Genomic DNA, 42,754 nt, shown 5'->3' with positions numbered 1-42,754 from the left:
GTTCAACTACCTGTTTGACTGCCTCTAACTTGAACTCTTCAGTAAACCGCCTTCTTGTACTCATGACACACCTCCTAATAGACTAAATATTAGGCTAGAAAGTGTCTATAGAAGTGGTAGCGATTCAATTTAAATTCCGTCTTAAACCGTATCAATCTTAGTAAATGCTATAAAGAGGCGAGAAGCCGCCCCCCAAGGTTCTTAAATTTGTAGTTTGTCCTTGGTATATGCGTGTTACTGAAATAAGTGAGTTACCTTCAAAGACATAATCCCTAATATCGACTTTAAGATTAGCCTCATTGCCATCAATCTTGATGGTTCGTTTGCTTGGTGGTACTACTTTTTGTGCAATATAGCTTTTATCCTTAATTTGACCCCATACGCCTTTAGTTAATTTATCTCCGCGATATACAGCGCGACTCCCATAGCCTTGACTAGGCTTGAAAAAGTACTCTTTACGATTGGTCCAAAGAGATTCTTCGTTTTTAGAGGAAACTTTTACAGTCTCCGGAATGTGACTCAGGAGTATTTCTTGTATAGACAAGTCAACCCCTAGGGAGTCAAGATGTTCCCGATTGCTTAAGATGCAAAGGTTATCTTTATTGGCAAATACTGCATGATTAAAGGGGTTTGGGGTGATAGCCGCATAATCTTGAAGATAAGCGTCTCTAAGCACTTCGTATGACGAATCTTGAAAATAAAAGTCAGTCGTTCGGTTGTAGATTAAGTCAATATGAATTTTACCGAAGTAAACCTTTTTGTCTTTAATGGTGAGGCCGTCTGGAGAGGTGATGATTGTCGTGATTCCATGCTTTTGAAACAGGGCTTGGAAGAGTTGAAATTCAGGATATAAGAATTGTTCAGTTGGATTCTCATCAACGATTGCAATTGTCTTTAATTGGGCAGAAGGATCCTTATTGAAGGACCTCCACTCCTGGGTAAACATATCCAGAAAAGTCTCATAAATTTCATTGGGCATATTTCTTACTCCCAAGCGTCTCTCTACTGGCTCACAGCAATTTTTCGATGCCCCAATTTCAAGGGCAGAAATCATAGCGCCGCCTGCATTGGTATTGATTTCAATTAATTGCGGGCCATTTACCCCTAGGTGAAAATCAAATCCATAAAAAACACCACTTGTACTTTGTTGATGCCTAGCAATCAATGGAGCTTGCTCAAGAACTAATTTTTGAAATAAAGGCATTTCGCAAACTTTATAGACCGCCTTTACTAATGCTTTCATCTGATCTAAGGCGGCTTGGTCAATAAATACTCCGCTACTTGAGAGCATCGAGCCTATCGTTGTAGCGGTTGAATCAGCAAGCTCCAGATCACTAATAAGGCGATGAACCTCAATATCTAGTTTCTGCTTGTCAACGCTGATGCAGTTGCACTGGGCATTGAGTTTGTTGGCTTTATCTGACATGGATTTCGTATCTACTATCTCTTCGGTGGGGATGGTGGGGTTTCTTGTAGCACTTTACGATAAACGCACCTTCCCAAACCCAATGGATTATTCACATCTTCTTGAATTTGCTTGGGTTTATAGCCTCAATAGCTCAATAAGTTAATGCCTAGACTCAAAAAAGTGAAGGGTGAGGCTGACAAAACGCCAAATTCAGTGTAATGTTAAGAAATGCGGAAAGTATGCGTTTTCTTATGCTTGAGTTTTTTTATTAGCCTGATTCATGCGGCTAGTATGCCCGTATTCGTTTCCGATCTACACCATGCGCACCAGTCCCAAGCTGCGACTCATGCTGATAATGCTGACTCTCATATGCAGCATAAGCAATGTAACGATTGCACTTCATCGATAGAAAAGTCGGCAAAGAAAGTGGCTACAAAGTGCCATACCGCCTCTCAGTGCTGTGTTGGTATTGCTGATTTAACAGCTTCATCCTCCGTTGTTGCTCCTTTGCAGTATGCGGATAACCTACTGCCTTATGCTCCTACTTTGGCCCTCGGCCAATCGCTAGGCAATATTTACAAACCCCCTCGTATCTAAATTTCCTTAGTAGTAAGTAGATTTTGGCGACAAGTCTTGTCGCTACGTTTGTCTATTGGAGAAATTATGAGCATATTTAAATGCATGTGGGGCAATGGAATGTTTCTATTGGCGCTCACATTACTAGGTAGTCCAGTTGCATCGGCGCAAGATGCGGCGGTAAATGGTTCTTCGGCAAAGTTTATTGCCGAGTCGCTGCAGTACACGTCAGTATTTAAAAATTATCAGCCTTATTCGGAAGAGGAGATCATTCCTTGGAGGCAGGCTAACGCTACCGTCCAAAAGATCGGCGGATGGAAAGTGTATGCAAAAGAAGCTGCTCAGGCTGATGTGGCGCCAACAAGCGAAGAGCACTCGAAAAATCATCACGAGGGAGTTAAATGATGATGACCATGCCTTTCAATAAACGATACAAAATAGTATCAATCTTATTTGCGAGTGCTCTTACTGGATGCGCTAGCGTCAATATTGACGAGGCCTTACAAAAAACGAATCTAGATTCGAGTAAATTTACTAATGGCCAGGTTGTTTTAGCAAAATCGTCAGATGAGCGTGATGTTCTTCAGGGTAGAGCTCAGGAGCTGCTGGCTAAGAATTTAAATCAAAGCGATGCTGTTCAGCTTGCCTTGATTAATAGTCCAGCCGTTCAAGCACTTATTGCCCAGAATTGGTCTGAAGCAGCGTCTGCTGCCCAAGCAGGCAGAATGTCTAATCCTTATTTTGCTTTTGAGCGAATGGTTACTAGTCCAGAGATCGAATTTAATCGCTGGTTTGTATTTGGATTATTAGATCTGATTACTTTGCCACAGCGCAAAGGAATAGCTGATAAGCGAATTGAACAAGCTCAATTGCGTTTAACGACCGAAATCATTGATCAGGTTACTTTGGTTCGCCAAGCCTGGGTTCGTGCAGTTGCAGCAGAGCAATCCCTTAAATATGCCGATCAAGTTTTTCGAAGTGCAGAAGCAAGTGCTGAGTTAGCAAGGCGCATGGAGGCGGTAGGTAATCTCAATAAGATTACTCGTGCAAGGCAGCAGGCTTTTTATGCAGATTCGGCCACGCAGTTTGCTAATGCAAAACAGACTTCAGTAAGCCGTAGGGAGGAGCTTGTTCGTGCTCTTGGGCTAAGTGAAGCTCAGGCAAAAGAACTGAAATTGCCCGATCGTTTACCTGATCTGCCTAAGCAACCACCAAACACCGAATTTATTGCGCAGCAAGCCGGTGTAGAGCGGCTAGATATACGCTTGGCTACAGCAACTTTAGAGGCAGCAGCGAAGGCCCAGGGGCTTAACAACATCACCAGTTTTACCGATATTGAGCTGGGCTTTAATCGCGGCACTAAATTTGATTCAGCATCTGGTGAGAGCACCCCAAAGCAGGGTTATGAAATCTCAATTCGACTACCAATTTTCGATTGGGGGAATATGAGTAGGGACGCCATGAATGCCCAAACTTTGGCTGCATTTAATCGGCTAGAGGGCGTTACTCGAAATGCTAGTTCCAATTTGAGGGAGACTTATTCGGCCTATCGAACTGCATACGATATATCCCAACACTATCGAAAAGAAGTAATACCTGTACGCAAAGCCATTGCTGAAGAAAGTCAGCTTCGCTATAACGGCATGATTATTGGTGTCTTTGAGTTGATTGCCGACTCAAGAGATCAGGTCTCTGCAGTAATTGCAGCGATTAATGCTCAGCAACAATTTTGGTTAACAGATGCTGCTTTGCAGTCCTCCTTAATTGGCAGACCAACAATACTCCAGGTGCCTAGCGTTACTGGGGCGGGGATGTTAGCAAACCCTGCCGGACATTGATAAGGAAAAATAATGAGTTCAAGAAGAGATTTTTTTAAATACGCCGGTATTGCTGGTGGTGCTGTTGCGGTTGCAGCAGTTGGCCGCTATGCCTTATCTGGCGCCCCAGAAATAGTGACGCAGGTAAACGCTAATACGATGCCACCATTGACCCCTAGTACAGGTCGCCCATACAACCCAGTTGTTACCTTAAATGGCTGGACATTGCCCTGGAGAATGAATGAAGGCGTTAAAGAGTTTCATTTAGTCGCTGAGCCAGTAGTGCGAGAAATGACTTCTGGATTTAAGGCGCATTTATGGGGTTACAACGGTCAAAGCCCTGGGCCAACAATCGAAGTGGTGGAAGGCGACCGAGTCCGGATATTTGTTACCAATCGGTTACCAGAGCAGACTTCAGTACATTGGCATGGCCAAAGATTACCAAATGGTATGGATGGTGTAACAGGCTTAACTCAAAAAGGTATTCCACCCGGAAAAACCTTCATGTATGAGTTTGTTGCTCGCCGCCCGGGAACATTTATGTACCATCCCCATGCCGATGAAATGACACAGATGGCAATGGGAATGATGGGTATGTGGATTACGCATCCTAAAGATCAAAATCCACTTATTGATGATGTTAATAGGGACTTTTGTTTTTTATTGAGCTCATATGACATTGATCCTGGTAGTTACACACCAAAAGTAGCCACGATGGTTGACTTCAATATATGGAGCTGGAATAGCCGCGTTTTTCCTGGCATAGATTCTTTGAATGTCGCCCTAAATGACAAGGTCCGAATCAGAGTAGGAAACTTAACAATGACCAATCATCCAATTCATCTTCATGGGCATGAGTTTTCGGTCACAGGCACTGATGGAGGCCCTGTTCCAAAAACTGCTCGTTGGCCTGAGGTAACCACTGACGTGGCTGTTGGGCAGATGCGGCAAATTGAATTTCTTGCAGATGAAGAGGGTGACTGGGCGATCCATTGCCATAAGAGCCACCACACCATGAATGCAATGGGGCATAACCTCCCCACCATGATTGGCGTTGATCATCGGGGGGTTGGCAAGAAGATCAACAGTCTGATACCTGACTATATGGTGATGGGTGAAAGGGGTATGGGTGATATGTCTGAAATGGAAATGCCTATTCCCGATAACACGGCTCGCATGATGACGGGTATGGGTCCTTTTGGGTCGGTAGAGATGGGCGGTATGTTTAGCGTATTAAAAGTACGTAAGGATCAAAAGCCTGGCGATTATGCAGATCCGGGTTGGTATAAGCATCCGGCTGGTACGGTGGCAGAGGCTTACAAAGGCGCATTACCTGCAGCTCCAACGCAACTAAATACTGCAAAACCTATGCAATCAACAAGACCAAGCTCTACAAAAGAAATCGAAGTGCAAGTAAGAAAGCCCAATGGGCATTCTGGACATTAATAATTAAGGAAAACAAAATGAAAAATATTCAATTTACATTGGCAGCAATTGCGATGGCAGCATCTAGTTTGGTGTTTGCGCAAGGTGCAACACAACCTGGCGGTATGGGGATGATGAATCAAGGGGCCATGAACCAAGATCCAATGGCAGCGATGTGTCAAAAAATGCATCCTGAAATGAGTCCTGATCAATGTAAGGCGATGCACGAGAATATGGCAAAAATGACTCCTGAACAAAGGGTGGCAATGTGCCAACAAATGCATCCTAAGATGAGTGCTAGTCAATGTAAGGCGATGCATGACAAGATGCAGGGATCAGGCGCAGGCATGGGGGCTATGGGTGGCATGGGCGCAATGTCTCATGACCATGGCGCTAGTGGTGGTCATGATCATGCCAGCGAAAATTCTAGTGTTGGACAGCCGGGTATTGCAGCCAAAGTAAATCGAACAATTAGAGTTCGCATGACAGACAACATGAGATTTAATCCTAGCAGTATTCAAGTCAAGCAAGGCGAAACTATCCACTTTGTAGTCAAGAATCTGGGTAAAACAAAACATGAAATGGTGCTTGGTACAGATCAAGAGCTACAAGAGCACTATAAGCAGATGATGAAGTTTCCAGAAATGGAGCATGCCGAGCCAAACATGGTTACCTTAGGCGCTGGTCAAACAGGTGAAATTATTTGGCAATTTACGAAATCTGGAAAAGTGCAATTTGCATGCCTACAACCAGGTCATTACGATGCGGGAATGAAGGGTTCTATTTCTATTGGTGTTACTAAATCAGTAGCGCCAGCACAAACAGGGGACGGCCATGGCTCCCATCAACATTAATTTAACAAGAAGGGCTATAGCAATGGGATTGGTGCTAGTGCCGTTTGCATCCCGTGCTGTCAGTGAAAAACCATTGATCACAGTATGGAAGAGTCCAACTTGTGGCTGTTGCAAGGATTGGATTTCGTATGTGGAGAAAAATGGCTTTGCTACTAAAGTGATCAGCGATGGTAATGACCAGATTAGAAAGAAGATGGGCATGCCCATTCAGTTTGGCTCATGCCATACCGCAGTCATTGATGGTTATGCAATCGAAGGCCATGTCCCGGCGAGGGAAATTAAGCGTTTATTGGCCGAGAAGCCCAATGCTGTAGGGATTGCTGTACCAGCGATGCCCATAGGCTCTCCAGGAATGGATGGTCCTGAGTATGGATCTAGAAAAGATCCTTATGACGTTTTATTGATCTCTAAAAATGGTCAATCCCAAATTTATCAATCTTATCGATAGGAATTAAATTATGAACAATCTAAAAAAATATTTGAGTGTTATTTTTCTACTATCAGGAGTAATCTTGACTCATATAGTAAGCGCCCAATCTACTGGTGCATATACGGCTGGTCAGGTACGCAAAGTTGATTTGGAGCAAGGCAAAGTCACCATTCGTCACGAGGAAATCAAGAATTTAGATATGCCCCCAATGACCATGATTTTTAACGTGAAAAACAAAACTCTTTTAAATGGTCTTAAGTCTGGAGACCAAGTGGAATTCGTAGCATCAAGCGAAGGTGGAAAGCTATATGTCATCGAATTAAAAAAAGGAGACTGAATATGAGTCAAATTCATTTAAATGTGGCCGGTATGACCTGTGGCTCTTGTGTCAAACACGTTACCAAGGCGCTTGAATCTTTAGATGGCGTTTCTAATATCCATGTTGACTTGCAAAACGGCAAAGTTCATTTAGATAGGACGAGTTGGAAGAGTGATGATTTGATTTATGCGCTTAATGAGGATGGTTACCCCTCTTCTTTGGACCTTGATGGTAGCGTTCAAGTGCCACAGAAAAAATCTGGTGGTTGCTGTTGTGGTTAACACTCTCTTTAATTCCCAATTTTTAGACATCTAAAAAGGTGACTGTTCTTAAAGACTCAAACTTCAATTAAGTAAAGGAGTAACAAATGCGTAAATATCTCATTGGCCTGCTGGCATTATCAGCGGTATTGTTATCAGGTTGCGGGTATAACCAAATTCAGTCCCAAGATGAGCAGGTAACTTCTAGCTGGTCTGAGGTATTGAATCAATATCAGCGTAGAGCCGACCTGATTCCTAATCTAGTAAGCACGGTCAAAGGCGAAGCTAAGTTTGAGCAAGATACCCTCACTAAGGTTGTAGAGGCTAGATCTAAAGCGACCTCAATTCAAGCTACTCCTGATTTGGTAAATAACCCAGAAGCTTTCCAGAAATTCCAGCAAGCGCAAGGACAGCTCACTTCGGCTTTATCCAGACTATTAGTCGTTTCAGAAAATTACCCGAGCTTACGAGCAAATCAAGGGTTTAGAGATTTGCAAGCGCAATTAGAGGGCACTGAAAATCGCATTACAGTTGCTCGTAATCGTTACATTAAATCTGTACAGGAGTACAACGTCACGATTCGCTCATTCCCATCTAACTTAACAGCAATGGTCTTTGGTTATAAAGCTAAGGCAAACTTTGCCGTTGAGAATGAAAAGGAATTAGCAACCCCTCCTAGCGTTTCATTTGATACTCCTGCGGCGAAATAATTGGAGCAACTTTCGTGACCCGCATCTTCTGGCTGCCTAAACGCCTATTCGCCTTGCTATCGCTTTTGGCGCTGCTCTGCTGGCCTCAGTTTTCTGTGGCGCAGCAGACGGTGCCAGCTTTATCAGGGAGGGTCATTGATCAAACAGGTACTCTTACACCCAGTCAGATTGGCTCTCTAGATCAAACCTTAAGTAATTTTGAGGCTAAAAAGGGTAGTCAGATTGTGGTGTTAATGGTGCAATCTACAGCCCCTGAAGCTATTGAGCAATATGCTATTCGCGTAGCTGAGCAATGGAAGATTGGACGGAAAAAAGTAGATGATGGTGCGATTCTGATTATTGCTAAAGCGGATAGAGCCCTTCGGATTGAGGTAGGTTACGGCCTTGAAGGAGTATTAACTGATGCAACTAGCAAGCGAATCATCGACCAAATCATTGTGCCCCGATTCAAACAGCAGGATTTTTATGGCGGCATTACGGATGGCCTAAACGCTGTGATTAGCGTGGTTGATGGTGAGGCGTTACCAGCGCCAAACCCAACTAATACAGAAATGCGTGACCCCGGGGATATTCGTTCGTTTTTACCAATCATTTTTATTGTGGCTTTAGTGCTTGGTGGAATCTTACGATCGATGCTCGGCAGGTTGCCTGGATCCCTAGTTACTGGAGGATTTGTAGCTCTTATCGCCTGGTTTATGTTCGGTGCGTTTTCTATGGCCTTAATCGCCGGTGTTGTGGCATTGGTCGTTGCTCTATCCGGAATGGGGTTGGGTAGACATGGCTTTGGTGGCTATAGCAGTGGAGGAGGTCATGGTGGCGGGGGTGGATTTAGTGGTGGCGGTGGCGGCTTTGGTGGCGGTGGCTCCTCGGGGAGATGGTAAGCATGAATATGAATCGATTAATAAAACATCTCTGGTCTCATAGTCGCAAGGTAGAGAAATGCTTTTCCAAGGATGATCTTGCCGCAATAACAAATGCGATTCGAGATAGTGAGGCTCAACATTCGGGTCAAATCTGTTTTGCCGTGGAAGGTGCCCTGGATACGCTTGCCTTGTTAAAAGACTTAAGCCCTAGAGATCGCGCAATTGAAGTCTTTACCAATCTGAGAGTTTGGGATACCGAGCACAATAATGGGGTGCTCATTTATATTTTATTAGCCGATCATGCTGTAGAGATAATTGCCGATAGAGGCATTCATTCAAATGCAGATGCCAGTGCGTGGGATGTTATTTGTCATGAGATCGAATCCAAATTTGCGCTCAATGAATATCAGGCTGGCATTTTGTCTGGAATTGAAATGGTGAGTCAACTATTGCAAAGTCAATTCCCAGGTAAATCATCTTCAGATAATGAAATCCCAGATACGCCAGTTTTAATGAATTAGGTAAACAAGGATTTGCAATGAGTAATCACAATGAGAACAATCATCATGAGCATGGACACGATCACTCCCATCACGAACATTCTTCGGATGAAAATTCCTTGAAGGATCCTGTTTGTGGGATGGCGGTCACTTCTCAGTCTAAGCATAGTTACTCGCTTAAGAATATTGCGTATTATTTTTGCAGCAATGGTTGTAAAGAAAAATTTATTGGAGCGCCCAGCAAGTATCTAGATGGGGGACTAAAGGACTCAGAGTCGCCTGCTTCGGTGGCCGGCACAATTTATACCTGCCCCATGCATCCGCAAATTCGGCAGAATCAACCAGGTAATTGCCCAATTTGTGGAATGAGTTTAGAGCCTCTGTTGCCTGAATTAGAGGAAGAAGAAAATCCAGAATTAGTTGATTTTCAAAGACGATTTTGGTGGACGCTGCCTTTGACGACAGTGGTGACTGTCCTTGCGATGTTTGGCCATAAACTTAATCTACTAGAGTCTCAAACCCAAACCTGGGTTGAATTATTCCTATCCTTACCAATTGTTATATGGGCAGGATGGCCATTCTTTCATCGAGGCTGGCAATCCATAGCCAATCGCAGTCCAAATATGTGGACTTTGATTGGATTGGGAACAGGTGCTGCATTTTTGTATAGCGTTGTTGCTACGGTAGCTCCACAAGTATTTCCTGCTTCCTTTATGTCTATGGGCAGGATTGGTGTGTATTTTGAGGCAGCCGCCGTCATTATTTCATTGACTCTGCTTGGTCAGGTGTTGGAACTAAAGGCACGTTCACAAACTTCTGCGGCAATTAAATCCTTGCTGGGCTTAGCGCCTAAAACAGCTAGAAGAATTAAGGGCGATGGATCTGAGGAAGATATTCCTTTATCAAATGTTCATATTGAAGACTTATTGAGGGTGCGCCCAGGTGAAAAAGTGCCTGTTGATGGCGTCATTGTTGAAGGCTCTAGTGCGCTTGATGAATCCATGCTTACCGGGGAGCCATTGCCAGTTACTAAGCGTATCGGTGATCGTGTGATTGGAGCAACGATGAATACCAATGGCGCATTGATTATTAAAGCCGAGCGTGTTGGTTCATCAACCATGCTGGCTCAAATTGTGCAAATGGTAGCTCAAGCCCAACGCTCCAGAGCACCAATGCAGCGAATGGCAGATATTGTTGCGGGATATTTTGTCGTAACGGTTGTAGCGATAGCTTTACTGACTTTTTTCATTTGGGGGATCTTTGGCCCCGAACCAAGTTGGGTCTTTGGTTTAATCAATGCGGTTTCGGTATTAATCATTGCTTGCCCTTGTGCACTAGGTCTTGCCACGCCAATGTCGATTATGGTTGCTACTGGTAAAGGGGCGACAAAGGGAATTTTGTTCCGCGACGCTGCGGCCATTGAAAATCTTCGTAAGGTGAACACCCTCATTATTGATAAAACAGGCACCTTAACAGAGGGTAAGCCAATTTTTGATAGAGTTATTCCTGCGCCCAGCTTTGATGGTAATGAGGTCTTAAAGCTTGCAGGAAGTCTTGATCAGGGCAGTGAGCATCCCCTTGCCGATGCAATTGTTCGCGCCGCAAGAGACCGCAATTTGCCATTAGAGAAACCCGAAAACTTTGAATCAAGTTCAGGAATTGGAGTTCAAGGTAGCGTTGGCTTGTTTCATTTGGCGTTGGGTAATACTGCATTGATGGATAAGCTGGGAGTTTCTGTTGATATTTTGAAAGCCCAAGCAGAGGAGCTCCGCTCTGAAGGCGCTAGCGTGATGCATTTAGCTATCAACGGAAAGCTTGCTGGACTTTTAGCTGTCTCTGATCCTATTAAGGCTACTACGCCAGAGGCTTTGCAAACCTTAAGAGAGGCGGGATTGCGAATTGTGATGGCAACTGGAGATGGATTAACAACTGCTAAATCTGTTGGCAAGCGCCTTGGGATTGAAGAGGTCTATGGAGAGGTTAAGCCAGCAGATAAGCTCGAATTGGTAACTCGACTACAAAATGAAGGTCGGATTGTTGCAATGGCAGGTGATGGCATCAATGATGCTCCAGCTTTAGCAAAAGCCAATGTTGGTATTGCTATGGGCACCGGTACTGACGTTGCTATGAATAGCGCCCAAATTACTTTAGTTAAAGGTGATCTCAGAGGTATTGCGATTGCTAAGTCGCTTTCAGACGATACGGTAGGCAATATGAAGCAAAACCTAGTGTTTGCGTTTCTTTATAACGCACTGGGCATTCCTATTGCTGCTGGTCTCTTATATCCTTTCACTGGATGGTTACTCTCACCATTAATTGCTGCACTTGCCATGAGCTTGAGCTCAGCCTCGGTCATTACAAATGCGTTACGTTTAAGGAGAAATTAATCATGGAAAAGTCATTTCATCCATTCTCTGAGTTATTCCTTCAATTAGGACTACCTTCTGATGGTAATAGTATTAAGGCATTCATTGATCGGCATGCGCCTTTAGATGAAGCGATTGAATTAGCGGATGCACCATTCTGGACACCATCTCAAGCAAGGCTTCTTCGTGATGAGTTGCTTTTAGATGCTGATTGGGCCGAGATTGTGGATCAGTTAAATAAAGACTTACGTTAAGCAGGTCGCTCAGTTTTGGGTGAGAGTTAGCGTACTCAGATTATTGAATTGATGGTCTGCTTTGGGTCGATATTTGCCTCCAGTAGCTAACTAGCTTGAATGGCTGCTTTTGAGATTTCTAGAGTCCTTGCTGATGCCATTAATTCAGCGCAAAGTGGTATTCCCTTTCACATAAGGAGAATGTCATGGAACAGCTTATTGCAACTACGCATAAAGAACCCTGGAACAAAGGCAAACTGACAGGGCAGAAAGCACCACTTAAGTTAAAAGATATTTGGGCCATTCGGGTCCGACTACAGCTAAATGGCAACAAGCGGGATTTAGCTTTATTTAATTTGGCTATCGACAGCAAATTAAGAGCTTGTGACCTAGTTAAGTTAAAAGTTCGAGATATCGCGACTGGAGACCATGTTTCATCTAGAGCCAACATATTGCAACAAAAGACCCATCGACCAGTTCAGTTTGAAATTACTGAATTAACAAGGACTGCAGTTGAGCAATGGATTCAGGCGGATGGTTTGCACCTGGAGGATTATCTATTCCCCAGTCGGATTAAAGAATCCCCACATTTATCGACTAGGCAGTACGCTAGGATTGTGCATAGTTGGGTTAGCTCTATTGGCTTGGAATCAGCAAACTATGGAACGCACACCATGCGCCGCACTAAGGTTTCTTTAATCTATCGCCGGACTAAAAACCTACGAGCAATTCAGTTGCTGCTGGGTCATACCAAGCTGGAAAGTACAGTTCGTTACCTAGGCATTGAAGTGGATGATGCTTTAGAGATGGCAGAACAAACTGAGGTTTGAAATTGGGGAGGCTGCGTTAATGCCATCGCCGCAGTCTACCCCTCCCTCATAACCAGACAGTCAGATGGACTTTGGGCGATAGGCTCAATTCGACCCAAGGGAGACCTTGGAGGACAAGTCCAGAAACTCATCCCCCTAGTGTGTTACTACCTTGACCGATCCATCCACATATAGTTCTGCTGCATCATTTGGTTCATCATGTTCTGCTGCATACCCATGTATTGATCCATCATGTATTGGCGTTGCTTTAACTGCTCAGGTGTTAATTTAGAGTAATAGGGGCCCATACCATTCCAACCCATCATGTGTCCACCCATCATGCCGCCGTTACCACCACAACAACCCATCATTCCCGAACCCCACATGCCTTGCATCATATTCATGTTGCCCTGCATTGTGCTCCAGTGAGCCTGCATCAGCTTTTGCCTTTCTTGCGGATCTTGAGTTGCACGGATCTGATCCATCTGCTGTTGCATCTTTTTAAAGTTCTCTTGAATTTGAGCGGCTTGCTTATCAAACTCCGCTACATCAACATTTTTTTGTTGTGTCTGTGAGGCTTTAGTGCCCGCCCCTGCTGTTTGCGCCAAAACGGGCGCACTTAGTAAAACACCTAAACTTAAAATCGCAACCCATCCTAGCTTTTTCATTTTAGTACTCCTTGAGTTAACTGCTTGATATGAACTAACACCTAGCTTCTTAATAACCGCAATCCATTTGCCACTACTAGCAAGCTCGCACCCATATCCGCAAATACCGCCATCCACATCGTGGCTTGCCCTGTAAAGGTAAGCACAAGGAAAATAGCTTTAATGCCAAGAGCAAGAACAATGTTTTGAGTCAGAATTAGAGCGGTTGATTTGGATAGCCGAATAAAGGTAGCAATCTTGCGTAAATCATCATCCATTAGCGCAACATCAGCAGTCTCTATCGCAGTATCGGTTCCAGCCGCCCCCATCGCAAATCCAATACTTGCTCTTGCTAAAGCGGGGGCATCATTAATGCCATCTCCAACCATGCCTACCTTTACATTGGGATCCTTTTTTAGGCGACTGTCAATTATTTTGAGCTTATCTTCAGGCAATAAATTACCCATAATCTCATCGACACCCACCTGTTTACCTATTGCCTTAGCGGTGTGCTGATTGTCACCAGTGAGCATGATGGTAGTCACGCCTAATTGGTGAAGCTCATCAATAGCCTGCTTGCTTGTTTCTCTAACAGTATCGGCCACCGCAATAATGGCTAAAACCTCTGTTTGGTTGGTAAGCAATACGGCCGTTTTGCCTTGCTGCTCTAGTGGTAATAAACGATTCTCAATATCATCAGAGCACAAACCCAATTCTTCAATCAGTCGATGATTGCCAAGGTAATACAAATTACCCTCAATAACGCCTTTGACACCGCGACCCAGAATCGCCTCAAAGCTATCTACAGTCTTTAAATCATTCTTTTGCTCTTGATTAGCATGGGCAATTGCTAGAGATACGGGATGATCAGATCGCGCTGCAAGACTGATGGCAATTTCGTGAATATGCTTGTCATTGCTACTTAATGCAAAAAAGTCCGTTTGTGCAGGCTTCCCGTAGGTTAGTGTCCCTGTCTTATCTACTGCTAAGACCTTCATGCTCCGTCCTGCTTCTAAAAAAGCGCCTCCTTTAATTAAGATGCCTTTTCTTGCAGCGGCTGCTAAGCCACTCACAATCGTTACTGGTGTTGAGATCACCAAAGCACAAGGGCAGGCAATCACTAACATGACTAATGCTTTATAGATCCACTCTTGCCATGACTGCGCCATTAACAATGGAGGCAAAACAGCGACTAACACCGCAAGCAAAAAAACAGCTGGCGTATAGATCTTGGCGAATTGATCAACAAAACGCTGGGTGGGCGCACGACTTCCTTGCGCTGCTTCAACTGCATGAATAATTCGAGCTAGCGTTGAATGAGTCGCTTCTGCAGTAACTTTGTATTCGAACGATCCTGTCTGATTGATCGTTCCTGCAAATACCTCATCGCCAACTATCTTATCGACCGGTAGGCTCTCACCCGTGATTGGCGCTTGATTTACTGCCGAGTTACCACTTATTAATATGCCGTCTAAAGCTATTCGCTCTCCAGGACGCACTCGAACTAAAGCACCTAAAGCGATAGCCTTTACATCCGTTAGCACCCAAGAGCCATCGGCTTGCTGAACGGTTGCGGTTTCAGGGGTGAGGTCTAATAAGCCACGAATCGCATTACGAGCACGATCTAATGACTTGGCTTCAATTACTTCAGCTAGAGTAAATAAGAACATCACCATGGCGGCTTCTGGCCAACTTCCAATCGCCATCGCGCCTGTGACTGCAATTGACATTAAGGCATTGATATTGAGATTGCCATTCTTTAATGCAATCCAGCCCTTTTTATAGGTGGTCAGGCCACCTGAAGCAATTGAGGCGATTACTAGAGCAATGACAATCCACTGATTACCAAGTTGCAGCAATTCCATGATTTCAGCCAAGGTTGCAGTGATACCTGCAACAGCCAATGGCCACCAATTTTTTTTAGGTATAGGCTCAATCGAGCTGTCCTTTGTAGAAGTCTGACCACTTTGTAGCACCGCCTGCATTCCAATTGAACCCAAAGCGGACTCGATAGCGTCAAGTGAGTTGAGATTGTGACCAACCGTGAGTATCCTTTGCATTAAGTTAAAGTCCAGCGACTCAATGCCGTTTACACTAACTAGCTTTTTGCGAATAAGCGCCTCTTCAGTTGGGCAGTCCATATTTTCAATGCGATAGATGGCCTTATTCTTGCTCGGTATTTCAGAAGCCTTTGTCACAGGGGTTGATGTTGAACAACTACAGGAGGTATTGCATTCGCTCATAGCGGAAACCTAAATGATGAAGACATAGAACATTTAACACCCTATAGTAACTATAGAGTCAAGGGATTAGAATAAAAATGTAAAAACTTGGAGGTCAAATGAGAATTGGTGAACTAGCAACAGCCACAAGCACTCAAGTGGAAACTATTCGGTTTTATGAACAAGAGGGTTTGTTAGCAAAACCGGCTCGATCTGAGGGTAACTTCCGAATCTACGGGGATCAGCACCTGCAACGCCTTACATTTATTCGCCACTGCCGCTCGCTGGACATGACCTTAAGTGAAATTCGTCAATTACTTCGCTTAAAAGATTTGCCCGATGAAAACTGTGATGCAGTAAATGAATTGCTTGATGCCCATATTGAAGGTGTAAGCAATCGAATTAATGAGCTACGCCAACTTGAGCGACAATTAAAGCTGCTCAGAAAACAATGTCATGCGAATCAGGACTCAGCACATTGCGGGATCTTAAATAAATTATCGCTACCCGTGAAGTAAAAAAGAGGTGACACTACCGCCTCTTATTAGCCGAAAGCAGTCATCGGCCTTTTGCCGATTTACCAATAACCAATCGTTAACACCCAAGGAACCCTGTCTAAAGCCAATTCGACATTTTTAAGCCCGTTGGGAACAATAGACAATATTGGGTCGTTGTGAGTGGGAATGTTAAGCACTGATTAGCCGTGAGCGTCTCGAAACACGACGGTTGTCGGGTTAACCGACATAGTAGGATGCCGTTAGCAATGGACCGATAACGACCCAAAACCAACTATAGATGGGCGCTGTCTTTACTATTCAGCGAGGTTAATCCAGATCATTTAGGGCGACCCAGAGTACAGACTAGATTGAGCTGATTTAGGCTATAAATTAAATCCTGCTGTAATCACTTTCGCTTTTATCTTGATAACTGCTATAGCCTTAGCTCCCTTGGGAATAGCGAAATTACCTTTCACTTCCAATTTGCCTCCATTAGGCAGTAGCTCATAATCTTTTTTATCTGATCCAATTAAGACTGTCAGCTTTGCGGTCCCACCATCTATAGGTATCGGTTTACCGTGGTCCGTCAAATACAGCGATAGGCTATCAGGCTTTGCAACCAATTCAACATCAATGTCCTTAGCCTCTACTATGACACCGCCATGCATTGGCTTTAAATCATGGCCGGCTCCAGCATGGGCTGGACCAATAAAACTGATTAGCAAGGTTGCAATCACCATCATTGATTTCATATAAACCCCTTTAAATTAAAATACTTCGTTAGTTTTCATATTGCTCAAGGCTATTTCAGATGCTTTTTTCCCGTAAAGCCAAAACATGGCTGGCGTTAAAAAGGTATCCAATAAGGTAGAGCTGATGAGCCCGGAGAAAATAACAACTGCTACTGGATGCAATATCTCTGTACCAGGACGCTCTGCTTCAAATAACAATGGTGCCAAGGCAAAAGCTGTGACCAAAGCTGTCATTAGTACAGGACTTAAGCGCTCAATTGATCCGCGAATAATCATTGCCAGACTAAACGATTCACCTTCTGACTGCATCAAATTTAAGTAATGGCTAATTTTTAAGATTCCGTTACGCACAGATATTCCTGCTAGCGTGATAAATCCTATTAATGCAGCAATCGAGAGTGGCTGGCCTGAAATCCACAAACCAATCACTGCTCCGACCATAGCTAAGGGAATGTTAGACATAATCATTAAAGATAGGCGCATGGACTTATAGCGGTTATTTAAAACCGCAAACATCAAAAGAAATGATCCAATCGATAGCAAACCAATTACTTTAGATGCCTCTTCTTGCGCTTTAAATTGACCATCTAAAGTAATAAAGTAACCCTCTGGAAGAGTCTGATTAGAGATCACAGTTCTAATATCAGCCACGATATCTGACAGGGCACGCTTGGAGGCATTAGCCGATAAGACAATTCTTCGCTTACCGCCGTCTCTGCTAATTTGATTTGGGCCATCCCCATCCTCAATGCTAGCAATTTTGGAGAGTGGAATTTTTCCATTTGGCGTATCAATCAAGATATCAGCAAGCCCTTCTAAATTTCTTGCTGAGTCTGGTAACTTGATCACTAAGGCAAACCGTCGATTACCCTCAATAATTTGCGAGAGCCTCTCCCCTTCAACCATGCCCTGCAAGGTGGCCATAATCTGAGATGTTGAAACTCCATATTGCGCCGCCTTATCGTAATCAATTCGGACCTTAATTTGTGGTGCTAAAACCTGCTTTTCTATTTCTAGATCAACTAAGCCTTCAATGCCTGCCAATTTCGATCTTAGAAGGTCGGCTTGGCTACGCAGCACGTCCAAATCATCGCCAAAGATCTTAATAGCAATTTGCGATCGCACTCCTGAAAGCATGTGATCTATTCGATGTGAGATTGGCTGACCGATCGCAATTGCAGCGGGTAAGTTAACTAATCTTGACCTGATATCTGCCTGTATCTCAGCCATGGAGCGATCTAAATCTCCCGCAGGCTTTAAACCAACATCTAACTCGCTCACATGTACACCTTCCGCATGCTCGTCCAATTCTGCGCGGCCACTCCTGCGTCCAACATAAGTCACTTCTGGAACCTGCCTGACTAACTTTTCTGCTTGGCTAGCTACGCCCGCCGATTCAGAGAGAGAGACACCAGGATTTAAACGCAATCCGATCAGTAAAGTCCCTTCGTTAAAGGGCGGTAAAAATGCGCTCGCCATAAAGGGAACACTGGCAGCAGCGACTATGACGGATGCAAAAGCATACATCAGAGGCTTTTTAGGCGCCGCCAATAACCTTGATAACTGAACCTCATAATGGCTTTTAAGCCAAGTGACAATCTTTGTATCGTGATCCCTCAGGGACTGCATTGAGGGCAGCAAGTAAAAGCAGAGTACTGGCGTGATAGTGACTGAAACTAAAAGCGATGCAAGAGTAGAGACTATAAATGCAATACCCAAAGGCACAAATAGTCGCCCCTCTATACCTGGTAATGCAAATAATGGGATGAATACCAAAACGATGATGGCTGTAGCATAGATAATTCCGGTTCTTACCTCAAGCGATGCGGCTCTCACAATCGCTAGTGGACTTAATTGGTCTAAAGATGCTTTATCTAGATTTACTCTAAGGCGACGAATTACGTTTTCCACATCAACTACTGCATCATCAACCAGGCCGCCGATTCCAATGGCTAAGCCTCCTAAGGTCATCGTATTAATTGATAAACCAAAGTACTTAAAAACTAGGGCAGTTAAGAGAATTGAAACTGGAATTGCTGTTAATGAGATGAGGACCGGGCGAATTGTTCCTAAAAAGAAATACAGCACTACAGCAACAAAGATTGATGCGCCAATCAGCTTACCCTCTAAAGTGCTAATGGATGCATCAATAAAGCTCGCCTGCCTAAATGTTACTTTTGGAGCTTCCATGCCAGTTGGCAAGCCCTGCTTTAATTCTGCAATAGCCGATTCAATCTTTTTTGTTAGCGCTACCGTATCTGCTGAAGGTTGTTTTTGTACACCTAGAATGACTGCTGGCCCACCTTCATAACCGGCATCGCCTCGCTTAACTGCTGGTGCAAAAGTAATATCTGCAACTTGTCTTAAAAGTATTGTTTGTCCATTGCGGTTCGATACGGCAATGTTCTTTAAATCTTCAAGGCTAGAGGTTCGCCCTATATGACGAATAAGATACTCACGATTATTGGACTCAAGAAATCCACCAGACGTATTTGCAGAGTAGCCCCGCAATGCATCTTCAATCTGCAATATGCTAAGGCCTAGCTCCGCCATACGGCGAGTATTGGGTTGCACTTGAAACTGCCTGACTTGCCCACCTATAGGAATGACTTGCGCTACCCCGGGGATAGCCATCAATCTGGGTCGCAAAACCCAATCAGCATACTCGCGAACCTGCATGGATGAAATCTTAGATTCATCAATCGGAATGGCAATTTGCATAATCTCACCCATGATCGAACTAATGGGCCCCATGCGCGAAACAATGCCATCCGGAATTGCTCCCTCCATAGATGACAGTCTTTCTGAAACCATTTGTCTGGCGCGATAGATGTCTACAGTCCAGTCAAAAGTAACGTATATGAAAGAGAGGCCGGCGCTAGATACTGAGCGAATAGCCTCTACTCCCGGTAAACCATTCATAGCCGTTTCGAGTGGGAATGTAATGAGTTGTTCAACTTCTTCTGAAGCCATTCCGCCAGCCTCGGTCATGATGGTGACAGTAGGCTTATTCAGATCGGGAAAGACATCCACAGGCATCTTGCTTAAGGTGTAGGCACCATAGAACATAGATATAGCACCGAGCAAAATCACTATCATGCGATTTTTTAAGCTGAAATCTAATAACCAAGTAAACATGTCTTAATCCTTAACGAATTTGATTGATGAGGGATGCCCCATCAGTAATGACTCGTTCACCATCTTTAATACCACTAGTAATAACAATGCTCTGACCATCTAAAGGCTCATATACAACTGTTCTTGGCTCAAATATTTCTGGGGACTTTTTAATCCAGACAATTGTTTGGTTCGAGCTGCTTTTGACTAATGATTTTGAAGGCGCCTTTACTCCAGTGATCTTGCTATCGGTATTTACAAATACTCGAATGGGCTGACCTATGGGTAAAAATTGGAGATCGTCCGATTTAGCAGAAAAAGTTAGAGGTAAGGCTTGCTCTCTGAGGGTCTGTCCACCACCAAGATACTTGAGCTCAATCACTTTGCCATTGACATCCACCTTGCCATCAGCAATGTTCTTACTCAGACTTGAATCGTAGGCAAGCGCTTCTATTAATAGCTTGGATGGATTAACGACCTCAAAGATTAGATCTCTTGCTTGCACTACTTGGCCAGATACGACACCCGTAGTAGAAATAATTCCGCTGACTGGGGCTCTTAATTCTTCATTAGCAACAGCGGCTTCTGCCTCTTCAATAGTCTTACGAGGGACCGTATCGCTCAGATCTCGCAAACGCTTTAGTCGACTTTCCGCAAGTGATCTTGATTTTCCTGGGCCAGCCTCTGGCGTTACATACGCCAAGACATCGCCTTTACTAACCTTCTGTCCGGGCAATGGAAAACCAGCTGGTCCCGGCGTAATACGGCCAGCAACAATCGCTTGCACCTTACCGCCAAAGTTAGGATCCATAATGACTTTTCCAGCTAAATCATAGGTTTTGGCATATTCGCCGAACTGGCCAGGAGCTGTCATCACGTGTAACTGGCGTTGCGCAGGCTTGGGAATAAAAAGACTGCCGTCCGACTGTCTTTTAGGGGCGTCACCTTGAACTTGGGATACTTCCGACTCGCCATGACCCGGCCCAGCATAAACCTTAAAAGCAAATAGCGCCACAGATAAACTAATGAGGACAATGGGGCGAAATACAAAATCTCTCTGTTTGCGATTCATACCCGCTCCTTAATTTGTTTGATTAGTTTTTTTGTATTCGTCATCAACACCTCTTTCTTGCGATAAGACAAATAGGCAATTGCCATCAAGAGGCTGAAATAAAGCAAGATCTTTATTGCTGATTTCCAAGTGATCAATGAGGAGCGCTCAAAGGAACTTAGATCTATAGTGGCTGCTAGTATGTCGGTAACATCATCATTAATCGTGATGGTGATCGCAGTAGGCTGATCTTTAATTTTATTTTTTAGGCGAAAGAGATACTCTCCATCGCCATGAGGCTCTGAACTAATTTTAGAGCCCTCAAGCTCAATTTCAACCTTGGCTCCTTTGACCAATTCATTGGAGGAGTAGCGATCTAGGTAGAGCGTGATTTCCTTGCCGTTAATCACTCCTACCGCCTCATAGAGATCAGATTCAGCATAAAAGCGAGGTAGTGATTGAGTTTGTGCAGTGGTGGGTTTTTCCTCCCCATGACCAGGACCTGCATAAGTTGCCGATGCGATCGTCAGAAATAGCGCAATTAATAGTTTTGACGCCCACTGACTATATTTGTTCAATAAATTCATAGTTAAAGTGACCTTACTCTGGTAACAGGCCAAGGGCCTGTCGTAAATTTGAAACTGAAACTGCGTAATTGATTTTTGCAATTGCAGCCTGCCTATTTGCATCCACTGCTTCTAGCTCAATACGTAGTCTTGTGGGCAAATCGGTTTCACCAAAGCGAAATGATTTGTCAAAAAATTGACGTGTTTCATTGGCTAAGTTAGACCTCTTATCTGCAGCGCCAAGCTTCATTTTTGCCGACTTCACTAAAGCCACATTTGACTCCACATTACTTAATGCAGACTCTCGCTCATAGGACAATCGAACCTCTGAATCGACCATCTCAGCAGTAGCACTGGCCAATCTATTGGTATTGCGAGCATCAGAGCCAAAAGGAATTCTTAACCCAACAGCAACTGATTGCTGATACGGAACGCCATAGACTTCACGGCCCTTAGTAGTCCATATTTGCAATTGTGGGGAAGCCCGAGTTTGAGACTTTGCTAGGTCAACTGCTTTTTTAGCAACCTCTAACTGATCTACAAGGGCTGCAACGATTGGCAAACTAGAATCTAGTCCTGACAGGTTTTCAGGAACCTTAGGTAGCGGTTCAATATTTTTAGCAATGTCACCGAATTGAATTTTCTTGAGATACTCACTTCCTAATAAAGTACGCACCCTTTGCTCAGCATTAATTACGTTGGCCTGCGCTTCGACCAAAAAAGCTTCTGATGATGCGAGGGCACCATTGGCCTGATGAAGATCAGCGCGAGATAAGTCTCCAGCCTTAAATCTCTTTTCAACATCAAGAGCTAAGCTCTTTGCATTCTCATTTCTGCGTAGCGCTAAATCAGACTCAATTTTTGATTTCTGGTAATTCCAATAGGCATCCCTTACTTCAGCTGCAATTCTCAATTGGGATAGATAGTATTGAGACAAAAGCTTTTTATATTCAGCATCCGCTAAATTAATTGAGCTTGACCGCTCATTCCATAACCACAGGGGGATATCTAAACCCAGTATGGTTTCACTAGCGCCTTGATTGCTGTTAGTTCTATCGGTCTTTTGCGACACTTCAACCGAAGCTGGGCTTACCAAAAGGCTGCTAGCAATTTTTTGCTTAGCAAGCGCGGCCTCTACTCGATACTGATAGGACTTGTAGTCAGGTTGGCGCTCCCATGAAGATTCATAGAAGGACTTTAAGGTCGATCCACCTTTGAGCTCGGCATTAGCCAGCGCTATTGGCGATCCCAATATAAATACCAATCCAGTAAATTGAATGACGCAGCGACGAACTACGCCCGAATACTCTCGCAACATAAAAACTCCATTTGTTTGTTCAAAACAGAGTTAGCGAGAGGAGAAGAATTAGGTTAAGGCTCTCGCTAACTTAGGCGAGAGCGAGCCAATTGGGTTTTTCGGGGCGGTGAGGAGAAATATCGACTAAAAACTCTACTCGTGCATCTTCATAATGAAAGATGGTAGAGGTAACTGAAATGCTAAAAGTGGAATGCAATGCTGGAGAATGCGCCAAATGACAGACCCCACAATCAGAATCGTAGCTTGCAGAATCGCTAGCAGAGGCAATGCTGACTGGCTTCTCATGCTCGTGATGTGAAACATGAGAAGCTGCTGCCTGCTCTTCTTGGCAGTAAGCAGAAACCGTAGCATAGGATGTTTGTATCGATAAAGCTAGCAGGGCCAGAATTATCAGGATTTTTCTCATTAGCTAATTACAGCATATTTCTTCGTATTTTGCATTTAGAGCTTTTCCATACAAGTCAAATGGATTAATCACTCACATAGCTGCTGTAATGCCACAACCCCCTGAATACCCAATGACTTGGTGGAAGAGGCGGCTCAACAACTTCAGAAGGTCTCTTAGTGGCCGATAGCTGCCCATCAAAATCAACAAGGAAAGCCTTTTTGAATGTCCGCAATAGATAGAGGGGCAGTCATACTTATCGACTCTTAACGGCACCATTTCCCCCAAGAAGTACATTAATTTTCTTTAAGCCTTTTATCCAGCCCTCGCAAATTTGCAGCTCCATTGGGATTTTCAGACTACTTTTGGCGTTGTATTGCCGTTTAATTTCTACCTAAATCATCTTAGTTCATTAATTATTTGCATTAGACGGCTACTCCAGCCTTAATTTCCTTGGCCTGCTTAGCAAAATCCCAACTTAAGCTTCGGAAAGTTAGCAAACTCCCAACTTAGACTGCGAATTCGCCCCAAATCGGCATTTCGGTATTCTTCCTAAGTCATTGAATTTAATGGAATCTACAGTACCAACTTAAACTGCGAACGATAATCCTGCACTTTCTATAATGGAGGCAGGCTAGTAGGTAGATTCCTACACATAAATAAGCCTTAAGCCCTTACCCCTCCAATCTGTCCTGCCTAGACTGGCTATTCAATGATTGGAGAATGCTGATGAGCCCGAAATCCCGGCTGTACACGCTTGTAAAGGCTTGGAAGAACAAACCCTTCCACGAAGTGCGCGATGCCTGCGGCCAGCCTTGGCTTGGTCTTAGCGGCGAAGCGCTCGAAGAACACCAATCCTGGTCCCAGCGACAAGCGATTAGTAACGAACCCATCTTTAATAGCCAAGGAACTAAGCTGACGAGCTCTTTATTTAGACCGCTACTGACCGCCACCGACACACAGCTCCTCAGACTATTCATGGAGGGCTTGGACACCATTACGTATTGGTACCGTAGCGGCCGCTTCATTCCAGGCATCTTACCCATGCCAGCCCAACACCTAGCGTCCAATCACTTTATAGATGCTTTGAGTGACCTGATTCTGAATTCTCGACTACCTGTTGGTCTTGTGAGCTTGGGCGTGCACAAACTCAACGAGCTTGACTCCATGGATTCCTGCATGGAAGGTCTATTACGAATGCGCCGCCTTGGCGTCTTAATCCATGCCCTCGATTTTTGTGGGGCGAGCTCTCAAATTCAATGGATTGAGCAAATGGAACCAGAGGGTATTCATATTGAGATGGGGCAATTTCGTGCTGGTGGCTTGCCAAACGAAATGATTTCGCTTGGTCAGAAATTTCACACCCAAATCTATGCCAGCAACATCACCCTGGTGAAGGATTTAGAGAATGTCATGGCAATGGGAGCGCACCACTGTTATGGCGGACTCATGATGCCGCCACTAAGTCGACATCAAATGCTACACACGAGCGATAGCCGCATCGCTAAAGCCATTTTTTCGCTGCACCCTCATAAAACCTAAACGGAGACAAGTAATGAGAAAACGCGTGATGTTGGTAGATGACCATCCAGCTATGCTGATGGCATTAAAGAGTATGTTGCAGGATCAATTGCTTTTTGAGATAGCAGGACAGGCACAGCATGGGGAGGAGTGTCTACGCTCAATCAAAGAAGTGAATCCGAATATGGTGATTCTGGATTTGGATATGCCCAAGACGGATGGCTTTGATGTTATCCGACGAATTGGTTTGATGCATCCAGAAGTTCGGATCTTAGTACTATCCAGTCTAGATGAAGCAGTCTATGGCGGCAGAGTGCGATCCTTGGGTGCGCATGGCTTTGTCAATAAGACTGCTGGCGCCGATGTCATTTTGGCTGCATGCGTTGCTATCTCTCAGGGATATACCTTCTTCACGCATGGGAAGAACGGAAATACTTCATTAAGCGATAACGATAAGCTGGCATTGATATCCGATCGCGAACTGCAGGTCATGAAGTATCTCGGAAAAGGCAATACGAACCAACAGATATCGGACTTACTGCACATTAGTAATAAGACGGTGGCAACCTACAAGACCAGGGTCTTTGACAAACTAGGCATTAACAACATTGCCGATTTGATCTTGTTCTGCCGCATGAACAACATTATCGAAAGCTAAAGTGGGTATGCATCGATTCACATTGAAAAAAGTATTTTCTCTCTGCTGCATCTATGCAGGCCTGGTGCAAGCTGGGCCTTTTAGTACGGTAGAGCAATCATGGATCGATGCCCATCCAGTCGTACGATTTAGCATTCACGAAAAATATGCGCCTTATCTTGCCGCATCCAATAAGGGTGATAGTGCTGGGCCATTTAAAGCCCTATTGTCGAAAATGGAAGAATGCACCCGACAGCAATATGTTCCGGTATGGAGAAAATCAGACTCGGAAGGTTTAAAGCAACTCGGCAGAGGCGAAGTAGATTTCATTATTGATCCGCCAAGCATTGATGATCATGTATTGCAATTCGGCTCCTTATCTGAAGCCATCTTTTGGGGGCATGATGTTGTTGTCACTAAAACCTCAAACAAGCTTGAATCACCCAATCTCAAAATCGCGTACTTTGATCGGGGTCTTGAGAATGCACCTACCAGTGCTGATAGTCATAATCAACACCAAGAAACACAGTCAGCCAAAGCCTTAATTCAATCACTCGTTAAAAGCGATATCGAGGCGCTAGTTATGCCCATTCGCTTGGCACGTAGATTGCTAGAAGAGTATCAAAATTCAGACTTAAGAATAGATGGGCTATACAGCCGAGATCCTTTTGCCTATCGCTGGTTGATCTCCGATCATGCTGCTCCTTTACAGGATGTATTAAGTCACTTTCTTGATGATTTAGATCCCATTGCCTCACGCCAACTCTTTGCATTAGGAAGTGAACCTGGACAAAAATCAAGCATGTTGCCTTGGCTGAGCACCGCCCTCCTCTTCCTTGTCGGCGGGGCAATGTTCTACCAACTCCAAAGAAAGTATTTTTATCAAAAGCAAACTGCAGTTGAATTACTGCACTCCAAGGAGTTAGCTGAAAAAGCAAATGCGGCTAAGTCTGCTTTTCTGGCAACCATGAGCCATGAAATTCGCACACCGATGAATGCCATTCTCGGAGTGCAAGAACTCCTCCTAGGTAGCGAGCAGTTTCCTAAAAAAGATAAGTCGCTATTGAAGAGTGCTCAAGCGTCGGCTGAATCTCTTTTGGGCATGCTCAATCAAGTATTGGATATTTCCAAAATTGAAGCTGGAAAACTTACTCTGAATTTAGAGCCTTGCAATCCACATCAATTAATTATGGATATTCATACGGCGTTTTCAACGGTAGCTAAGAAACAAGGGCTATTACTCCACACATCGATTGACCCTCGAATCGCTGAAGTCCTCATGATTGACGCCTTGCGCTTGCGCCAAGTGCTTCAGAATTTACTCAGCAATGCAATCAAATTCACCACCGAGGGTGAGGTATATTTTTCTATCACCGTCCTGGCGGATGATCATGCAGGTCAATTACTCGAGTTCAGAGTGATTGATACCGGAGTCGGGATGGGCAGTGAGCAAATCAAAATAGCTCTGCAAGCCTTTGAGCAATTGCCTGCCACTCAAGAGTCATCTCTATCAGAGCAAGAGAGGGGCACAGGGCTTGGACTGACCATCACCAATCATCTAGTGAACTCCATGAACAGCCACCTCTATTTTGAAAGCGCTCCAGGCTTTGGAAGCAATGTTCACTTTTCAGTGGCCCTTCCTAGAACCAGCATTGCCGCCCCCCAGCTAGCTTGCTTTGATTCACTCGCGGCGTCATCCAGAAGTTTGATCTCGAAAAGACCAAGCAAAAAAAGCTGCGGCATTCATGCCTTAGTGGTTGAAGATCATCCAGCAAGCCGCCAAATACTGTCCCTGCAATTAGAAGCGCTCGGAATCAATACTTGCGTCTGTGAGAATGCCACTGCGGCACTAGACTTACTAAAAGACCATCACTTTGATCTCATGCTGACAGATCAATCCATGCCTGGCATGCAAGGTTCTGAATTAGCTAAACAAATTCGATCTCAAGGCAATCGTGATCTCATCATCATTGGCGTCACTGCCGACATTTACGCCCTAGACTCTCGCCATCAGTTTTTATCCTCTGGTATGAACGGTGTACTCATCAAACCACTAAGCTTGGGCGCTCTTGAGAATGAACTCTTGCGCTATTTTGAAACCAGCCAAGAGCCCGCCGCCCCTAATGAGGTCTATTCATTCGATGCTTTCGCCAATCTCATTAAAGACGACCCACTCCAAATCATTGTGATCCTAGAGGAAATAGAAAAGGTGCATCTAGATGCCCTGGATCAATTAGCCTCTGACAATAGTCAAACCCAAATTGATGAGAAGCACTTTCAGGGTCTAATTCATAAAGTCAAAGGTGGAGCGCAGTTGCTGCAAGCTACTGAATTTATCCATGCGTGCGAATTACTTGAAGTTGACGGACCGCTTCCAGGACGCCTTGAGCGATTTGCCAATCTTCTCAAACAACAAAATCAAACTATCGAAACTTATAAGAAAAGATACCAGCAGTAATTTGAAACTGTTGTAGGTGATTGAGCCGTAAGGTTTATTCTATAGGGAATGCGCACCAAGAACTCTTCACCCTCTACCGCCGCCTTCCTACTCAGCCTATTGACCTGCCTGCTGTTCAGCCCAAAGACCTATTCCGCTGATCTGGTGTCCCAAGAGACCGCTTTAAAGTACATACCCAAAGCTGTAGCCGCAAGCCTTGAAAAAAATCAGATCCCCAAAGAGGCAATCAGCATTTCAGTGGTGGAAATTAACCCAGGGCGTCCAGGGAAAATTGCAGCAACCACTGAAGTAGATTGGCGCTCGCAGCAGGCCATGAACCCTGCCTCTACGATGAAGCTCATTACCACCCTCACGGGCTTGGATATGCTCGGACCTCAATATCGCTGGCGCACGAATATCTATACCGACGGGCTTATTCGTCAAGGCACTCTTAAAGGCAATCTGTATTTGCAAGGTACTGGCGATCCAAAACTAGTTCCCGAAGAGTTCGCCAAGATGATGAAAGCCCTACAAAATCTGGGTATTCAGAAAATTGATGGCAACCTCTTTTTTGATCGAAGCGCCTATGCGCCCAACGTCATGGAGCACAACACCATCGACGGCGAATCTCTGCGCGCCTATAACGTGCCGCCCGATCCTCTGCTATACGCTTTTAGAACGCTTTCATTTCAACTGGGTAAATCGCGTACTGCAGACTTTATCGATATTGGCTATACACCACCACTATCTCAACTCAAAGTGATCAACCAAATGCAGCTAGTTGATCAATCTTGTGATAACTGGAAAAGTAATATTCGCTTTAACCTTGATCCTGAAGGGGATGGAGCCACTACCAACCAACTCTTGACTGCACAGTTCTCCGGTAGCTTTCCGAATGCCTGCAAAGGGGTGAACTATAACGTTGTTGCTTTGGATGCCAACACCTTTCTGACTCAAGGCTTTGCTGCAGCCTGGGAATTATCCGGTGGAGCTTGGACTCAAACACCCACCGGAAAGTCTGGCGCCGTCCCTCTAGCGGCGCGATTGCTGTTGCAGTTTGAAGGCATCCCTTTGGGCGATGACGTACAAGACATTAATAAGTATTCGAATAACGTCATGGCCAGACAACTCATGCTGACCTTAGCCTTGGAAAAGATGGGTAAACCAGCGACCACTGAAAATGGGGAGCTTGTAATTCAGAGTTGGTTAAAGGGATTAGGGCTTCAATTCCCGGAACTCGTGATTGAGAACGGCTCCGGCCTATCACGCAACGAAGCAATCTCTGCTGAGCATATGACGCAATTGTTAGTTGCAGCTCGAAACTTATCTGTAGCAGATACTTTTTATAACAGCCTACCGATTGCAGGAACAGATGGCACGATGCGCAATCGCCTCATGGCGCATTTACGGAAATTTTTACACTTAAAGAAAAAGCCTGAAGCGCGAATCAAGACGGGATCACTTGCCGATGTCAGAGCAATCTCTGGCTATGTGATGAGCAAATCTGGAAAGATGTATGCAGTGACCTCCTTTATTAACCACCCCAATGCTTGGAGAGGTTTAGAGGCGCATGATCAACTATTGGCGTGGCTACTAGATGACGGCCCAGAGCCAAAACAAGCGCGCTGAAGACGGTCTCTAACGCCATCCCACTCCTCCCCTGCTGGCGGCTCTGGAAATAGAATCAAATCCCAACCCTGCTGATCTAAGTCTCGCAAAGAGCGATATAAACGACTTGCAAATGAAGTGCTGTCACTAGGCACAATCACTTCCTCAAAATGCACAGATGGATGTCCATCCTCACCTAAGGAGGAATCTGAATCCCAAACCGCAACCGCCACCCGTGACTTAATATCAGGAAACTCACTCAGCGCATCCAAAACTCTACCTGGTGCATACATTCTTAATGGGGTTGTCGGGGCGTAATGGGCACGCAGACTTCCAGAGACCCTTGGCAGGCCATCATCTTGCTTAGTTGCGTTAACTTCACCGGGCAAATAGATCTTGATGCCAGTCTTGGAAAAAATCTCTCCAGGAGTAATAAGACCTGGGCGCAATAAGACCGGATGATCGCCTGAGGATAAATCGATGATGGTTGATTCAATACCGACTTCGCAATCGCCGCCATCCAAAATCATGAGATCTAACATGCCTTCAAATTCACTGCGGACGTCAGCAGCGCTCGTAGGAGAGACTTTTCCGAAACGATTGGCAGAAGGGGCAACTACGCCGCCTTTAAATTTACGAAGTAACTCCTGAGCAATCGGATGGGCAGGCGCTCGAATTGCTACCGTATCCTGACCGCCAGTCAGTTCGTTTAAAACGCTTTTATCTTTTTTAAAGACCAGGGTTAGTGGGCCCGGCCAAAAAGCATTGATGAGTTTTAATGCATCTTCCGATAAATCTCTTACCCAGGGCGCCAGAACCGGAACCCAATCGACTTGCGCCTGATCAAACTTGTCAGGGGCTGCTAAGTGAACAATTAACGGGTGATTGGATGGCCTGCCCTTAGCAGTAAAAATCTGTTTGATTGCATCAGGGTTTTTTGCATCCGCGCCCAAGCCGTAGACCGTCTCAGTTGGGAAGGCGACTAAGCCACCATCTCGCAAATTTTGTACTGCCTCGTTGATTACCGCAGATGAATGCAGTGCGCTACTATCGCTGGACATTTCTAGGGCTCGATCCCTAATTCAACAGCGACGGCTGCGCAATTTTGGCGCGCTTGATTGAGCGACTCGCCCAAACAATTGATGTGCCCCATCTTACGACCCATGCGTGGATCGGATTTACCGTACAGATGTAACTTGGCATCTGGGTGAGATAGCACCTTATCCCAAGCAGGCTCTCTCACATTATCTTCACTACCTTCGTACCAAAGATCTCCTAAGAGATTGAGCATAGAGACCGGTGCTAGTAAGCGGGTGTCGCCCAAGGGCAAGCGAGCCATACTTCTAACTTGCTGCTCAAACTGACTGCTGACACAGGCATCCATAGTGTAGTGGCCCGAATTATGCGGACGCGGAGCAATTTCATTTGCAACGATGTCGCCGCTCTTGAGCACAAAGAACTCAACACATAAAACACCCACGTAATCAATCTTACGAATGAGTGCTTTAGCAGCTTCAATAATTTTTTTCTCTTGCGCAGGCTTCAGTGATGGCGCTGGCACTGTAGAAGTGTGCAAGATACCATCGCGATGAATGTTTTGTGAAACTGGATAAGCTACAACTGCATCGTCATATCCTCGCACTACCAATGCGGATACTTCAAAATCCAAATCCATGCGCTTTTCAAGAACACAAGGCACCTTACCTAATTCAGCCCAAGCCGCAACTAGGTTGGCAGAGTCATAAACAGTAATTTGACCTTTGCCGTCATAACCCATGCGAGCTGTTTTCAGAATGCCAGGAAATAGATCTGCAGGCACATGCTCAATATCTGCATCATGCTCAATCACACAGTAAGGCGCAGGACCAATATTAGTTTCTGCTTTCCAGGTAGCTAAGAACTTTTTCTCAGCAACACGGTTTTGAGCGAGGGACACGCAACTACTGCGAGGCGCCACGAATACGCCTAAAGACTCGAGCTCATCTAAAGCTTGAGCAGGAACATTTTCAAATTCAGTACTTACGGATTTGCATAATGTCGCCATCTCTTTTAATGCAGCAGAGTTGGTGTAATCAGCTTGAATGAATTTTTCTGCAATGGAGCCGGCAGGACTGTCAGACCCAGGATCTAGAACACAGACCTTGTAGCCCATCGCTTGGGCAGCCTGTGTAAACATCCGCCCCAATTGACCGCCACCTAAAATTCCCAAATACGAGCCCGGCAAAATGGGCTCCAAACGATCTGCCATCTTTTAGTATCCCGGCAAATTCATGGAGCGCGCAGTATCGGACTGCTTCGCACGGAACTCTTCTAACTGTTTTGCTAAAGCAGCATCATTGACTGCCAAATTAGCAATCACATGCAAAGCTGCATTTGCAGCGCCTGCTTCACCAATAGCAAACGTCGCCACTGGAATGCCTTTAGGCATTTGCACTATGGAATACAGAGAATCTTCACCGCGCAAATATTTACTAGCAACCGGAACGCCGTAGATTGGAACAATGGTTTTTGATGCCAACATGCCTGGCAAATGCGCAGCACCACCAGCCCCAGCAATAATCGCCTTGAGGCCATTTTTGGAAGCATTTTCTGCATAAGCAAACATATCGTCTGGCATGCGATGAGCCGAAACTACTTTAGCCTCGTGTGCAATACCAAATTGCTCCAGCATTTGAGCGGCGTGCTGCATGGTGTCCCAATCTGAATTGGATCCCATTACTATTCCGACTACTGGCTTTTTGCTCATTTACCTCTCCAAATGCCCTGATCTACATCGTTAATCTATCTAAGGCCTTATTATCCCAGCCTTTTTAGGGCTTCAAGGAAATTAGGCCTTAGTTAAGCGAGCGAGGGCTTCGCGGTACTTTTCTGCCGTTTTATCAATAACATCCGCCGGCAAAGCAGGTGCTGGGGCTGTTTTTGGCCAAAGCTTGCCATCGACCATGGCTGTTTCTAGCCAGTCACGAACAAATTGCTTGTCATAGGAAGGGGGATTGGCGCCCACATAGTAGGTTTCAGCAGGCCAAAAACGGGAAGAATCGGCAGTGAGGATTTCATCCATCAATACCAGTTGGCCGGCATCATCCAAGCCAAATTCAAACTTGGTATCAGCAATGATGATCCCGCGAGTCGCGGCATATTCAGAAGCCTCTTTGTACAAACGAATGCTGACTTCACGAATCTCATTGGCCAACTTCTCACCAATCGTCTCGATTACCTTTTCAAAGGAGATATTTTCATCATGCTCACCCACTTCTGCTTTAGCTGCAGGAGTAAAAATAGGTTCAGGTAACTTCTGTGCATTTTCCAAACCTTCTGGCAATGCAATCCCGCAAACTTTTCCAGTCTCTTTGTAATCTTTCCAACCACTACCAGCCAAGTAACCACGAACCACTGCTTCAACCAAGATTGGCTTGAGTCGTTTCGCTACTACTGCACGGCCTTTGACTTGATCTACCTCATCGGCAGGCACGACGCTTTCAGGATCAATGCCAGTCAAGTGATTTGGAATTACTTTGGCCAACTTATCAAACCAGAAGTTGGCCATTTGGTTGAGCACAATACCCTTCTCAGGAATGGGCTGACCCATGACTACGTCAAAGGCAGACAAGCGATCGGTAGTGATCATGAGTAACTTGTCATCACCTAGTGCGTATACATCACGCACTTTTCCTTTGGAGAGCAAAGGCAAGGACTTAATAGAAGTGGCGTACAAAGCTGGCATATTTATCTCACTTAACGATCTGGGCTAATTTGCCACTCTTATACAGCTCAGCCATTTTTTCCAGGGGAATTGGCTTAATTTTGGATGCTTGGCCTGAACTACCAAAAGCATTGAAGCGCGCAATACATACTTTCTTAGCGGCTTCACGCGCAGGCTTGAGGTAATCACGTGGATCAAACTTACTTGGATTTTCAAACAGGTGGCGGCGGATAGCGCCAGTCATCGCCAAACGAATATCAGTATCAATATTGATTTTACGAACACCATTTTTAATGCCCTCTTGAATTTCTTCAACAGGTACGCCGTAAGTTTCTTTCATATCGCCACCGAATTCACGAATCTCTGCGAGCAATTCTTGGGGAACACTTGAAGAACCATGCATAACTAAATGCGTATTTGGAATACGTGTGTGAATTTCTTTAATACGCTCAATTGCTAAGATGTCACCAGTAGGCTTCTTAGTAAATTTGTAGGCGCCATGACTAGTGCCAATGGCGATTGCCAAAGCATCACACTGAGTAGCTTTTACAAAGTCAGCAGCCTGCTCAACGTCAGTCAGCAATTGCTCGCGCGTCATCTTGCCGTCAGCACCATGACCATCTTCTTTGTCGCCCTGCATTGTCTCCAATGAACCGAGAACACCTAACTCAGCTTCAACCGTAACCCCAATAGAGTGGGAGAATTTCACCACTTCCCTGGAGACATCGACGTTGTATTCATAACTGGCAACAGTCTTACCGTCAGCCTCTAAGGAGCCATCCATCATCACGCTAGTAAAGCCGCTCTTAATTGCGGCCATACAAACCGCTGGACTTTGGCCATGGTCTTGATGCATCACGACTGGAATATGTGGGTAAGCCTCAACTGCAGCAGAAATCAAATGACGCAAGAATGATTCGCCAGCATATTTACGGGCACCAGCAGAAGCTTGCATGATCACTGGAGAATCTGCTTCATGAGCAGCTTCCATAATTGCAGTAACTTGCTCTAAATTGTTAACGTTAAATGCTGGCAAGCCATAGCCATTTTCAGCAGCGTGATCCAAGAGTTGTCGTAAAGAAACTAAAGCCATATTGATCTCTTAATTAAAAATGTTAGTAATAGATAATTTGAATACATGTTCTAAACAGTGAACTATTTCACCTGAATAATTTTGAGTGAATTCGTGCCGCCAGGCTCACCCATCGGCTCGCCAGAGGTTAGAACAACAACATCATTCTTCTTCACTGCCCCTAACTTCTTGAGGCAATCCTCTACTTCTTGTAAGGCAGTATCACGTTGTTTGGTGTAATCCAAGCCAATAGGGAACACATTGCGGTAAGTACTCAAGGCACGCTGAGTTGCAATCTTGGAAGTTAACGCAAAAATGGGTAAATGGATATTGTGACGACTCATCCAAACCGCAGTAGAGCCTGAATCTGTCAAAGCGGCAATCGCATTCGCATTGAGATGGTGTGCTGTAAAGAGCGCGCCCAAAGCAATTGTTTGATCAATGCGTGAGAAGGTTTGATCCATGAAATCGGTATCTAGTTTTACGCGATCTGACTTTTCTGCTTCAACACAAATCTCCGCCATTGCCTTGATCGTTTGCACTGGGTACATACCCGCTGCAGACTCAGCAGATAACATGACTGCATCTGTGCCATCCAGAACCGCATTGGCCACGTCGCTCACCTCAGCACGTGTAGGCACTGGAGCATTAATCATGGACTCCATCATTTGCGTTGCTGTGATCGTAAATTTGTCAGCCTCGAGTGCCAGCTTGATCATGCGCTTTTGTAAAGCCGGGACAGCGGCATTACCAACCTCAATTGCCAAGTCGCCACGCGCAACCATAATGCCGTCGCTCTCTGCAATGATGCTGTTGAGCGCATCAGGTTCAATCGCTTCAGCACGCTCCACTTTTGCAATTGTGCGCACTTTACCAACGCCATGCTTCGCGCTCGCGGCATCTGCCAGTTTGCGAGCATAGGCCATATCGGCACCGTCTTTTGGAAAGCTAATCGCCAGAAAATCTACGCCCATCGCGATCGCTGCATCCAAATCAGAAATATCTTTTTCTGTCAGCGCTGGAGCAGTCAAACCACCACCAGCACGGTTAATGCCTTTGTTATTGGAGAGTGGGCCACCTTGCTCTACCAGAGTAAATATTTCTCCACCCTTCACACTCTCAACGCGCAATACAACCAAACCATCGTTCAATAAAAGTCGATCGCCCGGCTTGACGTCTTGCGGCAACTCTTTGTAATCTAAGCCTACGCGCTCTTGATTACCAAGCTCACAAGCAACATCCAAAATAAATTGGGAACCTTCTTTTAAAAGAATTTTGCTATCAACAAATTTACCCACTCGAATTTTTGGACCCTGAAGATCGGCCATGATGCCAACCTCTTTGCCAACTTCAGCGGAAATACTGCGCACCAAATCATGACGCGCTTTATGGTCAGCAACAGTGCCATGAGAAAAATTCATTCTCACAACATCCACACCTGCACGAATCATCTCGCGCAATACTTCAGGCTTTTCTGATGCAGGCCCTAATGTGGCAATGATCTTTGTTGCTCTCAACATATTTAGTCTTTCGCTCTTTCAGCCAATACCGCAAAGGCTGGCAAGGTTTTGCCTTCCAAAAATTCCAAGAAAGCGCCGCCGCCAGTCGAGATGTAATCCACCTGATTTTCAATACCGTACTTCGCAATTGCAGCTAAGGTATCACCGCCACCCGCAATTGAAAATGCTGGTGAATGGGCAATTGCTGCTGCCAACATTTTGGTGCCGCCACCAAACTGGTCAATCTCAAATACGCCTAATGGGCCATTCCAAACAATCGTGCCAGCATGCGCCAACATGATCGACAGACGGGCAGCAGTTTTAGGGCCGATATCCAAAATCATGTCGTCTTCTGCGACTTGATCTGCAGGAACACGGTTGGCACGCGCCAATGGAGAAAGTTCGTTGGCAACGACGACGTCTTCAGGAATAGGAACATGCGCACCGCGCTTTTCCATAATCTCCATAATTTCTCGAGCCTCATCAACCAAGTCTGGCTCTGCTAATGACTTACCAATTGGCAAACCCTTAGCCAACATAAAGGTATTGGCGATGCCGCCACCCACAATCAATTCATCCACCTTGTCAGCTAAAGCCTTAAGGATGGTGAGCTTTGAAGATACCTTAGAACCCGCCACAATCGCTACTAATGGACGCTTCGGGCTTGCTAGCGCACGACTTAATGCATCTAACTCTGCAGCCATCAAAGGGCCAGCACAAGCAATAGGCGCAAACTTGGCTACACCATTAGTGGTTGCTTCAGCGCGATGGGCTGTACCAAATGCATCATTGACATAGACATCACACAAAGCGGCAATCTTCTTGGCCAGCTCATCATTATTCTTTTTCTCGCCTACATTCAGACGACAGTTCTCCAGCAATACCAACTCGCCTGGATTAACCTCAAAACCACCATCCACCCAATCACTGATTAAAGGGACTTTGCGATTTAAGAGCGTAGCAATGCGATCGGCTACCGGAGCCAAACTATCTTCAGGCTTAAATTCACCCTCAGTTGGACGACCCAAGTGCGAAGTGACCATGACCGCTGCACCGGCATCCAAACACATCTGTACCGCCGGCATGGAAGCTCTAATTCGGGTGTCTTCAGTGATATTGCCCACATCATCCTGAGGAACATTGAGGTCGGCACGGATTAAAACCCGTTTCCCCTTGAGAAGACCAGCTGCAGCTAGTTCACTTAGTCGTTTTACTTTAAAGAGGGTTTCCGGCATGAGAATGGGCAAATTTAGTGATTTATTGGGAATGCTCCATTCTAAATCGTCTGGGCTTAAGACCCCACAGGAATTGGACTACCCCGCCCCGCTCCCTGCTCTACAATAAAGGCTGAGACGTATTTCAGGCCTAGGGGCTCCCCAGTGGCTTGGCACCCTGTTTTACCGAATTGAATCACCCTATTTATTACATATTTAAAAGGTAGAGAAAATGTCGATGTCCGACCGCGATGGCTTTATTTGGTCCGATGGGAAGCTCATTCCCTGGCGTGAGGCCAATATTCACGTACTAACCCACAGTCTCCACTATGGAATGGGTGTATTTGAAGGCATTCGCGCCTACAAAACCCCCCAAGGTACCGCCATTTTCCGCCTTCCAGAGCATGTAAAGCGCCTCTTCAATGGAACCAAGATTTTCCAGATGAATATGCCTTGGACCCCTGAGCAGATCACCAGCGGCATTATTGAGGTATTTAACAGCAATAAGCTGGAATCTTGCTATATCCGTCCAATTATCTTTATTGGCTCCCAAAAACTCGGCATCTCTCCAAAAGGTAACAGCATCCATACTGCGATCGCTGCCTGGGAATGGGGTGCTTATTTGGGTGAAGACGGCCTTAACAAGGGCATCCGCGTTAAGACCTCCTCATTTACTCGCCACTTTGTGAACTCTTCACTGGTTCGCGCCAAGGCCTCCGGTTACTACATCAACTCCATTTTGGCCAACCAAGAAGTAACGGCTAATGGCTATGATGAGGCCCTCCTATTGGATACAGAAGGTTATGTATCTGAAGGTTCTGGCGAAAATATCTTTATCGTTAATAACGGCATTATTTATACGCCTGATCTGGCTTCTTGTTTAGACGGGATCACCCGAAACTCCATCATGCAGATCGCCAAAGACCTCGGCTACGAGTTGCGTGAGAAGCGCATTACTCGTGATGAAGTGTATTCAGCTGATGAAGCCTTCTTTACCGGCACTGCCGCTGAAGTAACACCAATTCGTGAATTGGATGACCGCACTATTGGTGACGGTAAGCGCGGACCGATTACCGAGAAAATCCAGAAGACCTACTTTGATGCGGTCTATGGCAGAGGTGATCAGTACAAGTCTTGGTTAACTTACGTTAAGTAATAGGAAATCAGAGAATGAGTGAAGCTCAAGTTGTGATGGTGAATGGCAATACCGATTTACCTTTACATTGCCCGACCAATAAAACCCCTAGCTGGAATTCACATCCACGTGTATTTCTCGATGTTGCTAAGACGGGTCAAGCAAAGTGTCCTTATTGCGGCACTGAGTACAAACTCATTCCTGGTACCGAGCCTCACGGGCATTAAGCCCATCAGCACCCCAGAGCGGGGTGCTGTTTCGGGATACCTCATATGAATCGTATTCTGATCATCGCCCCCAACTGGATTGGCGATGCCGTCATGTCCCAGCCCCTGCTGGAGACTCTCAAAGTAATTTACCCACAGTCACAAATTGATGTTCTAGCAAGCCCTTGGGTTGCACCCATTTATCGCGCCTGTGCAGAAGTTCATCAAGTCATTGAAGCGCGACTAGAGCACAAGCAATTGCAATGGAGCCTGCGTAAGCAACTCGCAAAGCAACTCGAATTAAATCAATACGATGCCTGCTTTGTTCTGCCTAACAGCTTCAAGTCTGCCCTCATCCCATGGCTTGCCAATATTCCGCTACGCATTGGTTATCGCGGTGAGATGCGCTTTGGGCTCATTAATTTTGCACTAGATAATCCCAGCAAGATTAATCGCCCGCCCATGGCAAATCATTACCTTGCACTCTGCAACGTAATGGATCACTCGGAAGAGATTGATGCCAACAAGCCAGCAGATCCTCAACTCAACATCTCACCTGCAGCTAAGCAGTCTGTAAGCAATAAGTTACAAGCAGCTGAAATCAAGGACCAGTCAATCTATGTGCTGTGCCCAGGTGCCGAGTACGGTTTAACAAAACGCTGGCCTACCGAGCGCTTCGCTAGTCTTGCGCAGCAGCTAATCGCTGATGAAGTAGATGCTCGCGTCATTCTTCTAGGCAGTAAGGGCGATTACGCTTTAGGTGAGAGCATTAGAGCTCAAGCCAATAACGACTCCAAAATATATAACTGGTGTGGCGATACCTCACTCGATGAAGCAATTGCACTCATCGGCATGAGTAAAGCCTTGGTCAGCAATGACTCTGGCTTAATGCATATTGGGGCCGCATTAAAAGTACCTCAAGTAGCAATCTTTGGTTCAAGCGACCCACACCATACACCACCGCTATCCAATAAAGCGAAAGTCATTTATCTCAACTTGCCATGCAGTCCTTGCCACAAGAGAGAGTGTCCGCTTGGGCATCTCAAGTGTTTGAAAGACATTTCCCCAGAGAATGTATTTGAAGCAATTCAGAATCTTCATTAAGCCCACATCAACTTAAGTCACCAGAAAGTAAGCCATGCCAAAACTAGCCAGACTTTTTCATAATGCCGATGAAGTGGTGGATGCTTGGCGTGACGCCTTAAAACATCGTGATGTCAAAGGTGCTTTAGCTATCTGGCTGGACGATGACTCCATTACTTGCGTGCTGCCAGAAGGTCAGCGCCTGAGCGGTCATGCAGAAATTCGTGCAGGCTTAGAGCGCCTCTTGGCCAAACAAGCTCTGTTTTTAGAACCGATTGCCTGTATTAGCCATTCTGTTTTGGGGGCAGCCGTTTATGACACCACTGAAGCGGTGCATCTACGCGCCGATCAAATTGAGGCAGAGTTCTTTCTCAATATCACCTTAGTTCTATTGCAAGACAGTCAAGGCTGGCGTATTGCTCACCTGCATGCAAGTCATTCAACTGAAGAGACTTTTGACGCGCCTTCTACACCACATGGATTGCATTAATTACTAATGCTAAAAAGATTGCCATCTGATGGATGAGCAAGTACTGCGGTCTCTGATTAAGTGGCCCAATGTTCCGCATTGCTTTGGCTGGCTTGCATTAGATCGTCGTGGTCAATGGCGCATGCGAGATGAATTCGCCCAAGCCAATCAATTAGCTGGGAGCGTGATTCAGCATGCAGCTCTTAATGAATTCATTTCCAGAAATTACGCTTGCGATTCTTTGGGCAGATATTTTTTTCAAAACGGTCCTCAAAGGGTTTTCGTCACACTGGATGCCACGCCATGGATTGCCAGAATCATTCCAAGTGAAAGTGGCCTTCAACTATTGACACAATGCGGTACAGAAATCAAACCGCATGGCGCGCTGAGCGATGAAAAAGGCAATATCTATATCACCGGATTGATTGCGCAATCACTCTCCGATCAAATCGATGTAACTACGTTTACCAAAACAGAATCGCTATCGGTCGCGCTATTACATGATCATGATTTAGATCTATTCTCAGATCAGTCGAAAGTGCTGGAGGATGCCTGTAGTTTTAGAGGCTCTTGGCAATGGGATGGCAAGGATTTGCCAATTGAACCCATTCACTCCCAGGAACTCGGTGAACGCTTTCATTTCACCAAAGCACCAAGCCATTAATTAGCTGGGCATGTTTTTGCCCTGCTCCTTTAACTCTTCTTGATATTGCTTTTGCATTTCACGTAGGCGTGCATCAATACTAGATGCCTGATAGAAATCAGCACCACCAGAAGATCTAGCTATCTTGAGCTGCTCAATGGCTGATGGCCATGCACCCTCAAGCGCATACTTTTCCCCAAGGGCGTAATGGCGCATTGGCACATTCTTTGCTTGGTCGTACGCATTAGAGAGCATGGTCCACCACACCACTTCATTGGGCTGCAACCTTGTGCGCGCCTTTAACCAGGTAATGGCGTCATTGGTGCGACCAAGCTTGAGATAGGCATTCATCATTGCCGCTCCAGCAGCATAGGACTGTGGATAGGCCTTTAAAGTTGCTTGGGCAATTTGCAGCGCCTCATCACCTTTACCTCTAGCTAATGCCAACTCTGACGCCGTAATATCCAAAGAGAGACTTTGCCGCTGAATTGGAGAGCCTGGCGCACTGGAGCTATTAGCTAAATTACGTGCTTGCTGGAGGTAACTGCTAGCCTGATCGAACTTACCCTGTTTCTGAGCAACTAAGGCAAGCCCATAAAAACCTTCCATCTGCTTTCCGGGAGCTGACTGCTTGCTCAAGCCTTCAAAGGTATTTTTTAAGTCATACATCTGACTAGAGCTTCCAGACTGCTCCATGCGAGCCCGTGCTTTTATGAAATAAAACTCCACAGATGTTGGTACATTTCTATTCGCGATATTACGAGCACGATCCTGCATGTCAGCAATACGATCGGTGGTTAATGGGTGGGTGCGAACATAGGATGGAACGCCACTATCCATAATCCCCGTAGCCTTTTGCAAGCGCTGAAAAAAACCTGGTGCGCCATTGACGTCATAACCACTCGCCGCCAGAATCTGAAAGCCAATACGATCCGCCTCGCGCTCAGCATCTCTTGAGTAGGAGAGTTGATTATTCACCGCTACTGCTTGACCACCCTGCATCAGGCCCGACGCTGCACCTGGATTACGTGAGGCAGCTAGAGCGCCTAGTAATATTCCAGCAAGAGCAATCATGGTATTCGTGGTTTGCTTATCCATTTGCCGCGCTAAATGGCGTTGCAAAACGTGCCCCGTTTCATGTCCCATTACCGACGCGACTTCAGAATCTGTTTCAGCACTCACCAACAATCCCGTATGAAATCCAATAAATCCACCAGGCAATGCAAACGCATTAATACTACTGTCTTTAACAGCAAATACCTCAAAGTTGTAAGCTCCACTACCCTGCTCGTTGGCACCACCCAATTGCAAACGTTTTGCTGCTTGTAGTAGGCGTCGCTCCATTTGGTTCAAAAAATCATAGATCGGCAAATCATTCGAATAATCTGCATCCGGACGAATCTGACGCATGATCATCTCGCCATACTTTTTCTCGTCCATGCGGCTTAAGCTATCGCCACCAGGATCACCCATGTCTGGAAGTACGAAGCCTTGCTGAATTTGGATCGTATTACGTGAGGGCAGATTTGAAGAACGGGAATCAGGCGACTGAACTGCCCTGCCTAGGTTTTGCAAAGCAGCCGACTCGCCCTGCACAGACACATCCCCCGTTACCGAAGCAGGCATAGCTCCAGCAGCATAGACAAGGCCTGCACTTGGACATGCCAAGGCTAGAATCAGCTGGCCAGCCAAAATTCGCTTAAATAACGATGATTTTTGTGGTGTCTTTATGACTCGCATCCCTATATGGTAAAACTTATCCCATGAACAAACTAACTCATTTTGACGCCAGCGGGCAAGCCCACATGGTGAATGTTGGAGATAAGCCCAATACCCATCGGATTGCCGTCGCCACAGGCAAAATCACCATGCTGCCAGAAACCTTCAGCATGATCGAGGCAGGCACCCATAAAAAAGGGGATGTCTTAGGTATCGCCCGGATTGCTGGCATCCAGGCATCTAAGAAGACATCGGACTTAATCCCCCTCTGTCACCCACTCGCCCTGACTCACGTCAGCCTGGAATTTACCCTCAACAAAGATAGCAGCAGCATCACCTGCCAAGTTAGAGCTGAGACCACTGGCCCCACTGGGGTAGAAATGGAAGCCCTGACTGCAGTCCAAGTCGCCCTCCTCACCATTTATGACATGGCGAAAGCTGTTGATAGGGGCATGGTGATGGGTGATGTCCACCTGCTAGAGAAGAGTGGCGGCAAGTCTGGGGAGTGGAAAGCCTAATCACCAACTCTCTCCATGCAAATAATTAAGCCACCCTGATGAACTGACCCCCAAAAGTTGGACGCTTTGTCCAACCAAGGGGGTTTTGTTTTATGAGCAAGTACAGCAAGCAGTTCAAGCTAAAGGTAGTTAAAGAGTTTCTAGAGTTTGGCGGTCTTAAGCGGG

The 42,754-nt window shown here is 45.4% G+C and carries 43 protein-coding genes and 1 pseudogene; 26 read left to right on the top strand and 18 right to left on the bottom strand.

Annotation, left to right across the window (positions count from 1 at the left end):
• A partial coding sequence (locus ICN11_RS10815) for a transposase (protein ID WP_223146557.1) occupies positions 1-64 on the bottom strand: 64 nt, incomplete at its 3' end.
• A gap of 93 nt (positions 65-157) precedes the next feature.
• Positions 158-1,426 (bottom strand): hypothetical protein, encoded by a 1,269-nt coding sequence (locus ICN11_RS10240; RefSeq protein ID WP_216230288.1) that lies wholly within the window; start codon positions 1,424-1,426, stop codon positions 158-160.
• A gap of 273 nt (positions 1,427-1,699) precedes the next feature.
• Between ICN11_RS10240 and ICN11_RS10235 the strand changes: the two genes are divergently transcribed.
• The 14 genes from ICN11_RS10235 to ICN11_RS10170 all read left to right on the top strand — a co-directional run bounded on the left by ICN11_RS10235 (position 1,700) and on the right by ICN11_RS10170 (position 12,591).
• A complete protein-coding gene (locus tag ICN11_RS10235) occupies positions 1,700-2,005 on the top strand; it encodes a hypothetical protein (protein WP_216230287.1) in 306 nt (101 codons plus the stop codon).
• Between the two features lie 66 nt (positions 2,006-2,071).
• A complete protein-coding gene (locus ICN11_RS10230; protein WP_215346982.1) occupies positions 2,072-2,389 on the top strand; it encodes a hypothetical protein in 318 nt (105 codons plus the stop codon).
• Complete coding sequence (locus tag ICN11_RS10225; RefSeq protein WP_216230291.1) at positions 2,389-3,822, top strand: TolC family protein; 1,434 nt, start codon at positions 2,389-2,391, stop codon at positions 3,820-3,822. The genes ICN11_RS10230 and ICN11_RS10225 overlap by 1 nt, the downstream gene beginning before the upstream one ends.
• Before the next feature lie 12 nt (positions 3,823-3,834).
• Positions 3,835-5,247 (top strand): multicopper oxidase family protein, encoded by a 1,413-nt coding sequence (locus ICN11_RS10220; RefSeq protein ID WP_215346980.1) that lies wholly within the window; start codon positions 3,835-3,837, stop codon positions 5,245-5,247.
• A 326-nt stretch (positions 5,248-5,573) separates the two neighbouring features.
• Positions 5,574-6,080, top strand: coding sequence for a cupredoxin family protein (locus tag ICN11_RS10215; protein ID WP_216230290.1), 507 nt, complete (start codon positions 5,574-5,576; stop codon positions 6,078-6,080).
• Positions 6,061-6,528, top strand: a complete 468-nt coding sequence (locus ICN11_RS10210) for a DUF411 domain-containing protein (RefSeq protein ID WP_215386693.1) — start codon at positions 6,061-6,063, stop codon at positions 6,526-6,528. The genes ICN11_RS10215 and ICN11_RS10210 overlap by 20 nt, the downstream gene beginning before the upstream one ends.
• Before the next feature lie 64 nt (positions 6,529-6,592).
• The gene (locus tag ICN11_RS10205) at positions 6,593-6,847 is read left to right on the top strand and encodes a copper-binding protein (protein WP_172793423.1); all 255 of its coding nucleotides are present in this window, start codon (positions 6,593-6,595) and stop codon (positions 6,845-6,847) included.
• Positions 6,848-6,849: 2 nt separating this feature from the next.
• Positions 6,850-7,110, top strand: coding sequence for a heavy-metal-associated domain-containing protein (locus ICN11_RS10200; RefSeq protein WP_216230286.1), 261 nt, complete (start codon positions 6,850-6,852; stop codon positions 7,108-7,110).
• A gap of 86 nt (positions 7,111-7,196) precedes the next feature.
• Positions 7,197-7,799 carry a LemA family protein gene (locus ICN11_RS10195; protein WP_216230285.1) on the top strand — a complete coding sequence of 201 codons (603 nt, stop codon included), beginning with the start codon at positions 7,197-7,199 and terminating at the stop codon, positions 7,797-7,799.
• Positions 7,800-7,813: 14 nt separating this feature from the next.
• Positions 7,814-8,680 (top strand): YgcG family protein, encoded by an 867-nt coding sequence (locus ICN11_RS10190; RefSeq protein WP_370623629.1) that lies wholly within the window; start codon positions 7,814-7,816, stop codon positions 8,678-8,680.
• A gap of 2 nt (positions 8,681-8,682) precedes the next feature.
• Positions 8,683-9,183 carry a TPM domain-containing protein gene (locus ICN11_RS10185; RefSeq protein WP_255539934.1) on the top strand — a complete coding sequence of 167 codons (501 nt, stop codon included), beginning with the start codon at positions 8,683-8,685 and terminating at the stop codon, positions 9,181-9,183.
• 17 nt (positions 9,184-9,200) lie between these two features.
• Positions 9,201-11,549 (top strand): heavy metal translocating P-type ATPase, encoded by a 2,349-nt coding sequence (locus ICN11_RS10180; RefSeq protein ID WP_216230283.1) that lies wholly within the window; start codon positions 9,201-9,203, stop codon positions 11,547-11,549.
• 2 nt (positions 11,550-11,551) lie between these two features.
• Complete coding sequence (locus ICN11_RS10175) at positions 11,552-11,782, top strand: DUF2789 family protein (RefSeq protein ID WP_062310083.1); 231 nt, start codon at positions 11,552-11,554, stop codon at positions 11,780-11,782.
• Positions 11,783-11,967: 185 nt separating this feature from the next.
• Positions 11,968-12,591 carry a tyrosine-type recombinase/integrase gene (locus ICN11_RS10170; RefSeq protein ID WP_062310081.1) on the top strand — a complete coding sequence of 208 codons (624 nt, stop codon included), beginning with the start codon at positions 11,968-11,970 and terminating at the stop codon, positions 12,589-12,591.
• A gap of 146 nt (positions 12,592-12,737) precedes the next feature.
• Here the strand turns inward: ICN11_RS10170 and ICN11_RS10165 are convergent, their stop codons facing one another.
• On the bottom strand, positions 12,738-13,238 hold the full coding sequence (locus ICN11_RS10165) for a hypothetical protein (protein WP_068949419.1): 501 nt from the start codon (positions 13,236-13,238) through the stop codon (positions 12,738-12,740).
• 41 nt (positions 13,239-13,279) lie between these two features.
• Entirely contained in the window at positions 13,280-15,460 is a 2,181-nt protein-coding gene (locus ICN11_RS10160) for a heavy metal translocating P-type ATPase (RefSeq protein ID WP_216230282.1), read from the bottom strand.
• Between the two features lie 98 nt (positions 15,461-15,558).
• On the opposite strand from ICN11_RS10160, the gene cadR reads away from it, so the two are divergent.
• Complete coding sequence (cadR, locus tag ICN11_RS10155; protein ID WP_015421828.1) at positions 15,559-15,957, top strand: Cd(II)/Pb(II)-responsive transcriptional regulator; 399 nt, start codon at positions 15,559-15,561, stop codon at positions 15,955-15,957.
• A 362-nt stretch (positions 15,958-16,319) separates the two neighbouring features.
• Here the strand turns inward: cadR and ICN11_RS10150 are convergent, their stop codons facing one another.
• From ICN11_RS10150 to ICN11_RS10125, 6 genes are all read right to left on the bottom strand, one after another.
• Positions 16,320-16,688, bottom strand: coding sequence for a hypothetical protein (locus ICN11_RS10150; RefSeq protein ID WP_015421829.1), 369 nt, complete (start codon positions 16,686-16,688; stop codon positions 16,320-16,322).
• Between the two features lie 15 nt (positions 16,689-16,703).
• On the bottom strand, positions 16,704-19,826 hold the full coding sequence (locus ICN11_RS10145; RefSeq protein ID WP_015421830.1) for an efflux RND transporter permease subunit: 3,123 nt from the start codon (positions 19,824-19,826) through the stop codon (positions 16,704-16,706).
• Between the two features lie 10 nt (positions 19,827-19,836).
• Entirely contained in the window at positions 19,837-20,877 is a 1,041-nt protein-coding gene (locus ICN11_RS10140) for an efflux RND transporter periplasmic adaptor subunit (RefSeq protein WP_015421831.1), read from the bottom strand.
• Entirely contained in the window at positions 20,874-21,443 is a 570-nt protein-coding gene (locus ICN11_RS10135; protein WP_015421832.1) for a hypothetical protein, read from the bottom strand. Before ICN11_RS10135 ends, ICN11_RS10140 begins: the two co-directional genes overlap by 4 nt.
• 13 nt (positions 21,444-21,456) lie before the next feature.
• Positions 21,457-22,740, bottom strand: a complete 1,284-nt coding sequence (locus tag ICN11_RS10130; RefSeq protein ID WP_015421833.1) for a TolC family protein — start codon at positions 22,738-22,740, stop codon at positions 21,457-21,459.
• Between the two features lie 70 nt (positions 22,741-22,810).
• Entirely contained in the window at positions 22,811-23,146 is a 336-nt protein-coding gene (locus ICN11_RS10125) for a hypothetical protein (RefSeq protein WP_015421834.1), read from the bottom strand.
• Positions 23,147-23,854: 708 nt separating this feature from the next.
• On the opposite strand from ICN11_RS10125, the gene ICN11_RS10120 reads away from it, so the two are divergent.
• The 5 genes and pseudogenes from ICN11_RS10120 to dacB all read left to right on the top strand — a co-directional run bounded on the left by ICN11_RS10120 (position 23,855) and on the right by dacB (position 29,349).
• Positions 23,855-24,667 (top strand): diguanylate phosphodiesterase, encoded by an 813-nt coding sequence (locus tag ICN11_RS10120; protein ID WP_216230281.1) that lies wholly within the window; start codon positions 23,855-23,857, stop codon positions 24,665-24,667.
• A gap of 13 nt (positions 24,668-24,680) precedes the next feature.
• A complete protein-coding gene (locus ICN11_RS10115; RefSeq protein ID WP_046330786.1) occupies positions 24,681-25,304 on the top strand; it encodes a response regulator transcription factor in 624 nt (207 codons plus the stop codon).
• 7 nt (positions 25,305-25,311) lie between these two features.
• Positions 25,312-27,348, top strand: a pseudogene (locus ICN11_RS10110) (response regulator); the annotation flags it as partial.
• Between the two features lie 274 nt (positions 27,349-27,622).
• On the top strand, positions 27,623-27,757 hold the full coding sequence (locus ICN11_RS10810) for a hypothetical protein (RefSeq protein WP_370623628.1): 135 nt from the start codon (positions 27,623-27,625) through the stop codon (positions 27,755-27,757).
• A gap of 32 nt (positions 27,758-27,789) precedes the next feature.
• On the top strand, positions 27,790-29,349 hold the full coding sequence (gene dacB, locus ICN11_RS10105; RefSeq protein WP_216230279.1) for a D-alanyl-D-alanine carboxypeptidase/D-alanyl-D-alanine-endopeptidase: 1,560 nt from the start codon (positions 27,790-27,792) through the stop codon (positions 29,347-29,349).
• On the opposite strand, the gene ICN11_RS10100 is transcribed toward dacB, so the two are convergent.
• The 7 genes from ICN11_RS10100 to ICN11_RS10070 form a co-directional block, all read right to left on the bottom strand.
• Positions 29,295-30,389: an L-threonylcarbamoyladenylate synthase gene (locus ICN11_RS10100; RefSeq protein WP_216230278.1), complete on the bottom strand. Its 1,095-nt coding sequence runs from the start codon at positions 30,387-30,389 to the stop codon at positions 29,295-29,297. The two genes, dacB and ICN11_RS10100, sit on opposite strands and share 55 nt — an antisense overlap.
• Before the next feature lie 2 nt (positions 30,390-30,391).
• A complete protein-coding gene (locus tag ICN11_RS10095; protein ID WP_216230277.1) occupies positions 30,392-31,576 on the bottom strand; it encodes a 5-(carboxyamino)imidazole ribonucleotide synthase in 1,185 nt (394 codons plus the stop codon).
• Positions 31,577-31,579: 3 nt separating this feature from the next.
• The gene (purE, locus tag ICN11_RS10090; RefSeq protein WP_216230276.1) at positions 31,580-32,074 is read right to left on the bottom strand and encodes a 5-(carboxyamino)imidazole ribonucleotide mutase; all 495 of its coding nucleotides are present in this window, start codon (positions 32,072-32,074) and stop codon (positions 31,580-31,582) included.
• Between the two features lie 81 nt (positions 32,075-32,155).
• Positions 32,156-33,052, bottom strand: coding sequence for a phosphoribosylaminoimidazolesuccinocarboxamide synthase (locus ICN11_RS10085; RefSeq protein ID WP_216230275.1), 897 nt, complete (start codon positions 33,050-33,052; stop codon positions 32,156-32,158).
• A gap of 7 nt (positions 33,053-33,059) precedes the next feature.
• Entirely contained in the window at positions 33,060-34,124 is a 1,065-nt protein-coding gene (gene fba, locus ICN11_RS10080; protein WP_216230274.1) for a class II fructose-bisphosphate aldolase, read from the bottom strand.
• 62 nt (positions 34,125-34,186) lie between these two features.
• On the bottom strand, positions 34,187-35,623 hold the full coding sequence (pyk, locus tag ICN11_RS10075) for a pyruvate kinase (protein WP_216230273.1): 1,437 nt from the start codon (positions 35,621-35,623) through the stop codon (positions 34,187-34,189).
• A gap of 2 nt (positions 35,624-35,625) precedes the next feature.
• Positions 35,626-36,837 carry a phosphoglycerate kinase gene (locus tag ICN11_RS10070; RefSeq protein WP_216135045.1) on the bottom strand — a complete coding sequence of 404 codons (1,212 nt, stop codon included), beginning with the start codon at positions 36,835-36,837 and terminating at the stop codon, positions 35,626-35,628.
• Positions 36,838-37,048: 211 nt separating this feature from the next.
• Here ICN11_RS10070 and ICN11_RS10065 point away from each other — a divergent pair, with 211 nt between their 5' ends.
• From ICN11_RS10065 to ICN11_RS10045, 5 genes are read left to right on the top strand one after another with little or no spacing between them, the layout of a single operon-like run.
• Positions 37,049-37,972 carry a branched-chain amino acid transaminase gene (locus ICN11_RS10065; protein WP_216230272.1) on the top strand — a complete coding sequence of 308 codons (924 nt, stop codon included), beginning with the start codon at positions 37,049-37,051 and terminating at the stop codon, positions 37,970-37,972.
• A gap of 14 nt (positions 37,973-37,986) precedes the next feature.
• Positions 37,987-38,178, top strand: a complete 192-nt coding sequence (locus ICN11_RS10060; RefSeq protein WP_216230271.1) for a zinc-finger domain-containing protein — start codon at positions 37,987-37,989, stop codon at positions 38,176-38,178.
• A gap of 45 nt (positions 38,179-38,223) precedes the next feature.
• Entirely contained in the window at positions 38,224-39,261 is a 1,038-nt protein-coding gene (gene waaF / locus ICN11_RS10055; protein ID WP_216230270.1) for a lipopolysaccharide heptosyltransferase II, read from the top strand.
• Between the two features lie 34 nt (positions 39,262-39,295).
• Entirely contained in the window at positions 39,296-39,730 is a 435-nt protein-coding gene (locus ICN11_RS10050) for a nuclear transport factor 2 family protein (protein WP_216178496.1), read from the top strand.
• 28 nt (positions 39,731-39,758) lie between these two features.
• Positions 39,759-40,373: a DUF2946 family protein gene (locus ICN11_RS10045; RefSeq protein ID WP_216230269.1), complete on the top strand. Its 615-nt coding sequence runs from the start codon at positions 39,759-39,761 to the stop codon at positions 40,371-40,373.
• Here ICN11_RS10045 and ICN11_RS10040 read toward each other — a convergent pair whose 3' ends face one another.
• A complete protein-coding gene (locus tag ICN11_RS10040) occupies positions 40,374-42,092 on the bottom strand; it encodes a M48 family metalloprotease (protein WP_216230268.1) in 1,719 nt (572 codons plus the stop codon).
• A gap of 23 nt (positions 42,093-42,115) precedes the next feature.
• Here ICN11_RS10040 and moaC point away from each other — a divergent pair, with 23 nt between their 5' ends.
• Positions 42,116-42,589 (top strand): cyclic pyranopterin monophosphate synthase MoaC, encoded by a 474-nt coding sequence (moaC, locus tag ICN11_RS10035; RefSeq protein ID WP_216230267.1) that lies wholly within the window; start codon positions 42,116-42,118, stop codon positions 42,587-42,589.
• Positions 42,590-42,754: the final 165 nt, after the last annotated feature.

Source organism: Polynucleobacter sp. 78F-HAINBA (genome assembly GCF_018882325.1).
Classification (GTDB): Bacteria; Pseudomonadota; Gammaproteobacteria; order Burkholderiales; family Burkholderiaceae; genus Polynucleobacter.
Note: the sequence above shows the minus strand (reverse complement) of the source record. Positions and strands in the feature narration are given on the sequence as shown.

Bases quoted from the DNA above. Each gene is read 5' to 3' on its own strand.
- ICN11_RS10240 (WP_216230288.1), bottom strand. From the start codon at position 1,426: ATGTCAGATAAAGCCAACAAACTCAATGCCCAGTGCAACTGCATCAGC.
- ICN11_RS10235 (WP_216230287.1), top strand. From the start codon at position 1,700: ATGCCCGTATTCGTTTCCGATCTACACCATGCGCACCAGTCCCAAGCT.
- ICN11_RS10230 (WP_215346982.1), top strand. From the start codon at position 2,072: ATGAGCATATTTAAATGCATGTGGGGCAATGGAATGTTTCTATTGGCG.
- ICN11_RS10225 (WP_216230291.1), top strand. From the start codon at position 2,389: ATGATGACCATGCCTTTCAATAAACGATACAAAATAGTATCAATCTTA.
- ICN11_RS10220 (WP_215346980.1), top strand. From the start codon at position 3,835: ATGAGTTCAAGAAGAGATTTTTTTAAATACGCCGGTATTGCTGGTGGT.
- ICN11_RS10215 (WP_216230290.1), top strand. From the start codon at position 5,574: ATGGGGGCTATGGGTGGCATGGGCGCAATGTCTCATGACCATGGCGCT.
- ICN11_RS10210 (WP_215386693.1), top strand. From the start codon at position 6,061: ATGGCTCCCATCAACATTAATTTAACAAGAAGGGCTATAGCAATGGGA.
- ICN11_RS10200 (WP_216230286.1), top strand. From the start codon at position 6,850: ATGAGTCAAATTCATTTAAATGTGGCCGGTATGACCTGTGGCTCTTGT.
- ICN11_RS10195 (WP_216230285.1), top strand. From the start codon at position 7,197: ATGCGTAAATATCTCATTGGCCTGCTGGCATTATCAGCGGTATTGTTA.
- ICN11_RS10185 (WP_255539934.1), top strand. From the start codon at position 8,683: ATGAATATGAATCGATTAATAAAACATCTCTGGTCTCATAGTCGCAAG.
- ICN11_RS10180 (WP_216230283.1), top strand. From the start codon at position 9,201: ATGAGTAATCACAATGAGAACAATCATCATGAGCATGGACACGATCAC.
- ICN11_RS10175 (WP_062310083.1), top strand. From the start codon at position 11,552: ATGGAAAAGTCATTTCATCCATTCTCTGAGTTATTCCTTCAATTAGGA.
- ICN11_RS10170 (WP_062310081.1), top strand. From the start codon at position 11,968: ATGGAACAGCTTATTGCAACTACGCATAAAGAACCCTGGAACAAAGGC.
- ICN11_RS10165 (WP_068949419.1), bottom strand. From the start codon at position 13,238: ATGAAAAAGCTAGGATGGGTTGCGATTTTAAGTTTAGGTGTTTTACTA.
- ICN11_RS10160 (WP_216230282.1), bottom strand. From the start codon at position 15,460: ATGAGCGAATGCAATACCTCCTGTAGTTGTTCAACATCAACCCCTGTG.
- cadR (WP_015421828.1), top strand. From the start codon at position 15,559: ATGAGAATTGGTGAACTAGCAACAGCCACAAGCACTCAAGTGGAAACT.
- ICN11_RS10150 (WP_015421829.1), bottom strand. From the start codon at position 16,688: ATGAAATCAATGATGGTGATTGCAACCTTGCTAATCAGTTTTATTGGT.
- ICN11_RS10145 (WP_015421830.1), bottom strand. From the start codon at position 19,826: ATGTTTACTTGGTTATTAGATTTCAGCTTAAAAAATCGCATGATAGTG.
- ICN11_RS10140 (WP_015421831.1), bottom strand. From the start codon at position 20,877: ATGAATCGCAAACAGAGAGATTTTGTATTTCGCCCCATTGTCCTCATT.
- ICN11_RS10135 (WP_015421832.1), bottom strand. From the start codon at position 21,443: ATGAATTTATTGAACAAATATAGTCAGTGGGCGTCAAAACTATTAATT.
- ICN11_RS10130 (WP_015421833.1), bottom strand. From the start codon at position 22,740: ATGTTGCGAGAGTATTCGGGCGTAGTTCGTCGCTGCGTCATTCAATTT.
- ICN11_RS10125 (WP_015421834.1), bottom strand. From the start codon at position 23,146: ATGAGAAAAATCCTGATAATTCTGGCCCTGCTAGCTTTATCGATACAA.
- ICN11_RS10120 (WP_216230281.1), top strand. From the start codon at position 23,855: ATGAGCCCGAAATCCCGGCTGTACACGCTTGTAAAGGCTTGGAAGAAC.
- ICN11_RS10115 (WP_046330786.1), top strand. From the start codon at position 24,681: ATGAGAAAACGCGTGATGTTGGTAGATGACCATCCAGCTATGCTGATG.
- ICN11_RS10810 (WP_370623628.1), top strand. From the start codon at position 27,623: ATGCGTGCGAATTACTTGAAGTTGACGGACCGCTTCCAGGACGCCTTG.
- dacB (WP_216230279.1), top strand. From the start codon at position 27,790: ATGCGCACCAAGAACTCTTCACCCTCTACCGCCGCCTTCCTACTCAGC.
- ICN11_RS10100 (WP_216230278.1), bottom strand. From the start codon at position 30,389: ATGTCCAGCGATAGTAGCGCACTGCATTCATCTGCGGTAATCAACGAG.
- ICN11_RS10095 (WP_216230277.1), bottom strand. From the start codon at position 31,576: ATGGCAGATCGTTTGGAGCCCATTTTGCCGGGCTCGTATTTGGGAATT.
- purE (WP_216230276.1), bottom strand. From the start codon at position 32,074: ATGAGCAAAAAGCCAGTAGTCGGAATAGTAATGGGATCCAATTCAGAT.
- ICN11_RS10085 (WP_216230275.1), bottom strand. From the start codon at position 33,052: ATGCCAGCTTTGTACGCCACTTCTATTAAGTCCTTGCCTTTGCTCTCC.
- fba (WP_216230274.1), bottom strand. From the start codon at position 34,124: ATGGCTTTAGTTTCTTTACGACAACTCTTGGATCACGCTGCTGAAAAT.
- pyk (WP_216230273.1), bottom strand. From the start codon at position 35,623: ATGTTGAGAGCAACAAAGATCATTGCCACATTAGGGCCTGCATCAGAA.
- ICN11_RS10070 (WP_216135045.1), bottom strand. From the start codon at position 36,837: ATGCCGGAAACCCTCTTTAAAGTAAAACGACTAAGTGAACTAGCTGCA.
- ICN11_RS10065 (WP_216230272.1), top strand. From the start codon at position 37,049: ATGTCGATGTCCGACCGCGATGGCTTTATTTGGTCCGATGGGAAGCTC.
- ICN11_RS10060 (WP_216230271.1), top strand. From the start codon at position 37,987: ATGAGTGAAGCTCAAGTTGTGATGGTGAATGGCAATACCGATTTACCT.
- waaF (WP_216230270.1), top strand. From the start codon at position 38,224: ATGAATCGTATTCTGATCATCGCCCCCAACTGGATTGGCGATGCCGTC.
- ICN11_RS10050 (WP_216178496.1), top strand. From the start codon at position 39,296: ATGCCAAAACTAGCCAGACTTTTTCATAATGCCGATGAAGTGGTGGAT.
- ICN11_RS10045 (WP_216230269.1), top strand. From the start codon at position 39,759: ATGGATGAGCAAGTACTGCGGTCTCTGATTAAGTGGCCCAATGTTCCG.
- ICN11_RS10040 (WP_216230268.1), bottom strand. From the start codon at position 42,092: ATGCGAGTCATAAAGACACCACAAAAATCATCGTTATTTAAGCGAATT.
- moaC (WP_216230267.1), top strand. From the start codon at position 42,116: ATGAACAAACTAACTCATTTTGACGCCAGCGGGCAAGCCCACATGGTG.